This window comes from Ligilactobacillus sp. JN-6 (Y).1, from assembly GCF_058111525.1.
On record NZ_CM176599.1, the window covers coordinates 1153431 to 1211101 of the forward strand.

The window sequence follows — 57671 nt, forward strand, 5'->3', positions numbered from 1 at the left end:
ACAGCACTGGTAAAAAAAGAACGTAAGGCTCCACCTTCAAGGATCAAAGCAGCATTTTCCAAAATATATGCCTCCTACTCTAAGTTTGAATAGAGTGCAAAATACCAAAGTTTTTATGAAAAAAATTCTATCTGGCATGCACGGGATCAAATTTCGATATACAATATAATATAGTTATATAGTAACAAAATTTAATTCTAAAGTTTAGAATTTTAGTACTACAAAGCGCAACCGTTTTTCTTTTGTAAAGTACTACTAGCTTGAGGAGGTTCATTCATGTTTGAAAGAAACAGTTTGCGATTGAGGTTTAAAGGAAAGAAATTTTACTACCAAGCAGAAGAGTTGCAACCTTTAAAAAATGAGAAGGGCACTCGTTATGCGATCTTGTTTCCTGACTTGAAAAAAGCTAAAGAATTTGACAAGACTAGCCGTAATGCACGTATGACTGTCAAAAATTATTTTGGTTCATATCACCAGATCATACGGACTGGTTTTGACCTGCGGCAATCAAACTTAAAAGATCAAAACGACGAAGCATTGTATAGTGGTTTGCTAACAGTTCAAGAAGTAGGAAGAAAGGGCTAAGCAAGATGGATCCCTCAAAGAAAATTATCGTGTTTTTATTATTGTTGGTCGCTACATTTGTAGTATTGGGCTATGTCTTGTTTATGTGTACTTATTTTATATTGAATTTTAGTTGGCCATTATTGTTGCTTGCTATGTCGGTTTTTCCTTTTTTTCTCTTCTTTTTTAAATTTCTTTGGCACGATATATGAGTGCTTTGGTTTTGTACTTATTTTATAAGGTCAAGGCTTTTTTGCGTTATTCAAGTGCAAAAATTGCTTTTTTAAAAAAAGTCAAAGCAAATTTTGTAAAATTCAAGCGAGTAAATCTAAAATTTGTAATAAAGAATGGGGTCTCTGTACCCGACAATGACAGTTTTTGATTGCCTTCAATATAATGAAGCGTTCACACTGTTACAAAAAATTACAACTTTTTTCTGATTTTACAAAAGAAACTTTCTTTTTAAATCGAGTGTTATTTGCATGTAAACTCTTTTTCTTATACTAGGAATCGTTGAATTAAGGAGGCGACATAAATAAGTCGTCTTACTACTAGTCAGAAATTTATAGGAGTGTTAAAAAATAATGCAATTTAAGAAGACTTTATTAACAATTACAGCAGCAGCCGGTATGATGACAGCAGGTACACTTGCAGCAAATGCTGATACTGTAACAGTTAAATCAGGAGACACGATCTCATCTATCGCTAAAGAAAATAATGTTAGTGTTGCTTCAATTGAGGCTGCTAATGATATTTCTAACATTAATATGATTTATGCTGGTCAACAGATCGAAGTTGGCGAAAATGGTCAGGCTGCTCAATCACAACAACAGGCTCCAGTTGCACAGGCACCAGCACAACAGGCTCAGCCTCAAAAACAACAAAAGGCACAACCTGCACAGCCGCAACAGCCTAAGGCACAAGCACCTGTACAACAAGCACAACCTCAGAAGCAACAGAGTGCACAGCCTGCTCAATCACAACCTAAAGCACAAGCACCTGTACAACAGCAACAAGCACAGCCGCAACAGACAGCTCAAAAACAGCAGGCTCAAAAGCCAGCTCCTAAGCCGGCAGCAACTTCAAATAGTTCTTTGAGCTCATCAGAAGCGTCTGCTAAAAGCTCTATCGCTGCTCGTGAATCTGGTGGTTCATACTCAGCTACGAACGGGCAATATTATGGCAAGTATCAGTTAGACCGTTCTATGCTGAATGGAGATTATTCACAAGCTAACCAGGAAAAAGCTGCTGATAACTACGTTAGTGACAGGTATGGTTCATGGTCAAATGCTTTGGATCATTCAGATCAGTATGGCTGGTACTAAGATCAGTTGACTTAAATTAAAGTTAAATATTTTTCATACACTAAGCAAGAACGTTTTCGGGCGTTCTTGCTTTTTTATATGTTTAAGTGTAAATTTTTTTGAAAACTATACTGATTTTTGCTATTGTATTAGTTAAATTAAAATCAAATTAGGACTAGGTAGGTGTAAGCTCGTGAAGGTAGTAAAGTTTGGTGGTAGTTCTCTTGCAGATGGTGTTCAATTAGAGAAAGTCCTAAATATTGTTAGCTCTGATAAAGATAGGAAGGTCGTTGTTGTTTCCGCACCGGGTAAACGATTTGACAAAGACAAAAAAATTACGGATCTTTTGATCAAGCTGGCTGAAGAAGTGCACGAAGACAGCGACTATCGTCAGACTCTAAACGCTGTCAAAGAGCGCTATAATACGACCATTAAGCAACTTTCATTGGGAAGCGAAGCTACAGAGCTGATCGATAGGAATTTTTCTCAGCTATTGAGGGGTCAATATTCTTCTTTTGCAGAGCAGTTGGACGCCTTTAAAGCTAGTGGTGAAGATAATAATGCGCAATTGATCGCCTTGTTTTTTGTTAAAAGTGGATTGCCTGCTAGGTATGTGAGCCCTGAAGATGCCGGCTTATATGTTACCGACGAACCCGGACATGCACAAATATTACCGGAGTCGTACAATAATTTGGCGAATCTTAGAGATCCTTCTGAGTGTATTGTTTTCCCAGGATTTTTTGGAGTTTCAAAAAGTGGTAAAAAGGTAACGTTTGCCCGTGGAGGCTCAGATATTACTGGGGCTGTTTTGGCAAATGGTGTGCATGCAGACTTGTATGAAAATTTCACGGATGTGGATGCAATTTATGCAGCAGATCCGCATTATATTACGAGCCCGCAACAGGTCCGGCATTTGACCTATCGTGAAATGCGAGAACTTTCATATTCGGGGTTTTCAGTTTTTCACCATGAGGCGATCCGTCCCGCTATTATGGCTAACATTCCGATCGAAGTTAAAAACACAAACAATCCTTCGTCACCAGGAACCCTGATCACAAAAAAGCAGCCTGTTGGTGCTAATGATGTTACGGGAATAGCGGCTTCACATGGTTTTGAATCGATCTATATTGCAAAATATTTGATGAATGATGAAGTAGGTTTTGGTTCGGCAGCTCTAGAGGTGATGGCTCACCATGGGATCAGCGTGGAACATATGCCAACGGGTATCGATGAGATGTCACTGGTGGTCAAAGAAAAACAGATAAATAGTATACAGGAACGAGAATTGTTGGCCGAACTTAAGGACAAGTTGCAAGCAGATGATGTTCATCGACAGACAAATTTAACTTTGATAATGCTGGTTGGTGAAAAAATGGCCACGACTATCGGGACTGCTGCTAAAGCTATGACGGCTTTGGCTAGCGAAGGTATCGGTATTAGACTATTTAACCAAAGCTCTTCGGGGATCAGTATTATGTTTGCATTAGAGGAAAAGGACGAAAAAAAGGCGATCCAAGCTTTATATCGGACTTTTTTCTGAAATGGAAGCTTTTTGCTTAATATTGCAAAATAAAAAGTCGCCCGCATGGGGACGACTGACGTAGAGAAGTGCAAAGGTTTAACTACCTCTATGTACACGATAACATACCACCTAAAAATTGTTGATAAATAAGCTCACAAACGTAAAAGAAGCTTTAAATCAAGCTCCATTTTGATTTAGAGCCTTTTTCTTTGAATTTGTGAAAGGTATGCTGTAAAGTCAAAATATACAATGTAAACTTGGCCTCTTTAATGTAACTTTTTGAAGAAGCCTATTTTTGATTAAAATAGCTAAAATATAAAAATATTCGGACTAAATTTGAAGGGAGAATAAATTTGAGAACGAAAGATTTTAAATATCCAGATAAGGCAGCGTTTGATTTTGTAATAGAAGAATTAGGCAAACGAGACATCACCATGGCCACTATCGCAGATATCGCTTTTGACTTACAAAAGGATTTTTATCCCGGAGCAAAAAAAGAAGAGTTCCTCGATGCTGCGAATGAAGTTTTGCATAAGAGAGAAGTACTAAATAATGCTATGGTGGCTTTAGAGCTCGATCGTTTGGCAACTGAGAGGCAACTCAAACAACCATTACAAAATATTGTTGCTAATGATTCAGGAGTTTTTGGTGTCGATGAATCTCTTGCTGTTAGCATTGCTAATATTTATGGGACTATCGGAGTCACAAACTTTGGTTATCTCGATCGTGTTAAAAATGGTGTCATTAAGGAATTGGATACACAAAAGGACGGTCGGGTAAATACTTTTATCGACGATTTGGTTGGTGCCTTGGTAGCAGCAGTCGCCGCTAAAATGGCCCATCAATATGCCTGATCTTTAATAGTAAATTGCCGGTGCGGTTTGAAAATCGTATCGGTATTTTTGTGCTGTGGATCGGAGCGAAATCACTTTGTAAAATGTGTGAGTGAGCCGTAATTGGGGGTGATGAATGGCACAAAAGGGCGAAGAGGGTCGTTCATTTGGGCAATCAACGGCCGAAAACGTGTGAGTGAGCCGTAAGTTGATGAGAGTAATGGCTCAAAAAGTAAATTAGAGCCATAGATTAAGGTGATAAGTGGCTCAAAAGGTGAAAGTGAGCCGTAGATTAAGGCAAGTAATGGCTCAAAAAGGGGATTAGAGCCATAGATCGAGCCGATAAGTGGCTCAGAACAGCAAAGTGAACCATAGATCAAGGCGATAAGCGGCTCAAACATAAAAGAGAGTCATAACTCAGAGCGAGTGGTGGCCCAAAAAAGAGGTTAGGGTCGTTCATCAGAGTAATCAACGGCCTAAAATAGCAAAGAGAGCCATTGATCAGTGAAATCAATGCTCCAAATTAGCACACACCAAAAAACAGCTCAAAAACTGAACTGTTTTTACGTATTTAATAATTTATTTGTTTGTAGCTTGGTTCCAGTATCTGCGATAACCTGCGTATTCGGCGGCAAATTTTGGCTCTGTTAATTTGGCAATGTCGACTTTCTTGCCTGGCGTACGTGACTCCAGCATTTCACCGTTACCAATGTACATGCCAACATGATGAACAAATCCTGTTCCATGCTCATAGGCAAAGAAAATTAAATCGCCAGGTTGGACTGCATCAACTGCAACGGGTGAACCGCTTATTCGCTGGTCATCGGCATCACGAGGTATCGTTACGCCTATTACTCGATGCAAACCGTAAACTAAGCCTGAACAGTCATAACCATATGAACTGATACCGCCCCAAATATAGCGGAGCCCTAAAAACTGACGCCCAATATTGACCATCGTTTCACCGGGATTTTTTCCAATGAATTCTTCAGGGACACGAGTGGCCTTTTTATCTATGAAGCCGATCCCCAATGGGGTTGCAACTTTGACCTTGCAATTATCTTCAGTTAACTTTTCAAGCTTCGTTCCCAGAACTAATTCAACTATTGGATCGTGTTGTTCGTCATATAAAGGGGTTGTTTTCATGCAGACTGTAACAGTTGACAAATCAGCTTGTTCTGCAATTGCAGGTGCAAGTGATGCGCTTGGCACCCAACCAGGGTAGCCGGCTCTATTTTGGTGAGTCGGTTGGTCAACGGCAATGACTTTTGACCATTCGCCTTCAACTTTCTCTAGTAAAACTTCATCATTAAAGAGCAACTGACTGTCTGTCATACTGTCATCACATAATTGGATCGTTTCTTGATCTGACATTTCAGTGGACCAATCTTTAGCATTACCCTCCAATATTTTTTGATCGATCTGGCGTGGTTTGTCTTTTGAACGCCAAAGATTTGCTACGGGGACTTTAATTCTTAGTTTCTCCATTTTTACGGTCCTTTCAGATAACTGTTATGATAGCTTGCATACAAATTAGTTAGTTGACTTGCTTTGCCAATGTTTCTGTAAACTTCTGTTTAGTGTAGTCTGCCGACAGTTGTAATTTTTCTTTTTCTTCCTCGGTCAGGTCCAGCTGAATCTTTTCCTCTATACCGTTTTTACCAATAATTGCCGGATATGACAAGTAAGTTGCATATTCTTCCCGGTAATTGGACACAGGCAATTCACTATGTGCATCATTGATCACGTCTCTTGCCAAATGAACAGCTGCTGCGGATATCCCGTAGTTAGTGTACTTTTTGCCTCTAAGTACCGTGAAGCCACCATCTCGCGCAACCTGGTCGATCTGTTCCAAACTGATCCCTTTTTGTGCTGCGATCTCATCTATCGGATGACCTAAAGCACGAACGGTAGACCAGGCTGTAAATTGCGAATTTCCGTGTTCGCCTAAATTATAACCACCAACAGAACGTGGATCGATATTTAGCTTACTTGCTACTGCACGTTTCATTCGGGCGGAATCAAGTAACGTACCAGTCCCAATAACTTGGTTTTGCGGGAGGCCTGTGTATTTTTGATAAAGTGAAGTTATGACATCACACGGATTGGTGATTACGATCATTATTCCATGAAAACCTGAATCTTTGATCTGTGGCGCAACTTCGCTGGCTGCTTGACTTGAAAATGGCAGTTCAGCAAAGCGGTCGTTGGTTTTGCTTTCATTAGGCAGCCTGATATTCCCAACTGCAGAAATTACCACGTCTGCATCTGACAATTGAGAATAATCATTGATAGTGATCTCGGTATGATGATCAATATTTGCTAAAGCATCGGTGAAATCAACGGCGTCTGCAGTTACTTTTTCCTTGTTGATGTCTATTAGGACCAGTTGGTCAACTGATCCTTCAAGCACGATATGATGAGCGACTGCTGCACCGACATTTCCCATACCTATAATTCCGATCTTTCTTGTCATAACCTTACCTCCAATTATATTTGATATTAGGTTGCTTTTAAAATAACTTTGTAATACGAAAGAAACTAGTCCGCTACAAATATAGCGTCCTAGTCCGTAAGTAATTGTTGACTTTATTCGATGGTTTGGATCCAGCCTTCTGGACTTGGTCTGTCTCCATATTGGATATCGATCAGTTCGTTGTAAAGTTTAGTTGTCACAGGACCGGTTTTTTCTTCATCGTAGAAGACGTGTTTTTTATCGCCGTAAGTGATCGAACCTACTGGGGAGATCACTGCAGCAGTTCCCATCGCACCAGCTTCAACAAATTGATCGATGTCTGAAAACTTGATCTGGGTCTCGATCGGGTTCAGACCTTGGCGTTTTGCAACATCCAAAAGTGAACGCTTTGTGATCGAAGGCAAGATCGAATTTGATTTAGGAGTAACGAATTGACCTTCTTTGGTAATGCCAAAGAAATTAGCTCCGCCAAACTCATCGATATATTTGTGTTCTCGTGGATCTAGGAAAAGACAATCGGCAAACCCATCTTTGTGTGCCTTGATCGATGCGATCAAGCTGCTTGCATAGTTACCGGAGGTTTTAGCTTGGCCTGTACCAGCGTATGCAGCGCGGTCGTATTCACTGACGACATATGGTGCAGGGCTCAAACCATTGACGTAAGCGCCGACTGGAGTCACATAAACATGGTATGTAAACTCTGTTGCAGCTTGGACGCCAACAACCTTTGTAGTACCGATCATAAATGGACGGATATAAAGAGTACCGCCGCTTTCGTAAGGTGGGATGAAGTCTTCATTTGCTTTGACGATTTGCTTGATCGAATCGACGAAGGCATCGATCGGATAAGATTCCATACCCAAACGCTTAGCAGAATTTGCCATGCGTTCCGCATTTAATTCGGGGCGAAAAAGATTGACCTTCCCATCTTTTCGGCGGTAGGCTTTCAGTCCTTCAAAAACTTCTTGGCCGTAATGCAGTACTTCAGCTGCTTCCGAAAGTTCAATAGTTGATTTTTCAGTTAATTCTCCTTCTTGCCATTGTCCGTCTTTAAATTTAGCTTGAAAACTATAGGGAAGATCATGATATTCAAACCCCAAGTTGTTCCAGTCCAAGTTCTTTGCTTCTTCCTTCATAATGTATGTCCTCCCTTGATGTCTAATATGATATTGACCAACAACGACAAAAAACGCCCCACAAGACTGGTATGGTCTTATAGGGCGTCTCCACGGTACCACCTATTTTTCTCATCAAAACACGGTGAGCTTAGTAACAATTATGAGTTAATAATTGTAAGTCCCCTAATAATGGTGGGTAACCAGTAAAAATTACATTATCACTTTTACCGCGTCGGAGGGGAGAAATTATTGTCTAGTAATACTTCCTTGCAGCAACCGGAAGCTCTCTGGACTACTATAGCAATAATGATCCTCGTCAAAGCGTTTTTCATCGTTGTCTAATTAAGATTTAATTTAACGCAGCATAAGCTTCTTGTCAACTCTTTTTCCGAAAGTAATTTCGAAACAGAGAAAGAAGACATAGTATTTGCTAGTTCAGACGTATATTTTTGTAAAGAATTAGACACAAAAAATTTTAGAAAAGGTAGTCAAAATTTTTGAATCGTGATATACTGTTGTTGGTGATATTTTTCACATAAATTTCTCTCTCTTGCCTAACCGAGGTCACGGTTAGGCTATTTTTTATGCAATAAGCTTTTTTAGATCGTCAAGCTAAAGGTTTTCCTCCAGTGATAATTGTTAGCGTGCGAAATATGGTTTTATTTGCTAACTAATCACAAGCGAGCTGGTGAAATTGGATAATGCATAGATAACTTATAGGGTCATAAAGTACATATTTTTTGACCATGTGGACGGAAATTGCTATAATGTTATGGTCGGTTTAAGTTTTATTTTGCAGTGACTGATAGGTTTAGAAAGATTTTTTCACAAAAAGGAAAATGTTTATGAAATATGGTTACGTTCGTGTTTCGTTTTTTGGCCCAAGTAAGGCTGAACAGCTAAAGGAAATACTGGCGCAAGGTGTTTTAGAAAAAAATATTTTTTATGATGAGGTCGATGCACTTTCGACTCAAACTGTTGAGTTGCCTAAGCTTTTACAAAAGATGAATTCAAAGGATGTACTAGTCATTTCGACACTTGATCGAATCGCCGAATCTCCTAAACAATTGACTCAATTGTGTGAGTCTCTAGTTAAACGAAAAATCTTTATAGATGTTTTAGATCTGGGAACGATCGACGATTCGGCATCTGGTAAATTAATTTTGGAAACTTTGGAAAAAGCTGTTCTTTTAGAAAACATTGAGTATAAAGAACGTTCAATGGCCGGTAAGAAGCGCGCAAAAATGCGTAACGAAAACTACCGTGAGGGACGACCGCATGCATTGATCACTGAAGAAAAACGCCAAGCTTATATGTTACTAAAACAATACACTTACCAACAAGTTGCTGAAAAAACAGGCTTTTCAGTTTCAACGCTTAAACGGATCAAAAGTAAGATCGAAAAAAAAGATTGAGTGTTTGAAATTCTTGTCTCACACAACTCAGTTAGTATGGTTGTTAGTGAGAGTTAAATAATTGGAGTGTGATTTTATACGTGCATATTATAGAAATAATTATTGTTTTGGGGGCTTTGATCTTACTGTCAAATGTGATCAGTCACTACTTAACAGCAATACCACTAAGCCTGATCCAGATCGTTTTAGGGCTTCTGACTTCCTTGAGTGGTCAATTTCAAATCAATTTAAGCCAAGATTGGTTTTTACTAGTTTTTATCGCGCCGTTACTATATACTGATGGGCGGCGTTTCCCTAAAGAAGAGTTGTGGCGGATGCGGGGCCCGATCTTAGGTAATGCCATCTTACTGGTCTTTTTAACTACTATAGTAGGTGGTTATTTAATTTATCAGGTCGTGCCAAAGATCCCCTTGCCTGAGGCTTTTGCATTAGCAGCGATCTTATCACCGACTGATCCGATCGCTGTTCAATCGATCGCCAAGCGTGCCAAACTTCCTGACTCGGTTTTACACTTAGTCAGTGGGGAAAGCTTGATCAACGACGCATCTGGTCTGGTTGCTTTTAGATATGCTTTAGCCGCAGTATTGACGGGTAGTTTTTCTTTAGCATCAGCTTCCGGTAATTTCATTTATATCAGTATTATTGGCATCATTGCGGGTATTGTATTGTCGCTTTTGTTGGACTTGATCCAAGAACTATTGCTAAGAAATGGTGTGGATGATGTGGTTTTCCACACGGCGATCCAGTTAGTAAGTCCGTTTTTGATTTATCTTCTGATCGAAGAGGTCCTTCATGCTTCTGGTGTGATCGGAGTTGTTGCCGCGGGCGTTACCACACAGTTTGGTAGGACTCGTTCGGTTGAATATCGACCAGAGCTTCGAGTCGTTTCAAGTACGACTGGCGATGTTTTGAACTATTTGCTGAACGGTTTTGTGTTTATGTTGCTTGGTAATGCCTTGCCGACAGCGATGAGAAATGTAATTGAAGGAGATCAATTTGGTACTCTTCAAGCTGTTAGTTACGCTTTTCTAACTTGGATCATTATTTTGGTGATCAGGACTATTTGGTCGTACGTATACCAGATCTTTCCTAGCAAGAAGAATAAGGGGAAGAAAAAAGGCGCTTTCCGGTATGCTTTGTTGACCGGCTTGTCAGGTGTTAGAGGTGCCGTTACGATGGCTGGGATCTTATCGTTACCATTACAGACACCAAGCGGTGCAGCTTTTCCGGAAAGAGACTTAGTCTTGTTTATTGCTTCTGGAGTTGTGATCATTAGTTTGCTGGCGGCAGTTATCACTTTGCCTTTAGTTGCACCAGATACTGGTCCGATCGTAACTCGTGGTAGTTCGATCGATGAAGTTGAAGAAGATGAAGAGGAAGAAGAAGAATTACCGCAATATTTAACTGAAAATGAAGCTTATTTGTTCATCATCCAAACTGCAATTTCTAGTTTAAATGAGAAGAAAACCCAGAAGAACCAGCGAGCTGCTTATGAGTTGATGCTTGATTATCAAAATGCGGAACGACAGATATCAATGGAGATCAGAGATGATGATCAGGTAGAAAAAGCTTTGGAACAGGAAGGAAAATTACGACAGGTCGCGATCGCTGGTGAGCGTGAAGCCATTGAACGTTTATATAAAAACAAACAAATAGGTGCTACAACTTATTCAGATTCAATGTATCGGGTAGAACAAGAGGTCCGTAACACAAACCGGCTGACCGAACGGCCTAAACTAAGCATTATTTTAAATATCCGTAGGGTAAAACGGTTTGTTCATCACTTTTTCCATATTAAACGATCGAATAAAGAAGATTCTGTTTTAGTTAAAGAAACACGTTTGTCTGATACTGAGGCTGCAAAAGCAGCGATCAAAGCACTTTCGCGGTTTGTATCTAGTGATGAAGTGGATAGTAGTAAGATCAATCGTAATACGATCTACCACTTAGTGATCACGTATCGTAATCGGATCGAACGCCTTAAAGGGAAATCAAATTTTGAATTTGCTGAATACCAAAAACAACGTTCACGTTTACAAATAGTCGCTTTAGGTGCTCAACGTGCTTCGGTTCAGTCTATGCTTGAAACAGGGCGGATCACGCGAAGAAATGCCGCAAAATTGCGAACATATATTAATTATTCTGAAAATGCGTTGACCTTAAGCATTGAGGATGAGTAATAATTTAATATCAACGGCTGAAGTCGTCACTTATTGGGACGGCTTTTTTATATAGAGTCGTAACGAGGATCTTAAGAGAAGAGTATTATCTGAATTAGGCTATTAGTTGCCTAAAATGTGAAAATTCTATTAGAAAAAAAGCTGAAACAGTGGCGGTCCTAGTTACTATGATAAAGTAACTTTATGCAGCAATAAATATTTTACGTGTTAAGAATAGTGTAATAATTGACGTGTAAGGTACAAGGAGGTTTTCTTATTGAGTTCAGATTGGTTTAAAGATGCAGTGGTTTATCAAATTTATCCTCGAAGTTTCCAAGATAGCAATAATGATGGGATCGGAGACCTAAAGGGGACCCAAACTCGTTTGTCATATCTGAAAAAATTGGGTGTCGACGTTTTGTGGCTGAATCCGATCTACCGCTCACCGGATGTGGATAATGGCTATGATATTTCCGATTATGAGAGCATTCAACCTGATTTTGGCACTATGACAGATTTTGATCGGTTGTTGGCGCATGTCCATGAAAATGGGATGAAGTTGATCATGAATCTGGTTGTCAACCACACGTCTGACCAACATAAATGGTTCCAAGAAAGTAAAAAGTCGCCGGACGGACCATATGCCGATTATTATATTTGGCGAGATCCGGTAGATGGACATGAACCCAACAACTGGGGTGCGTCTTTTAATGGTTCGGCTTGGACATATGTGTCAGAACGTGGCCAGTATTACTTACACTTGTTTGCCCCGGAACAGCCTGACCTTAATTGGGAAAACGAAGAAGTCAGGCAACAGGTTTATTCATTGATGCGTTTTTGGCTTGATAAGGGGATCGATGGTTTCCGGATGGATGTTATTAACATGATCTCTAAAGTTCCTGGCTTACCTGATGGGCCGCGAAAAAATGGTGACGTTTACGGTGATAGCAGTAAATATACAACTAACGGGCCTAGGCTCAATGAGTTTTTGCAGGAAATGAACCGAGAAGTTTTATCTCATTATGATATCATGACTGTTGGAGAGATGCCGGGTGCTACTCCAAAGATGGCACAACGATATACTTCTCTTGCCGGCACCGAACTAAACATGATTTTTCAGTTTGAACATGTTAGTTTGGCTGGTAATCCAGACCCACGTTTGGGTAAATGGAACGCTCAACCTGTCAAATTAAGTGAATTAAAAGAGAGCCTTTCACGGTGGCAAGAAGGATTAGATGGTGAAGGCTGGAATAGTTTATATTGGAATAACCATGACCAACCGCGTGCTGTTTCTCGTTTTGCAACGGATGCTCCTAAATACCGGGTTAAAGCGGCCAAAATGTTGGGAACTACCTTGCACTTTTTGCAGGGGACTCCTTATATCTATGAAGGCGAAGAACTGGGAATGACCAACGTTCATTACACAAAACTGACACAATATGAAGATATTGAGTCTTTAAATGCTTTTCAAGAATATGTGGAAAAAGAAAAGATCGTTGAAAAGCCAACGATGTTGAAGTATTTGTCACACATGTCGCGAGATAATGCGCGCACACCAATGCAGTGGGATAATTCGAAAAACGCAGGTTTTTCAAATGTAAGCCCATGGTTTGCACTTGCTCCTAATTATCAGGTTATCAACGCTGAAAACGAGTTGGCTGACAAGGATTCGGTCTTTTACTATTATCAAAAACTGATCGAATTACGTCATCAAGAAGCTGTGATCAGATATGGTAGTTATCGTTTACTAGATCCTCAAGATGGGCAGGTTTTTGCATATTTGCGTGAATATCAGGGGACAACATTGCTTGTTATCAACAATTTCACGTCTGACTACGTAGAACGTGATTATAAACAAGCAAAGGGGAACTTGTTGCTAGCTAATTATCCAGAAGGTGAACCGACTAAATTACGCCCCTACGAAAGTCGCGCATACTTGCTGTAAGTTTGTTAACTATAAAAATATGAGGTGCTTGTTAGAAAGATATGGATGTGTGTTGACTTGTTTCTAATAAAATGTTAATATTTTTTCTAACTTATGAATCACTAATTTAAGTAGGACTTTGTCTGGGTGTCAGGAAGTCGATGGTAGCTGCGAATCGATCAGGGCATAGTTACGAAATACGGTGATCAGAGTTCGGCATCGAGAGCCGTTATCATCTTGTGAGAGTGAAGATATTGGAAATGTTTTCAAACTTGGGTGGTACCGCGATTATAATGAGTCGTCCCTGTTGCATATAGATGCAAGAGGGGCGGCTTTTTTGTATGAATGATACATATCTGGCGTTAATGTCAGTTTTGGTCGTGGCTATCTCACCTTAGGTCGCACAGTTCTCGAACCGCACTATAAGGTCTAAGCATTGTCTTGGGTGTCTCGTTACGCTCAGTGTAGTAGTCGAGCTATGTGAGACAAAAAACTCCGCTTATCGAGCTTTGCACCACATTGCCAAGAACACAATATGGAGTAAAGCTCGATAATGCTCATTTTCTCCCGTCTCACTCCGCTCTGTGTAGTATTCGAGCTGCTCAAGGCTTAATCGGTTTGTTACGCTCTGTGTTGAAGTTGAGCTGCGTGTGGCAGAAGGTTGCGCCTAGCTAATTCCCCCACCACATTGCCAAAAGAGCAATATGGCGGGAAAATCTGCTAGTGCTCACCTTCTAAGCGCCACACTCCGCTTTGTATTGAAGTCGAGCTGCGCAAGCCAAGCCTTTCCGCTTATCCCAGTCTGACCATACATCACTGAAAAACGCGCTATAGTGTCAGACTACGATAATGCTCAAGGCTTAACCGGCTTGTTACGCTCTGTGTTGAAGTTGAGCTACACAAGCCTGGACTTTCCGCCTAACTAGCCCTACTATCACGGTGTGAAAACCACACGCCATAATAGTAGGTCTTGTTAGTGCTCGAGTCCAGATCGGCTTGTTGCGCTTTGTGTTGTTGGAAAGGGGCAAATTATATGACTAGAAACATGGATCCAAAAACATTTGTAATGAATATTTTGAATGGTGTAGCGACTGGCGTCGTCGTTGTTTTGATCCCTGGGGCGCTTTTATCTGAACTGTTTAAAGCGCTGAGCGGGATCTTACCGCAATTGGCGATCGTGGCAAATGCTTTAAATATGTCCAATTCGTTGATGGGGGTCGTTTGTGGGATATCTATCGGCATGCGCTTTGGTTTTACTCCGATCGAAAGCTTTTCTTTAGGGCTTGCTACACATTTGGCTTCAGGCTCGGTGGTCTTTAAAAATGGCACGATGACCATGAACGGTACTGGTGATATTATAAATATGATGATCACAGCCGCCGTGGGAGCTTTTGTGATCTTACTGATCGGGAAAAAGCTGAAGTCATATAGTTTGTTAGTGATCCCGCCATTATTGCTCGCAGTTATTGGTGTCGGCGGTTTATTATTATACCCATATGTTTCCCAAATTACAGCGTCGATCGGCATCGGTGTTAAACAGTTGACGGTATTGCAGCCTGCTTTAATGTCCGTTTTGCTAGCCGAAGTTTTTGCATTGTTGATCCTGTCGCCGATCACGACAGTTGGTATTGCATTGGCAGTTTCCCTGTCTGGTTTAGGCTCAGGTGCAGCTAATTTGGGAATCTGTGCAGCAGGTTTCGGATACGCGGTCATGGGTTGGAAAGTTAATCCTCATGGAACAAGTTTGGCAATGTTCATAGGTTCTCCGAAAATGGCTCTGCCAGTAGTTATCCGGAATTTCAAAACTTTTGTCCCAGTTGCAGCAAATGCCGCGGTTTTGGGTTTGTTAGGATATCTCTTTAATATCAAAGGAACTCCTATGAGCGCAGGCTTTGGTATCAGTGGGCTAGTTGGGCCTTTGAATCATATTAATTTAGCAGCTGGAGGGTGGAATGTTACTAATGTTTTAGTCGCTTTGTTGGTCTTTATCGTTGCTCCGGTCCTGCTGGCTTTTGTATTTAAGTATGTATTTACCAGGGCTATACCATTGGTCAATGAAGATGACTACCAGTTAGATATGTAATTATAAATGTAAAGGGATTTGATTTATGACAAACGAAGAGAAAATGTTAGCCGGGAAGATCTATGACTCTAGTGACCCGAGTTTGCAAAAGAAATTGGCAAGGTCGCACCGGTTGTGTAAGATGTACAATGATACGTTCGATGACGAAATTCAAAAAAGGCAGGATCTGATCGACCAATTATTACCAGAACATGGTAAAAATACCTTCTTGCAAGGTCCGATCTTTTTTGATTATGGGTGTAATACTAAGGTTGGAGACAATTTTTACGCCAATTATAATTTGACGGTCTTAGATACTTGTCCAGTAGTCTTGGGAAGTAATGAGTTTTTTGGTCCTAACGTCACTTTAGCGACACCGTTACATGGCCTATTGGCTAAAGATCGTAATATTCAGACCATTGATGGTAAGGAGTCAACTTTAGAGTATGGCAAACCGCTTACGATCGGAGATAGCTGTTGGTTAGGGTCTAATGTTGTTGTCAATGGTGGAGTTACGATCGGTCCAGGAAGTGTGATCGGTTCAGGCAGCGTGGTCACACGCGATATACCATCCAATGTCTTAGCTGTTGGAAATCCTTGCCGAGTGGTCCGTAAACTGACGGATGATGACCAAATCAAAATAAAAGAGGAACTTTGGTGAGAATTAATTCTATGCTGGAATTCAAACTGGGATGCAAAACGATTTTTGACCGTTGCATCCCAGTTTTTGCTAGTACGATGCTAATAAACCACACGTTATACGTGTGCGACTCGAGAAGCTTCTAGCAAAAAGACCTTCCTTCAGCTAAAATAGTTAGTGGCTACCAACCGCTAACTAAAGAACGAAGGGAGATCTTAAAGTGTCTAAAGACGATAGTAGCTTAGCACATACGAGGTGGAATTGTAAATATCATTTAGTATTCACACCAAAATATCGTAGAAAAGTTATTTATAATGAAATTAGGAAAGATATAGGACAAATACTGCGACGGTTATGTGAAAATAAAGATGTCGAAATTATTGAGGCTCATGCAATGCCAGATCATATTCATATGTTGGTCAGGATCCCACCAAAATTAAGTGTTTCATCGTTTATGGGGTATTTAAAAGGAAGAAGTGCGGTATTGATTCATGAGCGTCACGCCAATTTAGTCTACAAATACGGTAATAAGTCGTTTTGGGCTAGAGGATACTATGTCAGTACAGTTGGTCTTAATCAAAAAACAATTCAAAAGTATATACGCGAACAAGAGTCAGAAGATCATTTAGAGGATAAAATGACAAAAGGGAATATTTAGACCCATTTAAAGACGAGGTAAATAAATATAGAAAAAATAAAAAGTATAAGTAAGGTAGCATAAAAGCATTGGCGGTTGGCAGAGATTTTCTGGGCCTCTTTCAGAGGCTATGCCCCAGGTCAAGCCCTTTTAGGGCATACCAAAAAACCACCAGTTCTACTGGTGGTTTTTTATTTAATATTTCTCCATAAATGCGGTCATATCGGCGGCCGGTATCAAATGGACACTTTTTTCAGCTTCGGCCCATTTTTGCCATTGTTCTTTTTCGACAACTAAGACTCGTTGATGCACTGTATCATCATTTTCCATTAAATGAAAATAAACTCGCAACTCATCTGAGCCATTTTCTTGGATCACCGGATAAATAAAGCCAGCACGAAATTGGCAAGAGTTTTGTTCAACAGCTTGGATCTCAACATCTTCTTTGGTAAACACATATTCAACTATTTCCATGTAGAACCTCCGTGAGTTTGAGTTAAGATAATATCTAACGATCGTTGATTGTTATTCCTATTATACAGGATTCACTGGAATTTGTTTGGTGGAAGAATTTTTAAGTGATTCAAAAGTTGGTTTACTGAAAAAATTTGGTATAAAATCAATAGTGTGAGATGTTTATCTATAAAATATTGCGATCTAGAAAGGAGCTGACGACATGAAAAAATTCGAGCAAGTTACACTTGAATATACTGATAGTACCGGCAAAAAGATGAAGCGTAACGCAGATCTGATCAAAGATTTTTCGATCAGTTTGAACACTAGATATTTAGTAAGTTTTGAAACGATCGAGGAAGCTAAGAAGTTTGCTGCAGACGTTAAACGTAAACGAATGATGGTGACTAATAAACAAGGGGTTACTAAGATCTATCGCGTTAAAAACTTTGAGATAAAAGATCCGGCTGGGTTTGCTTCAAGAACTGGCTCAAGCGTTGGCATCATTCAAGGAGAGCTTTATTTGAATGTCGTTTTATCGTAGTGGATAAGAAATTATGTATTTGAAGGAGTATTTTAGATACTATGTCGAATTTTGAAAAGAAGTTGTTGACCCTTGATGGAAAAGGGTATGGTGCGTATAAGTCATTAGCTGGGACATATAGTTTTCCGTTATATAAACTAGTATTTGATCATATTCAAGCTGACCCCTTTGCTCCACCATCTACGATGCACTTGATCATTGATAAAAAGAAAACAGGTATTCCAGATGATCTACTTAATTCGCGAAGCCAGCGGATAGCAGTTGCCGATTTTTTACAACGAAATTTTAGCAAAGAAGCCGCTAGGAATAAGCTAAATAAAAAAGGTACTGGGCATAGCGGAGAATTGCAGATAGATAGCCTTGGACAAGAGATTATAGAGAGAACAGCAGTTGTTATCTCTGATCAAATGATCGAAGTCCGTTTTGAAGTTGGTTTACCTGCAGCGGGAAGACGAATCAAGGCTCGTGATGCTCTCAAAATTTTTCAAGACCTCTTGCCACGTATCGTACAAGGGTCACTGTTATACAAGAATATTGAGCAAGAAAAACTTGAGCAACAGGTCCAATTGTTTGATGGGCAACAAGAGATCAGAGAGATGATGAAAGAACGTCATTTAGTTGCGTTTGTTGCTAATGGTTCGCTTTTACCAAGAGCTAGCGGTTCATCCGACCTCCCGCTAAAAGATGGTACGCCTTTTAGAAGCCCTAGCTCAATGGAAGTTACCTTTGAATTGTCAAATGGCAAAAAAGTTACTGGTATGGGAATAAAAGAGGGTATCTCGTTGATCGTTGGCGGAGGATATCATGGAAAATCTACCCTTCTTCAGTCTTTAGATTTTGGGGTTTATGACCATATTAAAGGTGATGGTCGAGAATTTGTGTTTACCGATCGGACAGCGATGAAGATCCGTGCCGAAGACGGGCGAAGTGTGACTGATGTCAACATCACGCCATTTATCAATCATATTCCTGGACGCAGAGACACGTCTAGTTTTTCAACGGTCAATGCCAGTGGGAGCACTTCACAGGCTACTAATGTGATCGAAGCTTTGGAAAGTGGAGCCAAAACGTTGTTGATCGATGAAGATACGTCGGCAACGAACTTTATGATACGTGACGCACGGATGCAAAGGTTAGTGGCTAGCGATAAAGAGCCGATCACCCCGTTTGTAGATAAGATCAAGGCTTTATATAATCAGCTAGGTGTTTCGACGATATTGGTCACCGGTGGGTCTGGTGATTATTTCGAAGTGGCTGATCGTGTAATAATGATGAACGAGTATCAACCTGGTGATGTTACAGAAAGAGCGCATGATATCGCAAATATGGAGGGCTCTAAACGAAGTGCAGCTGATGAACAGAGCTTTGGAAAGCTAGATCAGCGTGTGCCTAAAAAGAGTAATTTTAGGATCATCAGCCATCGGGATCGGTTTAAGGTTAGAAATAAAAACGAGATCTCATTTGGACATAGCAATATCGACTTGAGTGCGTTGGAGCAATTGACGGATGCTAGTCAGACACGCGGGATAGTGGTATTATTAGAAATTTTGAAAGCTGATTACTTTGATGAACAAATGACGTTTGCGGAAATGACAGAAAAATTGTATGCTAATATTCAACAACAAGGTTTTGATCATGCTTTAGCGTCAAACCGCCATCAAGGAAACCTAGCTTTACCACGGCGGCAAGAGTTATGCGCTGCTATTAACAGATATCGTGGATTACACGTAACGAAAAAATAAGCTGCAGCAAGGTAAATAATGGGGGAACATTATGAGTGAAAAAGACCATCTAACCCAAAATAAGAATAAGACTATTGGTTTTTGGCCGCGTTTTATCATTGCTGGGCTTATAATAATTGTATTGATTTTAGGAGGAGTATTGATCAAACAACGATATGATTCCAAAAATCATTTGACACAGTCTAATTTTAATTCAATAGAATTATCCCATTCTGAGGGTGATTCGCTGCGAGATGTGAGTGAGCTTTTTAGTGAAGAGCCCTCTGTCACCAAAACACAAAAAAAGGGTGTTGTGACTGAGGTAGCATTATGGAAGAATGTTGCTGATGCCAGTCAAAATTCACAGATCATTATCTATTTTGATGATGGGCATGCTGTCTCGAAAACCATCAAAGGTCTCAAGAGGGACCGTGCCAAAAAAATTACCCGCAAGGATTTTGACTCATTGGATCCTGGAATGAAAAAAGGGGACGTGGCACGCCAGATCGGTACACCGAATGATTATACGTTTGATGAACGTTATTACGGCATTAGTAATGAGCAGTGGACATACACAGGACTTGACGCACAGGGAAAACGAGTGGGTGTTATGACCTTGTCTTTTAAGGATGGCAAGTTAGCCGCTAAAACTCAAAATAATTTGCAATAAAACTAAAAAGCTTTTGCTTGAGCACTTTGATATGCTCTCCTTATAGTAGACACGGAAATAAACAAAATCCGTATTCTACTAATAAGGAGAGTTTTTTATGTCCGGTAGAACAAACAAAAGCTTTTTTATTATCCTTTAAAAATACTGAATGGAAAATTTAGTGATAAAGGACTTGGTCGTGGATTATTTGCAGTATGGGGTAATTTATTTTAAACGGTTATATGGCTGTTTATAGGAGTTAAATATGAAAAAGTATTTAAATAATAAAGGAGAAGGAATAATCAGTCGATTTACTTTCTAGTCAGCTTTAAGTGATTAATTTGAAAGTAATCACAAATGTTATTGGGCCTTCTAGTGTATACCAGGAGGATTTTTGTGGACGTTCATAAAAACACCCTCTAATTGTTAGTTCCTATGCCTAACAATTAGAGGGTGTTTCAAAATGAAATTCCTTTTTTATTCTAGTTTACATAAATATAAGTTATTCAAAGAAAGATGTTTTTTTCTAATGATCTTAACAACTCCTCAAAATCTTCTTTTTATCGGGTTAATTAAACATGGACATATGCACTAACAGGTAGACACCTGTAAAAGTTTCGGCTTGTGAGCGATGGTAGAAATACACGACTAAGTTTCCGTATCCTTTGATGCAGACTTTGTGTCTTCCGTTTGCTCAGCTTCTTTTGTAATTCATTTAGCTTACCTAGGATAAAAACTCCTAAAGTAAAGTGATAGGCAATTTTATTCAAAAGTAGACAGAGGCCAGTGGTAGCTGTAATTGAAAATCATAGAGGTTTTCAATAAGCATATTAAAATACTAATATATAATATTTCTTATATACACTTTTTTAACTGAAATTTTGTAATACCGAATAAAATTCGGGCATTTTAGTTTTAAGGTCCACAATTTTACCATTTTTATCTAGGAAGCAATGGGAGCTTTTTGCCGAACACACGAGCTCATCAGCTACTGTCATTTTATAACTGAGAGTCAACTTTACACGACTAACTTTACTGATATTGGTTTCGATTTTGATCAAGTCAGGATAGGTAGTCGTTTTTTTATATTTGCAATCAACGTTTACGACAGGTGAAATAACGCCCGCTTCTTCCAATTTATCGTAGGGCCAGCCGATCTGCTCAAGATAATCTGACCGTGCTTCTTCCATGAAGCGAATGTAATTAGTATGATTAGTGATCTGCATCTGGTCTGTTTCGTAGTATTGAATTTTATGAATGTATGGTTTGATTGTTTTCATTGGTGTTTAATTCCCCTTTAAATCAGCATTCTTTATTTATCTAAGTGTAATGATTTTGGTATTTGTTAAACTTTTGTTAGTAGATTGTTAGTAGATTTTTTATAGATCTACAAACGTTGCGAATTTATCCGGTATACTTTCTAACTGTTGGTCCGTGACTGCTGTATAAATATTAAGTGTGGTTCGGATATCCTTGTGCCCTAGTTGTGTTTGCAGTTCCTTGGGAGGTAGCTCCCCTTGAACTGCTAGCGTTGCATACGTATGCCGGAAGCCTTGCGGAGTAATGCGTTTCAAGCCGGTTTGTTTGACTATCTTTTTAATGAAAGTCGCAAGTGTGGCGTTTTGCAATGTGTTATTAAACTTGTTAGTAAAAACCAACTGTTCAGAACTTGAAGTGTTGTAGCCAAGAATTAGCATACTTTTGCGCTGTTGAACGTGCCACTTTTCTAGAATGCTTTTAGTTTTAGGGTCAATATATATAGTACGATTACCTTGTTCAGTTTTAGGCGTTTGCGTTATTACGCCGTTAGAGCTCCATGCGCGCGTTTTATTGCTCGTGATAGAACTATGCTCGAAGCTGATATCTGACCACGAGAGGGCACATATTTCGCCACTGCGGGCGCCTGTAAAAGCCAATAACCAAAACAAAGGGTAAACTTGTTTATTATCCAATGTTTTGGCGCAATCAAGGAAAGTCTTTAACTCGTCTTTAGTATAATAATTATCCGCAGACTTTACTTTATTGCTTTTTCCGGTAAATCTTTGATCCTCCTCTTTTTGCTGGCGTGAGTTAGGAATAATCACACCTCTAACAGGATTTTCTACTATATATTTCATTTGTACCGCATAATCTAAAACACGAGATAGGTAATTAAAAATCATTTGATAGTTTTTTAATGGTTGATTGAACCATTTGTTTACTGCATTTTGACATTGGGTAGTATTTATTTCAGTAACTAACAGTTCGCCAAATATTGGTAGAACGTGATGTTTTATAATACCGGTAGTAACTGACCATGTGGACTTTTTGACTGTTAATTTATAGTTTTCTAGCCAAGCATGATATACTTGTTCAAAAGTTAAATATTGATTATCCAAGAGGCTTTCATTGCGTAGCTGTTTTTCTAAAGCAGTTGCAACAGTGGAGGCCTCTTTTTTTGTGTCGAACCCGGAACGTGTTTTAATGATCTGTTTGCCATTTTTACGCCCGAGAAATAGCTGAAATTTCCATTTGGTGCCTTTTTTAGTTTGGTACTTCTTATATGATGCCATCGTTTATTTCCTCCATAACTCGCTGGCCGGCAAGGTTATGTATTTTAGGAAAGCTAGTTATGTGGCTTGTATTTTCCTTTGCCATATTTTAACAGATCAGTTTCATAAGCAAGCATGAGATCAGAGAAAATTGTATCAAAGTCGGAGTCGTTTAGCATTTTGTAATAAGCAGAATATTCAAAACGGTAACCCTGGCGCATATTTTGTATAAGTGCCTGATGTATTAATTCTATATAAAAGGAGCTCGTAATTGTATAGCGCTGTTTTTCTTGAGAATCTAATGAATCAAATTTTCTTGGAGCATTAAAACCAATTAGATATGCTGGAGTTACATGTAAAACATCGGCTAAAATATCAATTTGTTTGTTTTCCGGAAGGGTGTACGATTTTTCCCATTGTGAAATAGTTGTTGAATCAATTTTGTTTTCTGGTAGCTTATTTTTTTCTATAAGACTGTTATATGCGTTGGCCAGTTGTTCTTCAGACATTTGAGACGTTTCTCTCTCCACATAAATTTTGTTATCAATTTGAACGCCTAGGTTTGAATCTCCGCGAACATAATTGATGGATACGCCGTAATAATCAGCAAGCTTTTCCCACATCTTTCTTTTGGGATCTGAAACACCATTTTCCCATCTGGATACAGTTGCGTAAGAGATTTGCTTAAAGGCCTCACTAGGCTCAAAAGAATCTTTCAAAAAATCATTAAATGATTTCGCAAATTCTTTCAAGGTTAGGCCTTTTTCTAAGCGAAGTTCTTTTAACCTGTTAGGCAATGCTCTCACCTCTTTTTGATTAATAATACATTATTTTACAAATTTTGTAAAATGTATGTCTTGCGTTTACATTATTTGTAAATTATAATGTACTTGTTGTTTACAAAATATGTAAATTTGTTAGGAGGAACATAACAATGCATTTTGATGTTGAACTACCAGAAACATTTAAAGACGAGTTAAAAGAATCAGTTATCCAAACATTGAGTGATTCACTGGATTCTTTAAATTCAGATCCAAAGTTTGGGGATTGGATGGACAAAGGGACCGCTTGCGAATATATCGGTGTTAGTCGTTCCACCTTTGACAAGATCATCAAGAAATACGACGTACCTTACACATTGTTAGGTGGGTCATATTTCTTTTCAAAAGCGGAATTAAATAAATTCATGCTAGAGCATTCAAATAAATAAAAGCCTGGCCGGCAAGGGTTTTAGCGTGAATTTAACAGAGTTACGGGCACATACGATAAAGAAGTGAAGAAGCAGAAAGTTTCTCTTATAAAGAAAGGATGATTTAAACACATGGTTAATTCAGAGGTCAAGATGAAACTGTACGAACTTAAAGCAACGCGAGGTATCCGCCAATATACCATCGCTAGGAGAATGGGGATAGACCCATCGACGCTTTCAGACTGGTTAGCGGTGGAATTAACAGCGGAGAAGAAAGAGCGCATTTTAGACGCAGTCAATAGCTATAAAGAGGAGGAAAATTAACATGATGGAGTTTTTAAGTACGTCGGTAGGAATTCTACTCGTTGCAATAATTAGTTTTGTTGTGGGTGTCGCATGTGCGGAAGAAGCAAATGAAGGGAAAGATGACCATGAATAAAGAAGATTTACTAGAGCACAAACAGGCCCTTGTATCAGAAATGCATGATGATCTGATGGCACTTGAGGGCAAAGCTACCGTATTGATCGACGATGAGCCATTTTCTTTAACAGAAACAGCGATGGACCTTAAAGCAGATACAGCCGAGTTAATAGACGTTTTAAAGGAATTAGAGCAATTAGAGGAGGAAAACACTAATGAATAACATGAATGAGGCACAAAAAAATGACGCTGTCCGCCAAGACAAGAGCGCCACTAATCAAAATATATTTTCTAAAGAAGAATTATACCAGTATTCTCGGAAGTTGTCAGCAGTAGCTAATCAACTTATGATGTTGCGAGATTATTGCGACGCAGTCAAGGCAGTTAGCACCGATGACCCAAATTTAAACAGAACACTTACTGATTATCTGATAAATAACACTATTGATAGTGTCGAGGATATGAATTTAACTGTACAAAAGATTTCGGATGCAATTTGTCCCGAAATGGAATAAAGAAAAACTGGCCATCGTTTTTATATATGCGGTGGCTTGTTTTTTTAAAAGAGAGGAGAGCAAAACATGAAAGAATTTGAAATGATGGACAAGGCTTTAGAACTAGCACATCAAGGCTATAAAATTTTTCCGTTGATTCCTGGCGATAAGAGGCCCATCAAGGGACAAAGCTATCACACGGCCACTGATGATGAAAAAACTATCTTTGATCAATACATCAATGACAAACCGTACAATATTGGTTTACGGCTTGATACCAGTAATTTACTGGTGGTTGATATAGATGTGCATTCACAGGATAAAAACGGACGTCAATCACTTTATAAATGGCAAGACCAAGGTAAACACCTCCCAGAAGATACTTACATCGAAAAGACGCCAAACGGTGGGCTCCATTACTTTTTTAAGTATAGTGGCCCACGTGTCCGTATTAGTAATATAATGCCTGGAATTGACGTTTTAAGCGACTTTTGTGTTATTGCACCCAGTCAGACGCCAAACGGCTGTTATGCACCTTTAAATGATAATAAAGGGCTGGCAGACGTAGTAGAGGCTCCGCGATGGTTAATTGAGTTAATACAGCCTAAGACACAAAACGTTTTTGTCCCTAATGCTGAGCAAATGGGCCAAAGTAAAAAATGGTTTGGACGGTTACTTGATGAAATGGTACAAGGTGCAGACCAAGGCAACCGTAACGCCTGGCTTACACGTATCGCGGGCAAACTGTTTTGGACTGGTGCCGATTCAGACACCGTATATTTCTTTTTAATGGCCATCGATCGCGAGTTTTTAGATCAGCCCTTGAGTGAAAACGAAGTTAGAAATGTTTATAAATCAATTTTGAAAAAAGAAAGTGAGGCTAGTGCTTAATATGTCAATGAAGTTAAAGAACCAAGGATTACCACAAGAAGTGCAAGAGCTGGCCAAACAACATGATGAATCCGTTCGGTCCGCAACGCAAAAAGAAAACAATAAAAAAGGTCCTATGTGGCTATCACAGGACCAAGACGGAGACAAGTTTGTTAATATCACTATGTTAGGTAATGAAATTATTGAAGAAATGCATCTCTTCTCTAATAGTTTTAACGCTAATGGGTACTATTATTCAAGTCAAGACTTGATTTGGCGCCGAAATTTTGAATCAGCAGTTAAAGCTTTACTAACCGCCAAACTTGAAGAAGTTGGAATGTGGACTAAAAACAGACGCGACCAAGTGCTCACGTTTATTAAAGACAAAAGCTACCGCGACGAAAACAAAGATGTCTTTGAGACTAAGAAGAATATAAAACTAATACATTTTAGCAACGGGATCTATAACATGGAAACTGATTCTTTGAGTACAGAGCCCGACCCGCAAGACCATCTAATGAACTATCATGAGTTAGCGTTAGATATGCAAACCGACCCCATCGAAACAGAACGCTGGTATGAAGAGTCATTTAAAGACGCTTCTTATACCATGACACTATGGACTGGTTACCAATTCTACCGAGATTATAGTAAATACCAAAACTTTGTGCTTTTACAGGGCGATGGTGGCGATGGTAAAAGTACGTTTTTAAGATATCTTAACGGCTTGGTCGGACAAGAGAATGTAACTAATATGAGCATTCAAGACCTGGCAAACAATAATAAGAATACGTTTCTAACATCTAACTTGTTTCATAAGGAAATGAATACTTTTGCCGATATGCCCGAGGACTTCTTAAAGAATACGGCTATGTTAAAAACATTGAGCGGTGGGGATCGTATCACAGTACAAGAAAAGAATGGACACCCATATCAAACAGAGAACTATGCCAAACTAACAGGCAGTGCGAACCATCTACCAAGCTTCAGCGATGATACAGACGGCTGGAAACGGCGGGTAATGGTTATTAGGTATCATGCCATCGAGAACTTTGGAGATAAGTTTAATTGGCAAAAGATTATGAATGAGCGAGGCGCATGGATCTATCATTGTATTAAAGAGCTGTATAGTTTTATGACTGGCGATGGTAAATACAAGAAGTCATTACCACAAACAGAAACAACGCGCTTAGATCGTGACGAGTGGTTAAAGGAAAACAATACTGTTCAATCATGGCTTCTAGATCAATGTGAGATTGACCCAGAAAAGTATGAGAAAGTAACTTACCTTTACCCAGACTATAAGAACTATTGTATGCAGATTGGACGCTCTCCGATTAGTAAGCCTAAGTTTGATATTAAATTAAAGGGCTTAGGATATGATAAAGTAAACAAGCGTGTAGATGGTGGACAACAAAAAAGTGTTTCAGGCTTTAGGTTAAATCCAGATAGAGAGTTTAAGACTAACTAAAGTAAGTCGTTTTAACTGGTAGCAGTGGTAACAACTTACAGCCACAAGGGGTTAACTGGTAACAAGACCGGTAACAAAGTGGTAACAATTCAAGCAAGACTGGTAACAAGCCATAGGAATGTTACCGACTGTTACCACTTGTTACTTTTGCTGTTACCGCTGGAACCCTTGGGAGAGTAAGGTGTTACCACTGTTACCACTTTTTTAGGGTTAAAAGAGTTACACATATAGTTGGATAGCTAGAGCAAGTCTTAATATAAAACATTTGTTGGTGGTTAAGTTATCATTTGAGATCAGTGTATAAGATGGGAGACGTACAGCGATGGAAAATAGAAAGAGAGATGCAAATGACTTCTTTCATATGGGAATGGACATTGCAACGATCAAACTGCAAGACAAGCAAGAAGAGTTAGGGCTAAAGGGTCCAAAACTTGAAGGCTATAAGAAAGCTGTTAAAGAACTGCAAAAGTTGAACGAGAGCCATCGAGAATGGTACAAGTATTATGACTGGTTATAGTAGGCTGGCCAAGTACAGGCAAATATATCTTGGTCACATATGGAGAAGAAAATAAAAAAAGTTTTCTTCTCTTTTTGTTATAAAAAACTATACCAATTTTGTAATTATATCTTGAAAATCAAACTTAACTTATTTATTTGTGGTATTTTGTTTTGGAGATTTTTAAAAAAAGTCCCCCGGACGCCTTTAACAAGGGGAATCACGCCCAAGGATGACTAAAGTTTGAGGGCGCACGAGTTATTTAAAATTTCATCAATAGAGCATATTTAAGATATACCAATTACAGAAACGCTAAAATACCAGCTTTTCAGAGTTACAGGGCTATACGATAAAGAAGTGAAGAGTTAATTAAATAAACCTTTGGGGTATATGTTAGGGCAGTTATTAACCAAGGCACCAAATAAGCCACACAGAGGCACATACAGCCATAATATATACTAGGTAGGGGTATATGTTAGAGGTGGTGTGAATTGAAGCATATTCAAAACGTTGAGCTTAGAAAAGCCATGCTTGATTACGGGCTCAACCAAAGAGATCTAGCGGGTCTGCTAGGCGTATCAGAAACAGCAGTCTCTAAGCAACTAGCTAGGCCACTGACTAAAAAGGCACGTCGGAAATATTGGCAGTTGTTAAGCACATTGGCAGAAAAGAACGAATATTAAAGGGGAGATATACATGTTAGACAGTATTAAAGCGGGTAAAGAAAAATTGAAGAACGTCGGAGACATTGTCAGCCTTACTGACGAATTAAACCAGCTTAACAGTGATATTAGAGATATCATAGACGAGCGGGAAACTGCAAATAAGGAATTGACGGGGCGCCATCGTATCGCCAAAACTTCACAGCTTACTAATGAACTCGAGGAGGTTCAAAAAGAAAAAGGCCGGTTAATTGGAGATATCAGCCAAGCCAAAGATAACATTAACTTTTCCACTAGGGACGTTATGGAAGAAGTCCAGGCTAAAGTATGGGATAACCACGAGAAAAAGTTAAGTAAGCTGTTTAATGACTTCGTAAACGAGTTTGATAAAACCACTCAAGAGGCCGTTAATATGTATAATGAGGCCATCGACGAATACGAGGCGGAAATAGCTCCATATATGGAAGTACGAGCTAACCAAGCAAATAGAAACGATATGATCCGAGATAGCCGAGAAAATAACATTGGTCAGCGTACCCATATCGATAATTACATAGATCATTTAAGAGACCGTAGAAGTTTCAGAAACAAAAAGTTTGAAGTAAGCATTTAGTTTTACATAATGAACCACTAGTGATTTATTCACTGCACATAAAGGGCGGTATTTTATCCGCCTTTGAGGCAACCACCTTTTTCGGTACACCAAGCCAAGCCTTTCAGTGGTTGCTTGAAAGGTGCATAAAATGCGCCTAATTTGTCTAAACTTTGGTCTTTCGCTTAAAGAGCACATGTTACCGTTCTTCCTCCTTGCGGTAATGTGTGTTCTTTTTGTATGCCATGAGACGCATTCTAACGCCGTTTCAGTTGGTTAGTCGGAGAAGTGTACGGCTTAAAACAGAGAATGAACGTATGGCCATCGCTTTAACCAGTCGTATATGATATTAAAGTGATGTTAATTTGATAGCTTTGATTGTTCATGGATCACGCAAAGACTGTAAACATGCGTGTTTCAGTTTTTCCTGAAATGCGGATAAACCTTTTAATGCTAAGTGAATATAGGTGTGTCCAATTTTGGACAGTGAGACAAATTTGTACAACCGCAAAAACATTAACGCTTGTATTTTTTGGGGGTGGCCGAAAAATCAGCAGTCCCCAATTTTGGGGAATCAGCAGACCCACCAAGTGGGCTTTTCCGCCAAGTCGTAGTTTATTATTGGTGTCCGCTTTTACGGAAAGCAAACGAGGTAACTTTAAGGTACCATCGCTGGTTTATCACAGAAATGTTAAAAACTAAGCTGTTGCTCTTTTATGAGAAAATGGTGTCATCGCCGTTTATGACATTTTTGTCCAAAACGTAGCTATCAGCCTTTGCGAGAAATAGCACGTAAAATAAAAACGCTATTCAATTAAGAACAGCGATCACTTTGCCAGCCAGTTATTTATTTTTGTTAGTAGATTGTTAGTAGTTTTTTGTTTAGTCAATATAAGAGTGCTACTATACCGCCTTTTGTAGCGGTTATTTTTTTGACCTTCATATTATTGGATTTTGTGAAAATAAGGTTTAATAAGACATCTTTCCTTTCTAATGATCTACTATGTCATTTTACCATGAAAAGCAACTTCGGATTTTTCTCATTTAATTTTAAAAATATTAGCTAAGCAAGCTGAAATTATTAAGCAAAATATTTAATGTAAATTGTCTCTATAACTTAAAATATCGATGTGTTAGGAGTCAATTCCAAAAATAAAATTAAAATTTAATTAGCTTTAAGTGTTGAAAAATACACCGTAATTTAATATAATTTCTCATAAACAAAAAATAACTGAAAAACAAAGCAAACAAAGTGATTGTGGGGCGGGTAGATTGGACGAAGAAAATACGTTGCTTGATTTACAAAACGTTTCAACAGCGTTCAAAATTGAAGGGCAATATTATAATGCAGTCTCTCATGTTGATCTTAAAGTAAAGAGAGACGAGATCTTGGCTATTGTCGGTGAGTCAGGTTGTGGCAAGAGTACTTTAGCGACAACTGTGATGGGACTGCACGATATGAAAGCGACTCAAGTTTCTGGAGAAGCATTTTTCGAGGGACAAGATCTTTTAAAAATGGATGAGCCTCAACTAAATGGTATTCGGGGAGCAAAAATCGGCATGATTTTTCAAGATCCCTTGTCATCCTTAAATCCCTTGAAAAAAATAGAGGATCAGATCAGGGAGGTCTTGGACTATCACACTCCAATGTCAGCCGGGGAAAAAGATGATAGGGTAATTGAATTATTAAAGCAAGTTGGGATCGATGACCCACAACGGACCGCTCGGCAATTCCCCCATGAATTATCTGGGGGAATGCGTCAAAGAGTCATTATTGCGATTGCCATTGCTTGTAAACCGGATCTGATCATTGCTGATGAACCGACTACTGCGCTAGATGTTACTATCCAAGCTCAGATTTTAGATGTTTTGCGAGACATTCAAAAAGAAAATCATGCAGGGATCATTTTGATCACTCATGATTTGGGAGTAGTGGCAGAAACTGCGGATGAAGTTGCAGTGATGTATGCTGGAGAAATTGTTGAGAGTGGTACAACTGAACAGGTTTTTGGAGACCCAAAACACCCATACACCAGATCTTTATTAAGATCAATGCCACAAGGAGATACGGATGTTTTAAACGACGATCTTTATGTGATCCATGGCAGCGTGCCTTCGATCGAAAAAATGCCGCAGTCTGGAGATAAATTTGCACCACGTATTCCGTGGATCCCTGAGGATGCGCACGAAAAGGACCCGGTCATGCATGAAATTACAGCTGGACATCAGGTCCGGTGTACGTGCTACAAAGATTTTTACTTTAAAAGTTTGGAGGTAACAGATGTATGAGCTTAATTGAAATTAGAGATCTGACAGTTCATTATCCGATCCGCTCAGGCTTTTGGAATCGTGTTACAGATGTTGTACGGGCCGTGGACGGGATCAGCTTTGATATCAAGGCCGGCGAGACTTATGGCTTAGTTGGCGAATCTGGTTCTGGCAAATCAACAACTGGCAAATCAGTCGTTGGATTGGAACAGATCACCTTGGGTTCTATTAAATATAATGGAGTAGATATTACCAAAAGAGGAGCTAGGAAAAAACATAATTATAACCAAAATGTACAGATGATTTTCCAAGATTCACTTTCCAGTTTGAATCCGCGAAAAAGGGTGTTGGATATTATCTCAGAACCTTTACGTAATTTTCAGAAGTTAGGTTCAGAAGATGAAAAGGTCCGAGTTTTGCAATTGCTGGAGACGGTTGGTCTCAGTCCTGATTCTCTTTACAAATACCCCCATCAATTTTCTGGGGGGCAAAGACAACGAATCGGCATTGCACGAGCCGTTGCGACTAATCCGCAACTGATCGTAGCTGATGAACCGGTTTCGGCGTTGGATCTATCAGTCCAAGCGCAAGTCTTAAACTTTATGAAGAAAATTCAACGTGAATTTGGGATCTCTTATTTATTTATTTCTCATGACCTTGGTGTAGTTCGGCACATGTGTCAAAATATTGCGATCATGAACAAGGGCCGTTTGGTGGAAGTTGGGACCCGTGAAGACATCTACGAAGATCCGTTACATATTTATACCAAACGTTTGCTAGCAGCCATCCCCGAGGTAGATGTAGCTAAAAGGGGCGAGCGGATGCAGGATCGTTTGAAAATTGAAAAAGTTTATCAGGAAAAAGCTGGCCAATATTATGATGAGGACGGTTTGGCGTACCCTCTAGTCCAAGTTTCACCAACTCATTTTGTAGCTTTACCACAGGATAAGTTAGCCGAACTAACAGGACAAAAAAGGAGGAACGACTAATGTGGAAGACAATTTTACGACGGATCTTGATCATGATCCCCGAAGTTATTTTATTAAGTATTTTGGTTTTTCTTTTGGCCAAAGCTATGCCTGGAGATCCTTTTACTGGTTCTATCAATCCTCGTTCTAGCGCAACACAGATCCAACATTTAAAAGAGCTCAATGGCTTGTATGATCCATGGTATCAACAATATTGGAATTGGATCGTTCATTTCGTGCATGGGGATCTGGGGCAAAGCTATCAGTACCATGAGGCAGTTTCCAATCTGATCGGTGATCGTGCGGTCAATACTTTATGGTTGTCGGCTTTCACGATGGTTCTAACCTACTTGATCGCGTTACCACTTGGACTTTATGCTGGCAAACATGAAGGTAAGCTGCCTGATACTGTTATTCGTGTATATACATATGTCACGTATTGCATACCATTCTTCGTTATCCTAGTTATCGGTCTATGGATCTTCGGTTACGTTTTAAATTGGTTCCCGACTACTGGTTCGGTATCGCCAACAGCTAAAGGGGCAGGTATGCTAGGTTCACGCTTCGTTCATATCTTATTGCCTGGTCTGTTGGGTGCGTTGTTTGGCACAGTTAATATTGTTCAGTATATGCGTTCCGAAGTGATCGACGCTAAACGTTCAGATTATGTGCGCACAGCTCGGTCTAAAGGTGTTCCAGAAAAAGATATTTATCGTCACCATATCTTCCGTAATTCTTTATTACCGATCGCCGCTTTTGGCGGCTATTCTATTACCGGTTTACTGAACGGCTCGATCTTTACTGAAACGATCTTCTCTTACCCAGGGATGGGGATGCTGTTTATTGATTCGATCAATTATAGAGATTACACGGTAATAACTGCGCTTGTTCTTTTATTTGGGATCATGAACTTACTAGGAACGCTTTTATCAGATATTATCCTTGGGATCGTAGACCCAAGGATCCGGGTTGAATAGGAAGGGAAGAGCAAAATGGCAACGAATAATACTAAGACGGCTGATCTTTCACAAGAAGAATTGAACAGGTTGACTACCGAGGCTAAAAAGGAAGCAGCGCCATCATCTACCAAGATCTTATGGGATGAATTTAAAGCGGATCGACCGGCTTTGATAGCCTTGATCATTGTAGTAGGTTTTATTTTATTTGTAATGATCGCACCGTTATTTATCGATAGTGAAAAGATGATGACAACGAATATTTTGGCATATTTAACGCCTCCCTTAGAGGATAATTTTTTATTAGGTGCTGATGCCAATGGGCGTTCGATCGTACTACAGCTGATCGTGGGTTCAAGAAATTCGATCGGTATCGCGATTGGTTTGACTTTGATCTCATCGACTTTTGGTATCGCATGGGGACTGATCTCTGGTTATTATGGAGGCTATATCGATTGGGGAATGCAACGGGTCTATGACTTTATGATGATGCTGCCAATGACGATGATGATCATTGTTTTGGTAACGATCATTCACAATTATAATTCGGTCTCACTGACTTTTATCTTTTCGATATTTTATTGGATGGGAACTTCAAGATTGATCCGTTCACGAACCTTGGCTGAGACAAAGAAGGATTACGTTGCGGCTTCGATCACTTCTGGAACGAGCTCATTAAAAATCATCTTCAAAGAGATCATGCCTAATATTTCTTCATTGATCATTGTCGACACGACTTTATCTTTTGCGGAAAACATTGGGGTTGAAACAGGTTTGTCCTACTTGGGATTTGGCCTACCTCCTAGAACACCATCACTTGGGACATTAATAGCAAATGCCAATGATCCAAATAACATTACACAGTACTGGTGGACATGGTTACCAGCAGCGGTAGAGATCATAATTTTATGTTTATCGATCAGTTATATAGGTCAGGTGGTAAGTAGAGCGGCAAATGCATCACAAAGAAGAGCAGAGTGAGCGAAGCAACGCGCCTAGGAGGTGAGCATTATCGGGCTTAGACATTATGGTGTGGTTTTGGCACCATGATGGCGAAGCATGATAAGCGGGATCCTCTGCGTTGCGTAGCGGTCCTAAGAAAAGTGAGCGGATCGGGGTCGGTAAAGAGTGAGCATTAACAAATTTGCGCGCCATATTGTGATTTGGGCAATATGACGGGCAAATAGGTTAGGCGGAACTCTTTGCCCCGGGGAGCTGTCCTAAGAAAAGTGAGCGGAAACAAGCGATAAGAAATGAGTACTACCGAGCTTCGGCATTATATTGCGGTTCATAGCGATGTGATATCGGAGATGGGTAGACGGAATTTCTTGGTTGTTGCAGCTGTCCTAAGAAAACCAAGCGGTCCACAGTATTTAGAAACTGATCATATCAAATTCATTTAAGGAGGTGGTGCATTTCGTTGAAGAAATTAAGTTATTGTAGCGTGGTGTTGTACTTAGTTGGTAGTTTTATAGCGAAACATGAAATGGGGAAAGTGTATGAATAAGACGAAGAAAAAATGGGCAGTTTCGTCGGCAGCTGTTGTGGTTGCTTTGAGTCTGGCTGCGTGTGGCGGAGGGTCTAAAAAGTCAGATTCTTCGAATGATAGTGGCAGGGCAAAACTTTCGGCGGTTTATAAGAACCCAGATAAAGCAAGTAAAAGTGCTAATGAAAAAAGCACCTTGAAAGTTGCAGAACCAAATGACTCACCTTTTAAAGGGGTGTCAGAACCTACTTTGGCTGATAATCAAGAAGATTCCAATGTTTTTGAACCAGGCGGGAGTGGGACATTATTTAAAGTAGATGATAATTATAAGATCGTTGACGGAGGAATGGCTGATCAAAAATTAGACCGCAAAAAAAATATCGTAACGATCACGATCAGGAAGAACGCTAAGTGGTCTGATGGACAACAGGTCGTAGCACGTGATGTTGAGTATCCTTATGAAATTATTGCTAGCCCTAAATCTACTTCTTCTCAATACTCATCTGACTACGAGCGGATTAAAGGGATGGCGGACTTCCATAAAGGTAAAGCAGATACTATTTCAGGCATTACATATCCTGATGGTGAGAACGGTAAGAAAGTAGTTATCCAGTATAACTCACTTTCACCAAGTATGAAATTCTCTGGTAATTCATTCGTTTGGTCGACGGCAGCTCCTTACCATTACTATAAAGGCATTCCGATCGATAAACTAGCTGCTTCAGATCAAGTCCGTAAAAAACCGATTTTTGCAGGGCCATATAAATTGGACAAGTTAGTTGATGGTGAGTCGACTTCATGGTCGCCTAATAAGTACTACTGGGGTAAAACACCAAAGATCAAGAATATCACGATCAACGTGGTTTCCTCTAACAGTATCGATAAAGCTATTCAAACAAAGAAATATGACTTTACAACTCCAGCAGGTGTCATGCGTGGGCAAAGCTACAAGAATTTGAAGAAGTTGAAAGATTATAAGATGGTTGGTTTACCAGCTTTAAGTTATAACTACTTTGGTTTTAATGTTGGTGAGTATGATACTAAGCAACAAAAGAACGTAATGGATAAGAATTCAAAAATGGCTAATAAGAATTTGCGTAAGGCAATGATGTACGCTGTTGATGAAGATGCTATCAATAAGAAATTTGGCAATGGTATTAAATGGCGGGCTAAGACCTTGATCCCACCGGTCTTTGACAAATATTCTGATAGTTCAGCTAAAGGTTTTCCCTATAACGTGAAGAAAGCCAATAAATTATTAGATGATGCTGGCTATAAGAAGAAAGGCAAATGGCGAACACAACCAAATGGCAAGCCACTTGTGATCCACTTTGGTGCAATGCAGGGAAGCTCGACAAGTCATGCGACCTATGAAGATTACTTGCAGCGTTGGCATAAGGTTGGGTTGAATGTTAAAATGGCTGGCGGTAAGGAAATGGAAATGAATAGTTTCTATGACACACTGCAAAAGCCTAAACAAAACACAGTTGACATTTATGCAGCTGCTTGGAGTACTTCTTCTGAGCCAACACCGACCCAGTTGTATGGCGAAGATGCTCCGTTTAATATGGGCCATTTTGTAACCAAGAAAAACACTCAATTGCTAAATGATATGAATAATGAAAAAGCTTGGAATGATACTTATCGGAAAGATAAATTCCAAGAATGGCAAGAATATATGAATGACCAAGCCGCTTATGTCGCTACAGATAATAGTTATCAGTGGGGACCGGTCAATAAGAGGGTCAAGGGTTATGACGTTAGTCCTTCCAATTCGATCGATTTCTGGAAAAACCTGTCATTAACCTCTTCAAAGCTTAAGTAGTATTTTTGCCTAGTAGCAACAAAAGACAAATACCGCAAGAGAAGGCTCTGGTCGAGAAAGTGATCAGGGCTTTTCTCATACATATTGGAAATTCATGTCAGGTTCGACATAAGAAGGAAACAAGCGAAGAAAAATATCGCTTGAGCCTGTTGCGAAAAGAGTTTAAGCGCCTAGTTAGTGTTTTAGTCTGGGTTGTGTTATAAAGGATGATATGAGTAGCTTTTTCGGTTAAATTATAGGATGGGGGCGATAAGTTTTGGGGATTTTTATTAAGCTGAGCTGGTATTTTAAACGTGAGTGGAAAACATATTCAACAGGTGTTCTAGGCTTACTTGTTACAGCTTTGCTTGGTATAGTGCCTCCTTGGATCATCGGCCGTTTGGTAGATCTGATCCATCGTGGAAAGTTAACAGTCAATATGCTGGTTTTCTTATTAGTGGCACTGACAGTGGTCTCATTAGCTCAATATTTAGCACGCTATATTTGGCGTAATGCAATTTGGGGTGAATCTGCCAAACTTGAAGCTGTTTTGCGTGAACGGCTTTTTTGGCACTACATGCAAATGGATACAGAGTTCTTTCAGCATTATCGGACAGGTGATCTAATGGCTCATGCCACTAATGATCTCTCTGCGATCCAGCGTGTGGCAGGCGGTGGGATCTTACAATTTGCAGATTCCATCATTACTGGTGGTACGACTTTAGTAGCCATGATGACGGTGGTCAACTGGCGTTTAACATTGATCGCTGTTTTGCCATTCCCATTTTTGGCTGTGATGGCACGTGTTTTAGGTAAGAAGATGCATGATGCCTTTAAAAAATCACAAGCAGCTTTTTCCAGGATCAATAATAAGGCACAAGAAAGCATCAGCGGTGTCAAGGTTATTAAAAGCTTTGGTCAAGAACAAGATGATATCGATGAATTTAATGGCCAAGTGGATGATACGATTAAGATCAACCGTCATGTTAACAAGTTAGATGCTTTGTTCGACCCGATCACTACGATGATCATGGCGATCTCTTATGTATTGACGATCGTTTATGGTGGTCACTTAGTGGTCTCCAACATTATCACACTGGGTTCATTGGTTTCGTTTGTTTCTTATCTGTCAATGCTTGTTTGGCCAATGTTTGCCATTGGGATGCTGTTTAATACATTGGAACGCGGAAATGCCAGTTATGATCGGATCAATAATGTTTTAAATAGAAAAAGTGGGATCTTGGACAAGCAAAATGGCGTGGTTCAAGGACCACATGGTGACCTTGAATATGCCATAGATTCGTTCAAGTTTCCAGATGAACAGCAAGAAAACTTGCACGATATTCACTTCACTATCAAAAAAGGTGGTACTTTAGGGCTCGTTGGCCCCGTAGGTTCAGGTAAAAGTTCTGTTATCCGTTTATTATTACGTCAATTTGATAAGTACCAGGGTGCGATCTATTTTGATGGGGTAGATATTAGAGACTATCAGTTAGACGCCTTGATCCCATCGATAGGGTATGTACCGCAAGAAACTTATCTGTTTTCTAATACGATCAGAGAAAATATCCGTTTTGCCCGCCCAGAAGCTTCGCAAAAGGAAGTTGAAGAAGCGGCAGCTAAAAGTGATTTAGCAGATCAGATAACTACCTTTCCTAAAGGGTATGATACAGAAGTTGGCGAAGAAGGGATCTCTTTGTCTGGTGGACAAAGACAACGGATCGCGATCGCTCGGGCGCTGGTGATCGACCCCGAGCTATTGATCTTGGATGATGCGTTGTCTGCCGTGGATGCTGAAACTGAAACTGAGATCTTGCAGACCCTACGTAAGGAACGGCAAGATAAAACCACTATTATTGCTTCACATCGATTAAGTTCTGTGATGAACGCGGATGAAGTTTTGGTGATGGATGATGGTAAGATCATTGAGCGAGGAACACATGATGAATTGATGCAACAAGATGGTTGGTACGCTGAAACATTCCGCTCGCAAGCTTTGGAGACTGAAGAAAGGGGCGATAGAGTTAATGGATGAGCAACATGAATCAGTATGGGCGCATAGTATTCCGTGGAAAGAACAACTTACTATTATTAAGCGACTGTTTCGCTTTGCCAAACCTTTCAAGTGGTATTTCTACTTCTCTATTATCTTTGCGGCTCTAGTTAGTGTGATCAATATTTTATTGCCGAAGATCATCCAACGATTTATGGATAAATATTTAGCAGTCGGCAAGGCAGATGAGATGATCATTTGGTTTTTCGCTGGGTTGTATTTTTTTGGAATGGTTTTTAAAGCAGTGACTCAATTTGGGCAGACATACTTGTATAGTATGGGCGCAGAATACATGCTAGAGGACACACGGAAGATCTTGTTCAAAAAATTACACTCATTAGGGATGCGTTATTTTGATCAGGTGCCTAGCGGGTCTATTCTGTCGCGCTTGACTAATGATACAATGGCTTTCCAAAATTTTTGGCAGCTATTTAGTAGTCTGATCGTAGCGACCTTTGCGATGGTCTCGGCCTTTATTGCCATGTTTACGACTGACAAGATGATTGCTTTGTGGCTGCTAGTATTTATGCCTTTTTTGGCGGCTACGCTTTGGTATTATCAAAAATACAGCTCACGGGTTTATCGTCAAATGCGTGAAAAGTTGAGTATTTTAAACAACAAATTGGCCGAATCGATCACCGGTGTTACTGTTATTCAGGATTTTAGACAAGAACGCCGGGTCAATCATGAATTTGAAGGTGTTAATAATGAATATTATCAAACACGTAAAGCAATGATCCGGATCAATTCCTTGTTGCTTAGTCCGATCGTAAGATTATTTTATTCATTAGGGACTGTTGTGATCCTAGGTATTTTTGGTATCCGTGGCTTGCATGCTTATGTTGCTGCAGGTGTTGTCTATGCTTTTGTCACTTATTTAGAAAACTTTTATAATCCTCTATCGGAAGTGATGGAGTTTTTCAGTGATTTTCAAGATGGGATAGTCGCGGGTTCACGTGTTTTGCGAATCATGGACGATCAGACTTTAGCACCAACACAAAATAAAGATGCTTCGGCCACTCTTTCTTTTGGAAAGATCGAATTTCGTCATGTTACTTTTTCCTACGATGGCAAACATACTATTCTAAAGGATGTTTCGTTTGTGGCTCATCCTGGTGAAACGATCGCATTAGTTGGACAAACTGGCAGCGGTAAAACTTCCATTATCAATGTTTTAATGAGGTTTTACGAGTTTGGCACCGGTGAGATCTTGATCGATGACCATGATATTCGTGATTACCCGTTAGAGGAACTGCGTGCCAAAATTGGCCTTGTTCTGCAAGAACCGTATATGTTTTATGGGACTATCAAGTCTAACATTAGGATGTTTAATGATAAGATAACCGATGAGCAGGTCGAACAAGCCGCGAAGTTTGTTAATGCAGATCCCTTTATCCAAAATTTGCCAGGTAAATATGATGCAAAGGTTATTGAGCGTGGTGCTAGTTATTCTACTGGACAAAAACAGCTGATCGCTTTTGCGAGGACAGTTGCTACCGATCCGAAGATCCTGATCTTGGACGAAGCTACGTCTAATATTGACACCGAGACAGAAAAAATGATTCAAGAAGGTCTGGATAAAATTCGGCAAGGAAGGACTACGATCGCCATCGCTCATAGGTTATCTACGATCCAAAATGCTGATCAAATTCTGGTATTGAGCCAAGGACGGATCGTTGAGCGTGGAACAAACGACGAGTTATTAAGGAATCACGGGATGTATTACGATATGATCAGAAAACAAAATGCAGCACATTAATTACTTTTCTAAGCAAAATTAAGTCGCACATCTCTCTTGGCTCTGTAAAAAGTATGAAATAAAAGGGGGTGTAGAAAATCAATTTCGATTTTCTGCACCTCTTTTTATCAAAAGAGCTATTTTGTTTCTCCATTGCTAAATCCTCCACACCGAATCGACTTGAGTCCGATCAACGATCTTTCGGCCCCATATCAAGCTAACTTGGGGCCAATTAACGACTTTTTGGCCCGACATCAAGCTGACTTTAGTCCAATTAATGTTTTTTTGGCCCAACATGCGTCCGATTTAGGTCCGATCAATGAGCAAACAGCTGTTAGTTATAAACTAAATTTTACTAAGTTATCGTGTAGGTCCAATTTTGTATTATTTTAAAAAACGATGCTCGATCTCTTGCTTGATTTTTTGGGATTGGAAACGATCACTGGCTTTGTGTTGTGTGATCAGATCTTCTAGTTGTTCGACTTGTAATTGATCTAGTGTAAAAGAACGATCTGCCAGGCCAGAGTTCACAAAGTATTCCATGCTGAACCTTTGCTCGATCACATTATTTGATGAAAGATAGAGACAGTAGTCAGTAAAGTCATCTAGTAACTTCGGCGGGACGTCTTTAGTTTCTTCATTCATTAAGCTCTCTCCTTATAACGTTTAAGTCTTAAGATCTGCAATAATGATCCAATTTTACTGACAAGTGAAAACTCATGTTTGATTGAAAAAAATTAATTATAAATAGTAAGTAAAATATAACCAACTACAAGGATGATACATTGTACCTTTTTCGTAAAGAGCCGAACTAAAAGAAAGTTCTGTTGTGTGCTGAAACTTACTGTGTTAGCGACAAAGGGAATGGTTTGGTGATGTACTTTCGATGTGCCATTTCATTTGCGTCTGTGGTTTGTCATAAAAAATCCGCCAGTGTACCTAATATTCAGTCCGACGACGAGCTATTAATTAAAAGGCAAATTTTGTATAGTGTTATTTTTCGATTCGATCCGTCCGTTGACTGATCGTGGCAAAGGTGTTGACTAATTTTTGTTCAATTGCTGATAATTCTTTTTCTGTAGGATAAGCAATAAAGTATCTGAGAGTTAAATCTTCTTCTTCCAAAGGATAAAGATTATAATTTCCGGTTGTTAAATGTGAAACGACGCTTTGTGGAATGATCGTGATCCCAGCACCTTGAGACGAAATACCAGCGATAAGATCAATGCTTTGGCTTTCTAATCTGATGTCAGGTTTGATCACATTCCTTTGCAAGAGTCCGTCTACTTGATGGCGGACAGCAGAACCGGTTTTGCTGAGCACCAAAGGCTCCGCCAATAACTCAGACAAAGAAAGCGAGTGAGGTTCCAGCATCTTAAAGCGTCTATCGTAAAATTTAGAATTATCCGGGATCAAAACAAAATATCGTTCGTGGCCGGTCGTGAGCACTGTCAGACCAGGCGGTGCCGTTTCAGGACTCTGACCAACGTAAAAATCAATATCGCCATTTTGGACTTTCTTTTCACTTTTTGAAGGGATATCTTCTTCTAAAGTGATGGTGACATTAGGACATTTTCTCATAAATTCTGGGATGAATAACGGTAAAATAAAGGCACCCATCGATGGCAAAACTCCAATTTTGATGGTGATCTCGTTGTTATTATTATACTGGTTCAGTTTTTTCTTCAAGGTAACCTGTTCTTGAGAGATTTTTTCCAAGTAACGATAATACAGTTTACCGGCGGCTGTTAATTGCAAATGTGTGCCTTGACGGTCGATCAACTCGATGGCGAGTTCTTTTTCTTTTCTTTTAACTAGTTGCGTAAGATATGGTTGGGAGATATACAGTTGTTGCGCAGCTTTTGTGAAGTTTCCATATCTAAGCAATGTGTCCAGATACTGTATCATTAATGCTGGATCTTTAGTGGCCATATTAGTCTCTTCCTTTACGATAACATTTTTGTTATGGCCTAATAGTAAAATAAATACTTCACAAATGCAAGGCTATTCGTTACACTAAAGGCGTAGTAATAAAGTAGTGTTTTAAAATTCTCGTTATCCTTTATATGGCAATATATATAAAGCTAATATGATTTAAAGCACATGGCTAGATATAAAAAAGATATTTTTTTAACTTCTTTTAAAGCACATTTTTTAACAAAAATAAGAAACAATTCACATTTGATTATGGAGTAAAATGATATCAAGTGTGAAGTTTCGTTGTACGTTTTGGAAGAAATAAGATTTTAATTATTAAGAAATGGGGTAAGCCAGATGAAGGAACATTCAGATGATGTAAATTTTAAACCAGGAACATATTCGGTGACTGCTACAGGTCATAATGGGAAAGTTCCAATGAAAGTTACCTTTTCAGAAGATCGTATTGAAAATATTGACATCGATACAAAAGGTGAGACTACGGGGATAGCGGATACCGTCTGGGAGCGGATGCCGGAACAAATCATTTCTGGACAAACGCTTAATATTGACGCAGTTTCGGGAGCTTCAGATACAAGTCGCGGTGTTTTGAGTGGTGTGGCAGATGCAGTATCATTAGCAGGCGCGGATCCGAATACTTTGAAGAAACGTCCCAAGCCTGACAAAGGTGCGGTCAAGGGAACTGTTGAATATACTAGCGATGTCGTTATAGTCGGCGGTGGAGGTACCGGACTAAGTGCTGCAGCTACTTCGGTGCAGTCCGATAAAAAAACAATTTTGGTGGAAAAATTCCCTGCTGTTGGCGGTAACACGATCCGGACTGGTGGACCTATGAATGCTTCTGATCCTGAATGGCAAAATACTTTTGCAGCCTTACCAGGTGAGGCTGCAACATTGAAGGATCTGATGGGAACGCCAGACGAAGAGATCGACCCAGAATATGTGGACGATTTTCATGAACTGCAACGTCAATTGCAAGAATATCTAGATAGTGGTGAGCATTTCTTATTTGATTCTAAGTTGTTGCATGAGATCCAAACCTATCTTGGTGGTAAGCGTAAGGATCTTAAGGGCAATGAGATCCACGGCGACTATAATTTGGTTAAAACGTTGGTTAACAATGCTTTACGATCTGTTAAATGGCTGCAAAGCATCGGTGTACGGTTTGACCCAGACGAGGTCGCAATGCCAGTTGGTGCTAAGTGGCGTCGGGGACATAAACCTTTGGAAAATCAGGGATTTGAATATATTTCAAACTTACAAAGTTATGTCAAAGAACAAGGCGGCCAGATCATTACCGATACTCGTGTTCAGAAATTGTTGCAAGAAGATGGGAAGATCGGTGGTTTACAGGCTACAAATGCTGATGGGCAAGAAGTTATCGTTCATGCAAATGCTGTGATCTTAGCTTCAGGTGGTTTTGCTGCCAATACTAAGATGGTTCAACAGTATAATACCTATTGGACACAGGTCGATGATGATATTGCAACATCAAATTCACCGGCCATGACAGGTGATGGTATCAAACTTGGAACAGACGTTGGTGCCGCTCTTGTAGGTATGGGCTTCTCACAAATGATGCCTGTTTCCGATCCTGTTACGGGTGAACTGTTTAGTGGTTTGCAAGTCCCACCGGCAAACTTTGTTATGGTCAATAACAAGGGTGATCGTTTTGTAGACGAATACGAGAGCCGTGACGTCTTGTCACAAGCTGCGATCGACAATGGTGGTTTGTTCTACTTGATCGCTGATGAAAACATTAAAGGAACTGCTTATAATACAAGCCAGGAAAAGATCGATGAGCAGGTAGAAGCTGGGACTTTATTTAAGGATAATACTTTAGAAGGGCTGGCAAGACAGATCAAAGTTGATCCGGCAGAACTGGTCGATACGATCAAGAAGTATAATTCATATGTTGATGCCGGCCATGATCCTGAGTTTGGTAAAGATGTGTTTGACTTGAAAGTGGAGCAGGCACCTTTCTATGCTACTCCACGTAAACCTGCCTTGCATCATACGATGGGCGGTTTGAAAATCGACTCAGCAGCGCATGTTTTGAACACAAATGGTGAACTGATCTCTGGTTTGTATGCTGCTGGAGAAGTTGCTGGTGGCTTACATGCAGGCAATCGTTTAGGTGGGAACTCACTTGCGGATATCTTTACCTTTGGTCGGATCGCTGCACAAACGGCTGCAAAAGAGCACGAAGAAAGCTTCACTGATGCTACGACTTCACCAAGTCAAGTTTAATAATGAAAGCAAAAACGGGGCTAGGGCAAAACTAGCCTTGTTAAAGAAAGCGGGCTACAGGAATTAATTTTTGATTTCGGTTTTTTATGCGATTATGAAATTTCAAACTGACATAATTATTCTTTAATTCGATAAGAAGACGTAAGCGGAGGTTTTCGAAGTTTTTGAAACCGTAAAAGAAACCACTGAAATTAGTTTTTCTTTTACGAGGATGAATTTACACGTTAATTGCAACATTAAAACAAAATAAGAAATTCACAAGGAAGATTCAAATATAAAATAGGTTTGTCTATAACTTAAAAAATAGCTGTACAAAAAAATCTTTTGACCGAAGGCTTGGCAATTCAAGAAGAAAAAGGGGGGGGCTGGAAAAAGACTACAAGCATTCAGAAAAATAGCTTTGAGATGATAACAAAAACTGCGGTGTAATGGAAGATATAAAATACCATTACACCGCAGTTTTTGTTAGGGCACTATTCTTTTTACTTTTTTCTTACTAAAAGGCTAAATTTTACTAGTGTAAAGTAACTGCAAAAAAGCAGATAGCAATTTGTGTCAATTTATACGCTGCCGGGTGCCAATATTTTATCTATCTGCATGATCCGGCATTCTTTCTTGATAGGAAGTCATTCAATAAATTAGTTAATCTCGAAACACACAGAATAATGGGTACCGCAAAACACACAGAATAATGGGTACCGCATTACTATTATTCTCGGTATACTACAGATAAATAAAGATATACGTAACGCGTGGTGCTAGTTCGTAATAATTCTATTTTCTGTAAAATCAAAAAAGCCTAAATTATAAATAAAGACGGTCAATTCAATTTTTAACCAAAAGCCTACCACTGACCGCGTGAGATTTTTTTCGATTCCATAATCTTCAACTAGGATCGAGAAACGGGATTCGATCGTGCGCCGGAGATCTTTCAAAGCCGGAACATTGTGCTGTTTGGCTCCTTTCATGTTTGAACGGTAAGGTGTCCAGAGCTCATAACCTAGCTCGCCAAAATCTTCTTGTAAGGGCTGTCCCACATAACCGACATCCGCTAAAACAAAGGGACACGGACAGCCTGCGATCAAAGTTGACGCCGCTTGGGTGTCATGTTTAGAGGCCTCGGTGACAGTGTAATTTAAGATATAACCGCTGAGCGAGGTCTCAAAATGAGTCTTAAACCCGTAAAAATACATGTCTTTGGTCGCATTGTAGCCTAGGTCAGCTATGCCGCGGAAAACCTTGGCCCGCTTATTTCTAACTTTTTGGCATAAAGGGTTAGGCAAACTATCAATGATCGCAAACTGTCCTGTTTGCGCATAGTCGCGAGTCAACCCCTGCCGCATGGCCATGACCACTGGGAGAAGACGTTGTGCTCGTCGGTTAAAACGGGAGCGCTCAATGTTCAATTGATGTGGGATGAAGGTCTGTGCCCAGGCAAAGAATTTACGCTGGGAGTGCATCTGTGTAATGACCTGTAAACACAGTAAGGCTAAGATCTGCACATCAGAAACACGAGACTTAGTGGTGTTACGGCGTTGCGAAATATAGCGCGGGCAGTATTTTTGATAAAGCTCAGCACAAAGAACTTTAAGTTGAGCTAAATTGACTTGTAAATTATGTCGTTTTTGTTTAAACTTTAAGTGGTCCAACAAGATCAGGTCTCCTTTGTTTAAGTCACTTAAGAGTCTAACCTTGTTGGGCTTTTTTTGTAAAATTTTGTACTAAATAGTTGAATGTTACGAACTAGCACCACGCGTATACGTAGTATTCAAAAATTGGTAGAATATTAGGTATATTTTTTTATGTTACGTTTCTTGACAATTCAAGGTCTAAAAACGATACTTACCGCTTCCTACTGTTGTGACTGTGCCATCCCATAAATGAATCTTGGCGGTCGTATTACAAGGGACATTTACCATTAGCGACAACTTATTTTTTTTGATTTCCCACTCACATTCGAGCAAGCCATTTTTAGAAAAAAAGGACCGCTTTGCTTTGCTAATCCCTAGTAGACTGATCGATCTAGGTACTTTGATATCGAATGTTTGATAACCGGGAGAAGTTGGGAAAACTCCCCCGACATATCTATATATCCAGTCATCAACACAGCCAAAAGCATAATGATTGAAGCTGACCGCTAAAGGTTCATCATTTTCATCATAAGAGAACCAACTTTCCCAAATAGTCGTTGCTCCTTTGCTCACTTCATAGAGCCAAGAAGGACATTTATCATTTAAAAGTAGTTGATAGGCGCTGTCTTCATTTCCACTATTACATAACGCATCAAGAATGAAAGGTGTTCCTAAAAAGCCGGTGTCTAAACAGCCATCATTTTTTTTGATCTGCTGAACTAATTGTTGTCCAACAGTCTTGATAAACTTATCAGGTACCAAATTGAAAGCAAGCAATAGGACCGAAACACCCATGAACTCGCTTCTTACTTTCCCATCATCTGTCAGCAGTGCAAATTGAATCGTTTTTTTCATGTTTTTTGAAAATTCTTTATACCGCTGAGCATCTGCATTCTTGCCTAAAATTTCGGCAATTTTTGAAAGCAACAAGATCGAATTGTACCCAAACATGGATGCGACAGGATCTTTTGTGCCATTTACTGCTTTTAACAGTAAATCGATATCATAGCCTTTTTTGGATAGACTAGGGATCAACCAATCCCCCCAGTGGAAACCGGTATCCCAAAGGTACTTGTCGTCGTCTTCAGTACCAAATGTCCCGCGATGTTTTGTGCAAGAATCAATAATATATCCAACCCAGGCTTTCATAGACCGATATTGTTTTTTTAAAACATCTGTATTTCCTGAAACCTCATACATCGCCCAAGGAATCATTATAACAGCATCACCCCAGCCGGCAGAACCTACGGCACCATCATTATGGAAAAGATCACCAAGAGCAGCAGCCGTGTCAGAATAAAGATGATTGTTTGGAACTGCAAATGGTACGGCACCGTTTTGAGCTTGGTCAGCATTTAAACTAATCAGCCAGTTTTCTAAGAAGGCATTGACATCTTGGTTTTGCAGAGCAGTCTTAGCATAAATGGCAATATCCCCGGTCCAACCGGCTTTTTCACGCTGAGGGCAATCCGTTGGGATCGAGAGCATATTTGCCCGTTGGGACCAAATAGTATTTTCATATAATCTATTGATACGTTCGTCTGAACATTCAAAGCTACCGACAGACTGATTATTCGTTGAAAGAGCTAACGCTTCAAAATCTTCTGGTATTATCTTATACCCTTCAGGTGCAGACACTTTAAGAAAGCGAAACCCTTGGAAGGTAAAATGCGGTTCATATACTTGCTCGGTCCCATTTGAAATATATTTTGTCCGTTGTTCGACCCCTTTACCAATATCGCCGCCTTCGAGAATTGTATTGAAATAATTCCCAGCTTTATCAGTGGCTTCAAAATGATCTAATATGAGTTCCTCATCAGCTTTTAAATGAGTTTTTACTCGAACAATTCCAGCCATGTTCTGACCGAAATCGATAATTGTTTCTTTTTTGGGAGAAACGTAGATCTTTGTTGGCGCTAGTGTTTCGACGATTCCAATACCATCAGATACCTGTGCCTTTAGCAGATCATTTGTAAAGGAGCGAATCACACAATTTTCCCATTTTGTTTCTTCATTTATTTCTTCTCGAGCATCATATATTTCTCCCCCATATAAATCAGAAGAAATAATGGGCCCCTTAGTACATTGAGTCGTTTCATCAGAAGATATCCAGCGTGTGCTGCCGTCTGTAAACTTCAATTTAAGGGCAAATTGTAAGGCATGATATTTGTCAGACAATTCTACCTGCATCATGTTTTTTATAGAACAATACCATCCGTCACCGACGGTCACGCTCAATAAATTTTCCCCTTTTATGATTTTCTCAGTCAAATCATAATTTTGATAAAAAAGAACTTTATCAAATGAAGAGTATTCTGTCGCTAACTTGCGCTCATTCAACTTTTCATCATTGATCGTAAACTCATATGCCCCATGAGATGTCATGTACAACATTGCTTTGATAGGCTCTTCATCAATTTGAAATTCATGCTTAAAATAAGTTGCCCGTGGTTGATTGCCAAAACCAACTTCTCGTTTTGTTATCGGATTTTTTTCAGAAACCCAGTTTGCCCCTGTCTCTTTGAAGGGAAGACCAAAAAAGGCGGTTTCAAAAGTACTAGTTTCTTCAGTAGTATCCCCATAATTGTCAGTCACGACTAAATTCCAAGAATAAGTTTCACAGCTTTCCAATTTATCCCCATCGTATTCAATAAAATCATTCTTATCAGACTGAACCGTCTGCGAATCCCAGACAATTAAATTTTCTGAATCAAACACCTGGATTCGGTATGCTTTTTGAAAGGTGTTTTCTTTGTCGCTCTCCAAGACCCATGAAAAATATGGGTTGCGATCTAGTGCAATATGACTGTCCCGATGTAGTGTTTTTAAATGTGTTAATTTCAATTTTTCAACCTCTTTCTTGTCTACAAATTATTATTCGCTACGTCTTCAATAAACTGATCAATTTGTTTCCAAGCTGCTTGTCCCTCAGGGATTGTTGGCGCAATGATATAAAAGGTATGAAACATCCCAGGGTATTCAATGAATTTGACTTCTATCCCAGCTTTTTTTGCTTTATTTACTATTGTTTTACTGTCAGATAAGAGTAATTCATCACCGCCAGTTTGAATCAACATAGGTGGCATACCTTTGTAGTCTCCATAAATAGGAGAAATATATGGATTGCTTTTATCCCCATCTCCAGCGTAAGCAACAGGTACCGGATATCTAGGAGCTTTTTTGCCCGGACGCGTCCCAAAAAATGCATCCACATGAATTTTTGTCTTATACGATGCCCCGGTGGCAGTCAAATCAGCCCAAGGCGAAGAAAGAACCAAGGCTTTGGGTACTTCTTTACCCTCATCACGTAATTTCAGTGTCATCGCTAACGAAAGTCCACCACCGGCTGAATCACCGCAAACAATGATATCTGATGCCGTATACCCCTGATCTAAAAGCCATTGATAACCATCAAGTGAATCATCCAAAGCCGCTGGGAAAACAGCAGTACTAGCCGTCCGATAGTCAAGTGAAAAGACAGCTGCATCTTGGTAAGCTTTAGAATATTTCACAGCCATATCGTTATATTGATTCATAAAGCCTGCAATATACCCGCCGCCATGAATTTGATAAATAATACGCTTGCTCTTATTACTATTCTTAGTCAGCAGATAGCCTCGGGAATTCCTTAATTTGATTTCTTTATTTTTGTACCCCTCTGGTACTTCCCATGACTCAAACTTATATGGTTCTGCAGCCTCTTTTACACCTTGTTCTAAAATATTTGTCATTGAAACTCCTGAATATTGCATCACGGTTCTGATTATGCCATTTTCTGTGTTCCCAAAAAATGAAACATCCTTGTTTTTTCGTGTCACGTTTGCAACAGGAATCAATACCGCTATAAGTAACAGCCAAGCTACCGGTTTGTTCCATCCTCGTGGGTCAACTTTTAACCGTAAAGTAAAAAAAGCAGCAAATATAGCAAATGTTAACAGGTAAAAAATCGGTGTTACTTTCAGTATCCAAGCAAATAATAGATACAGACTGGCTACAATGATCAATCCGATACAAAAAGCCAAAGGAAAACGTTTATGCATTTTTTATCCTTTCTAATCAAAACTCCTTCAACAAAAATTAAATATAATCGTCTAGTCTAAATAAAATACATTGGATTAACGTATCAGTAAAAAGTTCATGTTTAAATCATACTTTCTTTTGATATAATAATCAGTACGAAAAATCATTCAATATATGTTAAAAAGTAAGGATTGAAGCAATGTTTTAAACCAACTACGGTCAGTTACAGGTAATAATATTATGATTATTTGACTCTACAAAAAATTATCCCGAAAAATCATCTGCGTGGCTTAAACGGGATCCCTAAACTGTTCGGAGCCTGCAAAAGTATTCATCACTTTACACCTACCTCATGAAAGGAAAAGGGAACTATTAGATTAAAACAACCGGCGCCGGAACGTACACTTTAGCGCCCACCAGGTTTAATTTGCTGTGGATGAAAGATATTTTACAAGTTCCTTCATTTGGAGTACTAAAGTTACGAATATTTTGTCATTACTAGTGACAAATAGTCTTATACAATGTTATTCAAAAAAAATAATGGAGGTTACGCAATTATGAAAACAGAATTAAAAAATAGAATTATGCGACACACGGAAAACCAAGTCCCAACCTTACTGAAATACATAAAAAACATCTACGACGTTGACCTATCAACAATTAATGATTTTCTTCGTTTTGCAAGAGAACATAAAGAATCCCACTTGCCCGATAAATTATTTCAATCAAATAAAAAAAATAAAAATGTGAGCATAAGTATTCATGATAGTATCTTTAACGGCCTGCTACATTACCACGATTTTTTTGAACTAATATATGTATCAGAGGGAAATATTGTCGAGGAAGTAGATGGGATTCAGTTATGTCTCCCTGAGGGCTCTATTTGTATCCACAACCCAAATGCACTGCATAAAATAGTCAAATGTGATCCAACAGACTGCCTCATCAATATTGCAATAAAAAAAGAGACATTTGAGAATGAAGTTTTTTTACCAGTTTTTCACGAGAAGTCTCTAAATCACTTTTTCTTAAAATTTACAACTATGAAAAAAGGCCCTAACTTTATGGACTTTCCATATAAAAGTGAGCAAGTTGATGCAATTCTCAATCTTCTAATCACAGAATTCTTAGATCCGCAGTCCAATGAGCGATTAGTTTCGTCATTAGTTTTTGTTTTATTTGGTGTTTTGTTGAGGGAGTACCAACCCGATGAATTTTCTGATGAACTCCTAACGTACCTGACAGACCATCTTTCAGATGCTACCTTACGAGGCTGTGCTAGTCATTTTAACTATCATGAAAAATATTTTTCAGAAAGAGTAAAGAGACGCTTGGGCAAATCTTTTATTAAACTTCTCACAGAAATGAGAATGAGAAGAGCAACTGATTTACTTAATTATACTTCTGACTCAGTGGCCGATATTTCTTTTCAACTGGGATACCAAAATCCTTCTGTTTTTTACAAAAATTTTAAGAGATACCTTAAAATGACTCCTTCTAACTATAGACACTCAAGAAAAAGAGTGCCACATATAACATAATTACGAGTAAACTTTATAAATTATGCCCTGTTGTTTTTGAGTAAGCATATAGTCAAATGCTATGAGTGGGGATTTTTTGGGTAGGTTTCAAAAAATCTCCACTCATTTTTGACGGAATGGAATTTCACACAGCGAGCGGGGGCAAAGTCCACTCATAGTTGCTGTCATGCTAGCTCAGCTTGTGAGTGTGGGCGACGTCCACGAACTAGGGGGTACTATAAGGGAGACTAGTAGCAAGGTTAAGGTAAGAGTTTTCCTAAGGAGAGGGGGCCGTTTGATGTCAGTTTCAGATGCCGTTCAGCTAATGTTGATGTTTGGTACATTCCTTTATTGTGGCCTTGATTGCTTTAGTAGGTGGATTGATTAGAAATCAGCAAAAAAATAACCGTATTAGACGGCTCTATATGGGAAAGCCTGTTCATGTAGGACTTCCTTTTTTGATCCACGTTATCGCAAGACGATAGCTCACTTATGACCATTTTAAAACCACTTGGTGATATTTTTAGAAACTTACGTTCAATTCAAGGTTAAAAAACAGGTAAAAGTAAAGGGGGAAAATAGTTATGAATAAAGATCTAAAGATTATCACGGAGCGTATGATCATCTTGTTCAAGCGGCAGTCGCGAACTCGGTACTGGTTAATAATTGCTAACGATTCTTATGATCAGACATATAACGTTTTTTAACAGTCAATGAGTAGTCTACCAGCGACTTAAATCGATTCCCTTACATACGTTAACTAACAATGGTTTAGCTGATTTAGAAAAGCTGTTAAAAAGTTTACGTGAAACGGTTAAATTAACAATTGAATTTGTGGGTTTTACCGGGGTAAGACGGTCCCAGAACCAAAAGCTCATTTAAAAGAAGCGGTTTTTGCTTGAATAGCAGAAAAATAATCAATGACGTGCACTCCCAAAGTTATGACTTTAGAGGTGCACGCCATTGATTATTTGGTAGTTACCAAAGTTTTACCTACTGCTTGCTTGAAAACAGGTTTAGAATGCGTCTCTCAAACATCAACTTAACAAAAAAGCGCCTTTGTTAGATGTTTTTTAATTCTGACAAAGGAAAAGCCAGTGACTTGAGAAGCTGGCTGTACATAAGGGTTTATAGCCCTGGTGCAAACCACCTGCTTTACGGGTGGTTATTTTGCTAACGGATCTTTTAAACTGTACCAGATAAATAGGTAGCGTATAATGAGAATTAAAGTAATTCATATAAGGGGTTGTCTAGCATTGACATTAACGATTTCTGATATTTTTAGTGAAACAACACATACGCCTTTGAAGCATCCTTTTGTTACAGCTAAACATACAGTCAAGGACATTGCTGCTATTGGGGTGACGATCAGCTTGAGTAATGGCTTGGAAGGACACGGGGCTGCAACGGCTAACGAGGTAGTAACAGGTGATACTTTGGGATCGGCAATGGTCGTGATCAATGATGTTTTAAAGCCCCAATTGTTGGGGCAGGATTTTACAGCTTGGGAAGCGTTATTGTCGAAATTACAAGGTGCGATCAAAAACAATGGGCCAGCAAAAGCTGCCTGTGAGATAGCTTTATATGATTTGAGAGCACAGCTTTTTCAAGTGCCGCTTTACCAGTATTTGGGTGGTAGCAGCAATCGAATTGCGACAGATTTTACGATCGGGATCAGTCAACCTGAGGCTATGGTCAAAGAGGCCGTAGAAAAAGAAAAGGCGGGTTTTAAGGCACTTAAGATCAAAGTTGGCGGAGCTGATGTGGCTCAAGAGGTCGAGCGGATCCAGCTGATAGCTGAATCGACTAAAGCCACAACGCGTTTACGGATCGATGCTAACCAAGCTTGGAATGCTAAAGGCAGCTTAGCGTTAATCAGCCAGTTGAATAATTTGGCAGACCGAATTGACTTTATCGAACAACCAGTTGATGCACATGATATTGCGGGACTCAAGCGGGTCACTGAAAATTCTGAACTGCCGATCATGGCTGATGAAAGTGTTTTTTCTCCGATGGATGCACTAAATCTTTTACAGCAGCATGCGTGTGACTATATCAATATTAAGTTAATGAAAACTGGTGGGCTTTCTCAAGCAGAAGAGATCAATCATTTATGTGAGCTTTACGGCGTTAATTGTATGATCGGCTGCATGATCGAATCAGCCAGTGGGATCGCAGCTGCCGCAGCTTTTGCAGCCGCTCATAGAAATGTTAGATTTGCTGACTTAGATTCCGTGTTTATGGCTGATACAACCGACGAAGAACAACCATATTCCTTGGCAGAAGACATATTTATCTTAAAGGAGCATCCGGGACTGGGCTTCGTATAAGTTATATAAAAACTACGCCAGACGTTCGTCTTAGCGTAGTTTTTTGTATTTAAGATTTACATTTTTATTAATGGAATTGCATCCCACCGTCTACTTCGATCGTTTGTCCGGTGATATAGTTTGAATCAGGACCAGCTAAGAAGGAAACAGCAGCAGCTACATCTTCTGGTTCAGAAAGACGATTTAAGGCAATGTCTTTGGCAAATGTTTGCATCCCCCAGTCATCATCTTTGCCAGCGTTTTGTCCGACTTGGTGAGCAATGTCATACATCATAGGGGTTTTCACGATCCCAGGTGCGTAGGCATTGACTGTAATGTTTTCACTTGCCAGATCGCGGGCCGCTACCTGAGTTAAGCCGCGAACAGCAAATTTTGTGCTGCTGTACAGCGAAAGATTAGGGTTACCTACAACACCGGCCTGTGAAGTTGCATTGATTATCTTGCCGCCGTTGTTGTTTTTTCTAAATTGTTCAATAGCTGCTTGGATCCCCCAAATGTCACCAGCAACATTGATGTGATAAACTTTGTCGAAGGATTCCGGAGTGATCGTTTCGATCGGAGTTGTTGGTCCGAGGCCGGCGTTGTTGACCAAAACATCAAAGCTGCCTAACTTGTCGGCTACTTCTTTAACCGCAGCAAAGAAATTTTCTCTGTCAGAAACATCTACTTTAACGCTAATAGCTGTTCCGCCATTTTTTTCAATATCAGAAGCAACTTCATTCCCTTTTTCTTCATTTAAGTCAGCAATTGCGACTGCGAAACCATCTTTACTTAAACGGCGGGAAATTGCTTCCCCGATCCCTTGTGCTCCACCTGTGATCATTGCAACTTTTTGTGCCATTATAAAACCTCCAAAATTTATATTTAAACGCTTACATTATAACACATAAACTCTAGTTAATATAAGGATCATACTTTTGTTAAGGATGAGAATACCTCTCGCAATGATGGTTCTTTTCAGATATATAAAAAATCTCCCAAGTTAGTTAAGAGCAAACTTAACCGTCCTGAGAGATAATAGGCAAACACATTAGGTCAGATCAATTTGGCCTCTTCAAGCAATTCACCGATCCAAGTTCCTTTAACCTTTTCTAGGCCTTTGTTTTTGACAAATCCTGGAATTGGCAAGTCATTATCAGTGAGTTTTTGCTTGTCATTTAGATAATACATTGATTTTAAGAGTTCACGAATATCATAAATTGAATTGAAAACTTCCGGCACACCACGATCAACATTTAGTAAACTATAAACTGATTCCATGGCTGTTCTGATCGAATATTCTGTCGTGAAAACTGTATCACGTGTTGGTGATTCTGCAAAGTTACCGATAAAGGCCAGATTATTTGAACCAGCTGGGACAACGTCTGGACGGTCACCTTTAACACGTGGCATGAAATATGAAGTAATAAATGGCATGTATACTGGGTTAGTGTTGATCGAATCTTGCTTAGCTAATTTAGTGATTAATGTTTGTGGCACACCTAAGTGATAGAGCCATTCCTCAGTGATCTCTTCACCAGTACAGTCAACCACGTTTTTCTTGATATAGTTACCCGGCGTGTCTGAATATAAAGCATAGATCCAAACGGTAGTTTCATTTTCTTTTTGATCTTTAAAGTGTGGTTGACGATGAATGCAGAAACTCATCATCCAATTTGAATCTTTGATAGTAATGATCCCACCAGTGTTAACTTTGCCATCGTGTAGATTACGTTTAGTTAAACGTTCAATATAAGGTTCTATGGCTGGATTTTTAATAGTTGCTGTGGCTGAAATATGCCATGATTTTTCTGGTAAGTCTTGGTAAAAGACTTTAGGATGGCCAAATTCAGAAGACTGTTCTGCTAAATTTTCCCATAATTTCCAGCTTGGCCCTGGTTCATCAGTGATTTCTGCTGGTGTGTGATGGTCACCATAAGTGGAACTTTCAGTGATCGAACCATTTGTGACAAAGACAATATCATTGTCGGACAACGGGATCTCTTGTGGTGAACTATCGACTGTTATTTGTAATTTTTTAGCGTGTTTTTCGCCGTTTTCAGTGTCAACGATAACGTTGTTAACGATAGTATTGAATTGGAAATCAACACCATGATCTTCCAAATATTTGACAATTGGCAAAGTCATTGAATCATATTGGTTATATTTATTAAATTTAAGGGCAATAAAGTCAGGTAGACCATCAATATGATGAATAAAACGCATGCAGTAACGGCGCATTTCAATGGCTGAATGCCATTTTTCAAAGGCAAACATTGTGGCCCAATAATACCAGAAATTAGACTCAAAAAATTCTTCAGAAAAATATTCTTCAATTGTTTCTGTGCCTAATTTTTCTTCAGGTGTCATGATTAACTTGATGATTTCTTTAGAAGTTTTACCTAAGGTATAATTGCCATCATCAGGAACCTCGTTACCACGGTTGTAGATCATGCGACAATTGGACGAATTCGGGTCATCTTTATCGAGCCAGTAGAACTCATCTAAATATGAAGCTCCTGGAACTTCGAGTGATGGGATCGAGCTATACATATCCCACATACATTCGAAGTGGTTTTCCATTTCTCGACCACCACGTGTTACAAAACCAATATCAGGTTTCTTAGCACCGTCTAAAGAACCACCTGCAATTGGTAATTCTTCAAAAATATGGATCTGTTCGCCAGGCATTTGTGCATCTCGGACTAAAAAAACACCAGCAGCAAGGCCGGCTAAGCCTCCACCAACGATATAGGCAGATTTATGATCGACATCTGCAGGTTTGCGAGCATGAACAAGAGCTTCGTAATTTCCATTTGAATAGTACATTAAATAGATCTCCTTTCCTTTATCGACTTACAATATCCATTATAACTGCAATTCGTATTTTTTTCATAGATAAACACTCCATGGTTCACCAGCTTTAAGAAAAATTTTAAGCAGGTTATTATAAAAATAATAAAGGTAAGAAAGGGGCTTAGTTATGAAAAATGTAGTCTTTTTCGGACTTGGTAGAGACTCAGTGTATTCGCAGACAATAAGGATCGATGATAGTGTAGAAATAGCGGGCCAAGGCAGCTAGGACGCTCGTTTTAATTTCCTTGAAAACAAAAGGCCTATCTCCGGTTGAATACCGAAAACAGGTCTTAACAAGTTAAAACTTATTTAAATGTCTAACTTTTTTGTTGCACTTCAAATTGGTCATCAATTTCTGAGTTCTTTTGGTCTTAGAAAAAATCTTGTTAATGTTCAGACAGCCATGATTTGAGCAAAGTAACATATTCTTCGTGGTGCTCAACGAATGGCATGTGACGGCTATTTTGAAATAAATTCCACTTAGCGTTTGGTAAATGGTCGTACATTGTTTTAGCAACTAGCGGTGTGCAAAGGTCATCTGTTCCGTTGGTGATCAAAGTAGGAATACTGATCTCAGCTAATCTGTCTGTATATTCATAATCATGTAAAGTACCAGTAGGTGTATATTCGTTAGGGCCCCAGGCAGTCAGATAAGCTTGTTGACCATTAATTTTTTCCCGACGTAAGGGTTCAGGTGAATCTTTGGTGACGGGCGCAGTTGCATGGAGAGTCATGTAATGATCGTTAGCTGCCAAATAAGCTTGGGCAGAATAATCCCCCTTTTTTTCAGCGGTAGCGATGGCTTGTTGCTCAGCTTCAGGCAAATATTTGATCATTCGGTGTTGTTCACTTGCCCATAATTTTGTTGAAGACAAAGTGCTGGATAGTATCAAACTTTGAACTCCTTGGGGTTTTGTTTCCAGCAAATACATAATGGCTAACATTCCTCCAAAGGATTGACCTAATAAGTGGACACGATCTAAGTGCAAGTAATTGCGTAATGCGGTTAATTCAGCGATCCAAGTTTGAGCCTGCCATAATTTGGGTCGATCGGGAGCTGATGAGTAGCCGCATCCGAGCTGATCATACATTATTAATTGAAAACCAGCTTCTGCCAGGTCATCTAA

The 57671-nt window shown here is 39.4% G+C and carries 47 protein-coding genes and 2 pseudogenes (2 of these 49 cut by a window edge); 33 read left to right on the forward strand and 16 right to left on the reverse strand.

What is annotated here, in order from left to right; genetic code table 11:
* On the reverse strand, positions 1-62 hold the beginning of the coding sequence (locus AC3XNE_RS05385) for a patatin-like phospholipase family protein (RefSeq protein WP_489833284.1). Its footprint begins 793 nt before the window's first position; only the first 62 of its 855 coding nucleotides appear in the window; it begins with the start codon at positions 60-62; its stop codon lies off the left edge, out of view.
* A 214-nt stretch (positions 63-276) separates the two neighbouring features.
* Between AC3XNE_RS05385 and AC3XNE_RS05390 the strand changes: the two genes are divergently transcribed.
* From AC3XNE_RS05390 to AC3XNE_RS05405, 4 genes are all read left to right on the forward strand, one after another.
* On the forward strand, positions 277-585 hold the full coding sequence (locus tag AC3XNE_RS05390; RefSeq protein WP_489833285.1) for a hypothetical protein: 309 nt from the start codon (positions 277-279) through the stop codon (positions 583-585).
* Between the two features lie 563 nt (positions 586-1148).
* Positions 1149-1889, forward strand: coding sequence for an aggregation-promoting factor (gene apf, locus AC3XNE_RS05395; protein WP_489833286.1), 741 nt, complete (start codon positions 1149-1151; stop codon positions 1887-1889).
* A gap of 172 nt (positions 1890-2061) precedes the next feature.
* The gene (locus AC3XNE_RS05400) at positions 2062-3408 is read left to right on the forward strand and encodes an aspartate kinase (protein WP_489833287.1); all 1347 of its coding nucleotides are present in this window, start codon (positions 2062-2064) and stop codon (positions 3406-3408) included.
* Positions 3409-3743: 335 nt separating this feature from the next.
* The gene (locus tag AC3XNE_RS05405) at positions 3744-4244 is read left to right on the forward strand and encodes a phosphatidylglycerophosphatase A family protein (RefSeq protein ID WP_489833288.1); all 501 of its coding nucleotides are present in this window, start codon (positions 3744-3746) and stop codon (positions 4242-4244) included.
* 558 nt (positions 4245-4802) lie between these two features.
* Here AC3XNE_RS05405 and AC3XNE_RS05410 read toward each other — a convergent pair.
* From AC3XNE_RS05410 to AC3XNE_RS05420, 3 genes are all read right to left on the reverse strand, one after another.
* Positions 4803-5711, reverse strand: coding sequence for a C40 family peptidase (locus AC3XNE_RS05410; RefSeq protein ID WP_489833289.1), 909 nt, complete (start codon positions 5709-5711; stop codon positions 4803-4805).
* A 49-nt stretch (positions 5712-5760) separates the two neighbouring features.
* Positions 5761-6699 (reverse strand): L-lactate dehydrogenase, encoded by a 939-nt coding sequence (locus tag AC3XNE_RS05415; protein WP_489833290.1) that lies wholly within the window; start codon positions 6697-6699, stop codon positions 5761-5763.
* Positions 6700-6812: 113 nt separating this feature from the next.
* On the reverse strand, positions 6813-7835 hold the full coding sequence (locus tag AC3XNE_RS05420) for a branched-chain amino acid aminotransferase (RefSeq protein ID WP_489833291.1): 1023 nt from the start codon (positions 7833-7835) through the stop codon (positions 6813-6815).
* Between the two features lie 827 nt (positions 7836-8662).
* On the opposite strand from AC3XNE_RS05420, the gene AC3XNE_RS05425 reads away from it, so the two are divergent.
* The 6 genes and pseudogenes from AC3XNE_RS05425 (at position 8663) to tnpA (ending at position 16728) form a co-directional block, all read left to right on the forward strand.
* A complete protein-coding gene (locus AC3XNE_RS05425) occupies positions 8663-9232 on the forward strand; it encodes a recombinase family protein (protein WP_489833292.1) in 570 nt (189 codons plus the stop codon).
* A gap of 80 nt (positions 9233-9312) precedes the next feature.
* Positions 9313-11412: a Na+/H+ antiporter gene (locus AC3XNE_RS05430; RefSeq protein WP_489833294.1), complete on the forward strand. Its 2100-nt coding sequence runs from the start codon at positions 9313-9315 to the stop codon at positions 11410-11412.
* Between the two features lie 256 nt (positions 11413-11668).
* Positions 11669-13336: a glycoside hydrolase family 13 protein gene (locus AC3XNE_RS05435; RefSeq protein ID WP_489833295.1), complete on the forward strand. Its 1668-nt coding sequence runs from the start codon at positions 11669-11671 to the stop codon at positions 13334-13336.
* Positions 13337-14348: 1012 nt separating this feature from the next.
* Complete coding sequence (locus AC3XNE_RS05440; RefSeq protein ID WP_489833296.1) at positions 14349-15398, forward strand: PTS sugar transporter subunit IIC; 1050 nt, start codon at positions 14349-14351, stop codon at positions 15396-15398.
* 25 nt (positions 15399-15423) lie between these two features.
* A complete protein-coding gene (locus tag AC3XNE_RS05445; RefSeq protein ID WP_489833298.1) occupies positions 15424-16038 on the forward strand; it encodes a sugar O-acetyltransferase in 615 nt (204 codons plus the stop codon).
* 199 nt (positions 16039-16237) lie between these two features.
* Positions 16238-16728 (forward strand): annotated as a pseudogene (gene tnpA / locus AC3XNE_RS05450) (IS200/IS605 family transposase).
* A 121-nt stretch (positions 16729-16849) separates the two neighbouring features.
* Here tnpA and AC3XNE_RS05455 read toward each other — a convergent pair.
* Positions 16850-17128 carry a hypothetical protein gene (locus AC3XNE_RS05455; protein ID WP_489833299.1) on the reverse strand — a complete coding sequence of 93 codons (279 nt, stop codon included), beginning with the start codon at positions 17126-17128 and terminating at the stop codon, positions 16850-16852.
* Positions 17129-17330: 202 nt separating this feature from the next.
* On the opposite strand from AC3XNE_RS05455, the gene AC3XNE_RS05460 reads away from it, so the two are divergent.
* Genes AC3XNE_RS05460 through AC3XNE_RS05470 form a run of 3 tightly spaced genes read left to right on the forward strand, consistent with a single transcriptional unit; the run spans position 17331 to position 20042 of the window.
* A complete protein-coding gene (locus AC3XNE_RS05460; protein WP_489833300.1) occupies positions 17331-17651 on the forward strand; it encodes a hypothetical protein in 321 nt (106 codons plus the stop codon).
* A gap of 41 nt (positions 17652-17692) precedes the next feature.
* Positions 17693-19393 (forward strand): ABC-ATPase domain-containing protein, encoded by a 1701-nt coding sequence (locus AC3XNE_RS05465; protein ID WP_489833301.1) that lies wholly within the window; start codon positions 17693-17695, stop codon positions 19391-19393.
* A gap of 31 nt (positions 19394-19424) precedes the next feature.
* Positions 19425-20042 carry a DUF3862 domain-containing protein gene (locus AC3XNE_RS05470; RefSeq protein WP_489833303.1) on the forward strand — a complete coding sequence of 206 codons (618 nt, stop codon included), beginning with the start codon at positions 19425-19427 and terminating at the stop codon, positions 20040-20042.
* Positions 20043-20890: 848 nt separating this feature from the next.
* On the opposite strand, the gene AC3XNE_RS05475 is transcribed toward AC3XNE_RS05470, so the two are convergent.
* The 3 genes from AC3XNE_RS05475 to AC3XNE_RS05485 all read right to left on the reverse strand — a co-directional run bounded on the left by AC3XNE_RS05475 (position 20891) and on the right by AC3XNE_RS05485 (position 23349).
* A complete protein-coding gene (locus AC3XNE_RS05475) occupies positions 20891-21292 on the reverse strand; it encodes an acyl-CoA thioesterase (protein WP_489833375.1) in 402 nt (133 codons plus the stop codon).
* Between the two features lie 108 nt (positions 21293-21400).
* Positions 21401-22573, reverse strand: a complete 1173-nt coding sequence (locus AC3XNE_RS05480) for a tyrosine-type recombinase/integrase (protein ID WP_489833304.1) — start codon at positions 22571-22573, stop codon at positions 21401-21403.
* Between the two features lie 53 nt (positions 22574-22626).
* Entirely contained in the window at positions 22627-23349 is a 723-nt protein-coding gene (locus tag AC3XNE_RS05485; protein ID WP_489833305.1) for a helix-turn-helix transcriptional regulator, read from the reverse strand.
* Positions 23350-23486: 137 nt separating this feature from the next.
* On the opposite strand from AC3XNE_RS05485, the gene AC3XNE_RS05490 reads away from it, so the two are divergent.
* From AC3XNE_RS05490 to AC3XNE_RS05565, 16 genes are all read left to right on the forward strand, one after another.
* The gene (locus AC3XNE_RS05490; RefSeq protein ID WP_489833306.1) at positions 23487-23762 is read left to right on the forward strand and encodes a MerR family transcriptional regulator; all 276 of its coding nucleotides are present in this window, start codon (positions 23487-23489) and stop codon (positions 23760-23762) included.
* A 111-nt stretch (positions 23763-23873) separates the two neighbouring features.
* On the forward strand, positions 23874-24065 hold the full coding sequence (locus AC3XNE_RS05495; RefSeq protein WP_489833307.1) for a helix-turn-helix domain-containing protein: 192 nt from the start codon (positions 23874-23876) through the stop codon (positions 24063-24065).
* 107 nt (positions 24066-24172) lie between these two features.
* Entirely contained in the window at positions 24173-24385 is a 213-nt protein-coding gene (locus AC3XNE_RS05500) for a hypothetical protein (protein WP_489833308.1), read from the forward strand.
* The gene (locus AC3XNE_RS05505; protein WP_489833309.1) at positions 24378-24677 is read left to right on the forward strand and encodes a hypothetical protein; all 300 of its coding nucleotides are present in this window, start codon (positions 24378-24380) and stop codon (positions 24675-24677) included. Before AC3XNE_RS05500 ends, AC3XNE_RS05505 begins: the two co-directional genes overlap by 8 nt.
* A 66-nt stretch (positions 24678-24743) precedes the next feature.
* A complete protein-coding gene (locus AC3XNE_RS05510) occupies positions 24744-25547 on the forward strand; it encodes a bifunctional DNA primase/polymerase (protein WP_489833310.1) in 804 nt (267 codons plus the stop codon).
* Between the two features lies 1 nt (position 25548).
* Positions 25549-26997 carry a DNA primase family protein gene (locus AC3XNE_RS05515; RefSeq protein ID WP_489833312.1) on the forward strand — a complete coding sequence of 483 codons (1449 nt, stop codon included), beginning with the start codon at positions 25549-25551 and terminating at the stop codon, positions 26995-26997.
* A 322-nt stretch (positions 26998-27319) separates the two neighbouring features.
* Positions 27320-27514: a hypothetical protein gene (locus AC3XNE_RS05520; RefSeq protein ID WP_489833313.1), complete on the forward strand. Its 195-nt coding sequence runs from the start codon at positions 27320-27322 to the stop codon at positions 27512-27514.
* Between the two features lie 470 nt (positions 27515-27984).
* Entirely contained in the window at positions 27985-28176 is a 192-nt protein-coding gene (locus AC3XNE_RS05525; protein ID WP_489833314.1) for a hypothetical protein, read from the forward strand.
* 13 nt (positions 28177-28189) lie between these two features.
* A complete protein-coding gene (locus tag AC3XNE_RS05530) occupies positions 28190-28768 on the forward strand; it encodes a hypothetical protein (protein ID WP_489833315.1) in 579 nt (192 codons plus the stop codon).
* Positions 28769-30019: 1251 nt separating this feature from the next.
* Positions 30020-31036, forward strand: a complete 1017-nt coding sequence (locus AC3XNE_RS05535; protein ID WP_489833316.1) for an ABC transporter ATP-binding protein — start codon at positions 30020-30022, stop codon at positions 31034-31036.
* On the forward strand, positions 31033-32004 hold the full coding sequence (locus tag AC3XNE_RS05540; protein WP_489833317.1) for an ABC transporter ATP-binding protein: 972 nt from the start codon (positions 31033-31035) through the stop codon (positions 32002-32004). The genes AC3XNE_RS05535 and AC3XNE_RS05540 overlap by 4 nt, the downstream gene beginning before the upstream one ends.
* Positions 32004-32960 carry an ABC transporter permease gene (locus tag AC3XNE_RS05545; protein ID WP_489833318.1) on the forward strand — a complete coding sequence of 319 codons (957 nt, stop codon included), beginning with the start codon at positions 32004-32006 and terminating at the stop codon, positions 32958-32960. The genes AC3XNE_RS05540 and AC3XNE_RS05545 overlap by 1 nt, the downstream gene beginning before the upstream one ends.
* Positions 32961-32975: 15 nt before the next feature.
* A complete protein-coding gene (locus AC3XNE_RS05550) occupies positions 32976-33920 on the forward strand; it encodes an ABC transporter permease (protein WP_489833319.1) in 945 nt (314 codons plus the stop codon).
* A 518-nt stretch (positions 33921-34438) separates the two neighbouring features.
* Complete coding sequence (locus tag AC3XNE_RS05555) at positions 34439-36250, forward strand: oligopeptide ABC transporter substrate-binding protein (protein WP_489833320.1); 1812 nt, start codon at positions 34439-34441, stop codon at positions 36248-36250.
* 256 nt (positions 36251-36506) lie between these two features.
* Positions 36507-38264 (forward strand): ABC transporter ATP-binding protein, encoded by a 1758-nt coding sequence (locus AC3XNE_RS05560; protein ID WP_489833321.1) that lies wholly within the window; start codon positions 36507-36509, stop codon positions 38262-38264.
* Positions 38257-40041 (forward strand): ABC transporter ATP-binding protein, encoded by a 1785-nt coding sequence (locus AC3XNE_RS05565; protein WP_489833322.1) that lies wholly within the window; start codon positions 38257-38259, stop codon positions 40039-40041. The genes AC3XNE_RS05560 and AC3XNE_RS05565 overlap by 8 nt, the downstream gene beginning before the upstream one ends.
* Before the next feature lie 363 nt (positions 40042-40404).
* Here the strand turns inward: AC3XNE_RS05565 and AC3XNE_RS05570 are convergent, their stop codons facing one another.
* Both AC3XNE_RS05570 and AC3XNE_RS05575 read right to left on the reverse strand, forming a co-directional pair.
* On the reverse strand, positions 40405-40665 hold the full coding sequence (locus AC3XNE_RS05570) for a hypothetical protein (protein WP_489833323.1): 261 nt from the start codon (positions 40663-40665) through the stop codon (positions 40405-40407).
* 348 nt (positions 40666-41013) lie between these two features.
* Positions 41014-41952, reverse strand: a complete 939-nt coding sequence (locus AC3XNE_RS05575) for a LysR family transcriptional regulator (protein ID WP_489833324.1) — start codon at positions 41950-41952, stop codon at positions 41014-41016.
* 342 nt (positions 41953-42294) lie between these two features.
* Between AC3XNE_RS05575 and AC3XNE_RS05580 the strand changes: the two genes are divergently transcribed.
* Positions 42295-44208 carry a flavocytochrome c gene (locus AC3XNE_RS05580; RefSeq protein WP_489833325.1) on the forward strand — a complete coding sequence of 638 codons (1914 nt, stop codon included), beginning with the start codon at positions 42295-42297 and terminating at the stop codon, positions 44206-44208.
* A gap of 758 nt (positions 44209-44966) precedes the next feature.
* On the opposite strand, the gene AC3XNE_RS05585 is transcribed toward AC3XNE_RS05580, so the two are convergent.
* The 3 genes from AC3XNE_RS05585 to AC3XNE_RS05595 form a co-directional block, all read right to left on the reverse strand.
* Positions 44967-45860: an IS982 family transposase gene (locus AC3XNE_RS05585; RefSeq protein ID WP_489831357.1), complete on the reverse strand. Its 894-nt coding sequence runs from the start codon at positions 45858-45860 to the stop codon at positions 44967-44969.
* A gap of 177 nt (positions 45861-46037) precedes the next feature.
* A complete protein-coding gene (locus tag AC3XNE_RS05590; protein WP_489833327.1) occupies positions 46038-48683 on the reverse strand; it encodes a family 78 glycoside hydrolase catalytic domain in 2646 nt (881 codons plus the stop codon).
* 20 nt (positions 48684-48703) lie between these two features.
* Positions 48704-49879: an alpha/beta hydrolase gene (locus AC3XNE_RS05595; RefSeq protein WP_489833328.1), complete on the reverse strand. Its 1176-nt coding sequence runs from the start codon at positions 49877-49879 to the stop codon at positions 48704-48706.
* Between the two features lie 537 nt (positions 49880-50416).
* Between AC3XNE_RS05595 and AC3XNE_RS05600 the strand changes: the two genes are divergently transcribed.
* From AC3XNE_RS05600 to AC3XNE_RS05610, 3 genes and pseudogenes are all read left to right on the forward strand, one after another.
* A complete protein-coding gene (locus tag AC3XNE_RS05600) occupies positions 50417-51400 on the forward strand; it encodes an AraC family transcriptional regulator (protein WP_489833329.1) in 984 nt (327 codons plus the stop codon).
* A 563-nt stretch (positions 51401-51963) separates the two neighbouring features.
* A pseudogene (locus tag AC3XNE_RS05605) lies at positions 51964-52261 on the forward strand (acetyl-CoA carboxylase).
* Positions 52262-52635: 374 nt separating this feature from the next.
* Positions 52636-53709 (forward strand): dipeptide epimerase, encoded by a 1074-nt coding sequence (locus AC3XNE_RS05610; RefSeq protein WP_489833330.1) that lies wholly within the window; start codon positions 52636-52638, stop codon positions 53707-53709.
* Between the two features lie 67 nt (positions 53710-53776).
* Here the strand turns inward: AC3XNE_RS05610 and AC3XNE_RS05615 are convergent, their stop codons facing one another.
* From AC3XNE_RS05615 to pepI, 3 genes are all read right to left on the reverse strand, one after another.
* A complete protein-coding gene (locus AC3XNE_RS05615) occupies positions 53777-54550 on the reverse strand; it encodes a (S)-acetoin forming diacetyl reductase (RefSeq protein ID WP_489833331.1) in 774 nt (257 codons plus the stop codon).
* A gap of 194 nt (positions 54551-54744) precedes the next feature.
* A complete protein-coding gene (locus tag AC3XNE_RS05620) occupies positions 54745-56517 on the reverse strand; it encodes an oleate hydratase (protein WP_489833332.1) in 1773 nt (590 codons plus the stop codon).
* 413 nt (positions 56518-56930) lie between these two features.
* On the reverse strand, positions 56931-57671 hold the 3' portion of the coding sequence (pepI, locus tag AC3XNE_RS05625; RefSeq protein ID WP_489833333.1) for a proline iminopeptidase. 138 nt of this gene lie beyond the right edge of the window; only the last 741 of its 879 coding nucleotides appear in the window; its start codon lies off the right edge, out of view — the gene reads right to left on this strand; the stop codon is at positions 56931-56933.

What these genes read in the sequence shown, in the direction of transcription:
- AC3XNE_RS05390 (WP_489833285.1), top strand. Translation starts at nt 277, where the DNA reads ATGTTTGAAAGAAACAGTTTGCGATTGAGGTTTAAAGGAAAGAAATTT.
- apf (WP_489833286.1), top strand. Translation starts at nt 1,149, where the DNA reads ATGCAATTTAAGAAGACTTTATTAACAATTACAGCAGCAGCCGGTATG.
- AC3XNE_RS05410 (WP_489833289.1), bottom strand. Translation starts at nt 5,711, where the DNA reads ATGGAGAAACTAAGAATTAAAGTCCCCGTAGCAAATCTTTGGCGTTCA.
- AC3XNE_RS05415 (WP_489833290.1), bottom strand. Translation starts at nt 6,699, where the DNA reads ATGACAAGAAAGATCGGAATTATAGGTATGGGAAATGTCGGTGCAGCA.
- AC3XNE_RS05420 (WP_489833291.1), bottom strand. Translation starts at nt 7,835, where the DNA reads ATGAAGGAAGAAGCAAAGAACTTGGACTGGAACAACTTGGGGTTTGAA.
- AC3XNE_RS05425 (WP_489833292.1), top strand. Translation starts at nt 8,663, where the DNA reads ATGAAATATGGTTACGTTCGTGTTTCGTTTTTTGGCCCAAGTAAGGCT.
- AC3XNE_RS05440 (WP_489833296.1), top strand. Translation starts at nt 14,349, where the DNA reads ATGACTAGAAACATGGATCCAAAAACATTTGTAATGAATATTTTGAAT.
- AC3XNE_RS05445 (WP_489833298.1), top strand. Translation starts at nt 15,424, where the DNA reads ATGACAAACGAAGAGAAAATGTTAGCCGGGAAGATCTATGACTCTAGT.
- AC3XNE_RS05455 (WP_489833299.1), bottom strand. Translation starts at nt 17,128, where the DNA reads ATGGAAATAGTTGAATATGTGTTTACCAAAGAAGATGTTGAGATCCAA.
- AC3XNE_RS05460 (WP_489833300.1), top strand. Translation starts at nt 17,331, where the DNA reads ATGAAAAAATTCGAGCAAGTTACACTTGAATATACTGATAGTACCGGC.
- AC3XNE_RS05465 (WP_489833301.1), top strand. Translation starts at nt 17,693, where the DNA reads ATGTCGAATTTTGAAAAGAAGTTGTTGACCCTTGATGGAAAAGGGTAT.
- AC3XNE_RS05470 (WP_489833303.1), top strand. Translation starts at nt 19,425, where the DNA reads ATGAGTGAAAAAGACCATCTAACCCAAAATAAGAATAAGACTATTGGT.
- AC3XNE_RS05480 (WP_489833304.1), bottom strand. Translation starts at nt 22,573, where the DNA reads ATGGCATCATATAAGAAGTACCAAACTAAAAAAGGCACCAAATGGAAA.
- AC3XNE_RS05490 (WP_489833306.1), top strand. Translation starts at nt 23,487, where the DNA reads ATGCATTTTGATGTTGAACTACCAGAAACATTTAAAGACGAGTTAAAA.
- AC3XNE_RS05495 (WP_489833307.1), top strand. Translation starts at nt 23,874, where the DNA reads ATGGTTAATTCAGAGGTCAAGATGAAACTGTACGAACTTAAAGCAACG.
- AC3XNE_RS05500 (WP_489833308.1), top strand. Translation starts at nt 24,173, where the DNA reads ATGAATAAAGAAGATTTACTAGAGCACAAACAGGCCCTTGTATCAGAA.
- AC3XNE_RS05505 (WP_489833309.1), top strand. Translation starts at nt 24,378, where the DNA reads ATGAATAACATGAATGAGGCACAAAAAAATGACGCTGTCCGCCAAGAC.
- AC3XNE_RS05510 (WP_489833310.1), top strand. Translation starts at nt 24,744, where the DNA reads ATGAAAGAATTTGAAATGATGGACAAGGCTTTAGAACTAGCACATCAA.
- AC3XNE_RS05515 (WP_489833312.1), top strand. Translation starts at nt 25,549, where the DNA reads ATGTCAATGAAGTTAAAGAACCAAGGATTACCACAAGAAGTGCAAGAG.
- AC3XNE_RS05520 (WP_489833313.1), top strand. Translation starts at nt 27,320, where the DNA reads ATGGAAAATAGAAAGAGAGATGCAAATGACTTCTTTCATATGGGAATG.
- AC3XNE_RS05530 (WP_489833315.1), top strand. Translation starts at nt 28,190, where the DNA reads ATGTTAGACAGTATTAAAGCGGGTAAAGAAAAATTGAAGAACGTCGGA.
- AC3XNE_RS05540 (WP_489833317.1), top strand. Translation starts at nt 31,033, where the DNA reads ATGAGCTTAATTGAAATTAGAGATCTGACAGTTCATTATCCGATCCGC.
- AC3XNE_RS05545 (WP_489833318.1), top strand. Translation starts at nt 32,004, where the DNA reads ATGTGGAAGACAATTTTACGACGGATCTTGATCATGATCCCCGAAGTT.
- AC3XNE_RS05550 (WP_489833319.1), top strand. Translation starts at nt 32,976, where the DNA reads ATGGCAACGAATAATACTAAGACGGCTGATCTTTCACAAGAAGAATTG.
- AC3XNE_RS05555 (WP_489833320.1), top strand. Translation starts at nt 34,439, where the DNA reads ATGAATAAGACGAAGAAAAAATGGGCAGTTTCGTCGGCAGCTGTTGTG.
- AC3XNE_RS05565 (WP_489833322.1), top strand. Translation starts at nt 38,257, where the DNA reads ATGGATGAGCAACATGAATCAGTATGGGCGCATAGTATTCCGTGGAAA.
- AC3XNE_RS05570 (WP_489833323.1), bottom strand. Translation starts at nt 40,665, where the DNA reads ATGAATGAAGAAACTAAAGACGTCCCGCCGAAGTTACTAGATGACTTT.
- AC3XNE_RS05575 (WP_489833324.1), bottom strand. Translation starts at nt 41,952, where the DNA reads ATGGCCACTAAAGATCCAGCATTAATGATACAGTATCTGGACACATTG.
- AC3XNE_RS05580 (WP_489833325.1), top strand. Translation starts at nt 42,295, where the DNA reads ATGAAGGAACATTCAGATGATGTAAATTTTAAACCAGGAACATATTCG.
- AC3XNE_RS05595 (WP_489833328.1), bottom strand. Translation starts at nt 49,879, where the DNA reads ATGCATAAACGTTTTCCTTTGGCTTTTTGTATCGGATTGATCATTGTA.
- AC3XNE_RS05600 (WP_489833329.1), top strand. Translation starts at nt 50,417, where the DNA reads ATGAAAACAGAATTAAAAAATAGAATTATGCGACACACGGAAAACCAA.
- AC3XNE_RS05615 (WP_489833331.1), bottom strand. Translation starts at nt 54,550, where the DNA reads ATGGCACAAAAAGTTGCAATGATCACAGGTGGAGCACAAGGGATCGGG.
- AC3XNE_RS05620 (WP_489833332.1), bottom strand. Translation starts at nt 56,517, where the DNA reads ATGTACTATTCAAATGGAAATTACGAAGCTCTTGTTCATGCTCGCAAA.